This window comes from Mesorhizobium sp. M0037, from assembly GCF_040323635.1.
Classification (GTDB): Bacteria; Pseudomonadota; Alphaproteobacteria; order Rhizobiales; family Rhizobiaceae; genus Mesorhizobium.
Map to the genome: position 1 here is coordinate 1 of NZ_JAMYVB010000033.1, position 42,504 is coordinate 42,504.

Annotated in this window: 33 protein-coding genes and 1 pseudogene; 28 read left to right on the forward strand and 6 right to left on the reverse strand. The window is 62.0% G+C overall.

The window, feature by feature from the left end; all coding sequences use genetic code 11:
- The first annotated feature begins 351 nt into the window (after positions 1-351).
- The 14 genes and pseudogenes from rfbA (at position 352) to NKJ78_RS29800 (ending at position 13,643) form a co-directional block, all read left to right on the forward strand.
- On the forward strand, positions 352-1,233 hold the full coding sequence (rfbA, locus tag NKJ78_RS29735) for a glucose-1-phosphate thymidylyltransferase RfbA (RefSeq protein ID WP_023738506.1): 882 nt from the start codon (positions 352-354) through the stop codon (positions 1,231-1,233).
- A gap of 1 nt (position 1,234) precedes the next feature.
- Positions 1,235-1,789, forward strand: a complete 555-nt coding sequence (rfbC, locus tag NKJ78_RS29740) for a dTDP-4-dehydrorhamnose 3,5-epimerase (RefSeq protein ID WP_023687179.1) — start codon at positions 1,235-1,237, stop codon at positions 1,787-1,789.
- Positions 1,790-1,814: 25 nt separating this feature from the next.
- Positions 1,815-2,909, forward strand: a complete 1,095-nt coding sequence (gene rfbB / locus NKJ78_RS29745; protein ID WP_023738507.1) for a dTDP-glucose 4,6-dehydratase — start codon at positions 1,815-1,817, stop codon at positions 2,907-2,909.
- On the forward strand, positions 2,906-3,835 hold the full coding sequence (gene rfbD / locus NKJ78_RS29750) for a dTDP-4-dehydrorhamnose reductase (RefSeq protein ID WP_023738508.1): 930 nt from the start codon (positions 2,906-2,908) through the stop codon (positions 3,833-3,835). The genes rfbB and rfbD overlap by 4 nt, the downstream gene beginning before the upstream one ends.
- 124 nt (positions 3,836-3,959) lie before the next feature.
- Positions 3,960-4,694 (forward strand): ABC transporter permease, encoded by a 735-nt coding sequence (locus tag NKJ78_RS29755; protein ID WP_245260410.1) that lies wholly within the window; start codon positions 3,960-3,962, stop codon positions 4,692-4,694.
- Between the two features lie 36 nt (positions 4,695-4,730).
- A complete protein-coding gene (locus NKJ78_RS29760) occupies positions 4,731-5,456 on the forward strand; it encodes an ABC transporter ATP-binding protein (protein ID WP_023687183.1) in 726 nt (241 codons plus the stop codon).
- Positions 5,456-6,925, forward strand: a complete 1,470-nt coding sequence (locus tag NKJ78_RS29765; protein WP_023738510.1) for a rhamnosyltransferase WsaF family glycosyltransferase — start codon at positions 5,456-5,458, stop codon at positions 6,923-6,925. The genes NKJ78_RS29760 and NKJ78_RS29765 overlap by 1 nt, the downstream gene beginning before the upstream one ends.
- A gap of 82 nt (positions 6,926-7,007) precedes the next feature.
- Positions 7,008-7,673 carry a sulfotransferase gene (locus tag NKJ78_RS29770; RefSeq protein WP_023738511.1) on the forward strand — a complete coding sequence of 222 codons (666 nt, stop codon included), beginning with the start codon at positions 7,008-7,010 and terminating at the stop codon, positions 7,671-7,673.
- An 87-nt stretch (positions 7,674-7,760) separates the two neighbouring features.
- Positions 7,761-8,429 (forward strand): sulfotransferase domain-containing protein, encoded by a 669-nt coding sequence (locus NKJ78_RS29775; RefSeq protein WP_156929809.1) that lies wholly within the window; start codon positions 7,761-7,763, stop codon positions 8,427-8,429.
- 219 nt (positions 8,430-8,648) lie between these two features.
- Positions 8,649-9,398 (forward strand): annotated as a pseudogene (locus tag NKJ78_RS29780) (sulfatase-like hydrolase/transferase); the annotation flags it as partial.
- A complete protein-coding gene (locus NKJ78_RS29785) occupies positions 9,395-9,796 on the forward strand; it encodes a sulfatase/phosphatase domain-containing protein (RefSeq protein ID WP_031253479.1) in 402 nt (133 codons plus the stop codon). The pseudogene NKJ78_RS29780 and the gene NKJ78_RS29785, both read left to right, overlap by 4 nt.
- A 230-nt stretch (positions 9,797-10,026) precedes the next feature.
- Positions 10,027-12,015, forward strand: coding sequence for an SDR family NAD(P)-dependent oxidoreductase (locus tag NKJ78_RS29790; RefSeq protein ID WP_352459693.1), 1,989 nt, complete (start codon positions 10,027-10,029; stop codon positions 12,013-12,015).
- 138 nt (positions 12,016-12,153) lie between these two features.
- Complete coding sequence (locus NKJ78_RS29795; RefSeq protein WP_352459692.1) at positions 12,154-13,086, forward strand: glycosyltransferase family 2 protein; 933 nt, start codon at positions 12,154-12,156, stop codon at positions 13,084-13,086.
- Between the two features lie 17 nt (positions 13,087-13,103).
- A complete protein-coding gene (locus NKJ78_RS29800; protein WP_352459691.1) occupies positions 13,104-13,643 on the forward strand; it encodes a sugar transferase in 540 nt (179 codons plus the stop codon).
- On the opposite strand, the gene NKJ78_RS29805 is transcribed toward NKJ78_RS29800, so the two are convergent.
- The gene (locus NKJ78_RS29805; RefSeq protein WP_023670715.1) at positions 13,631-14,566 is read right to left on the reverse strand and encodes an NAD-dependent epimerase/dehydratase family protein; all 936 of its coding nucleotides are present in this window, start codon (positions 14,564-14,566) and stop codon (positions 13,631-13,633) included. The genes NKJ78_RS29800 and NKJ78_RS29805 overlap by 13 nt on opposite strands.
- Entirely contained in the window at positions 14,563-15,855 is a 1,293-nt protein-coding gene (locus NKJ78_RS29810; protein WP_352459690.1) for an O-antigen ligase family protein, read from the reverse strand. The genes NKJ78_RS29805 and NKJ78_RS29810 overlap by 4 nt, the downstream gene beginning before the upstream one ends.
- Positions 15,856-16,270: 415 nt before the next feature.
- Between NKJ78_RS29810 and cysD the strand changes: the two genes are divergently transcribed.
- Genes cysD through cysQ form a run of 3 tightly spaced genes read left to right on the forward strand, consistent with a single transcriptional unit; the run spans position 16,271 to position 19,915 of the window.
- On the forward strand, positions 16,271-17,176 hold the full coding sequence (gene cysD, locus NKJ78_RS29815; protein ID WP_352459689.1) for a sulfate adenylyltransferase subunit CysD: 906 nt from the start codon (positions 16,271-16,273) through the stop codon (positions 17,174-17,176).
- 2 nt (positions 17,177-17,178) lie between these two features.
- Positions 17,179-19,116 carry a sulfate adenylyltransferase subunit CysN gene (gene cysN / locus NKJ78_RS29820; protein ID WP_352459688.1) on the forward strand — a complete coding sequence of 646 codons (1,938 nt, stop codon included), beginning with the start codon at positions 17,179-17,181 and terminating at the stop codon, positions 19,114-19,116.
- A gap of 10 nt (positions 19,117-19,126) precedes the next feature.
- Positions 19,127-19,915: a 3'(2'),5'-bisphosphate nucleotidase CysQ gene (cysQ, locus tag NKJ78_RS29825; protein WP_352459697.1), complete on the forward strand. Its 789-nt coding sequence runs from the start codon at positions 19,127-19,129 to the stop codon at positions 19,913-19,915.
- Position 19,916: 1 nt separating this feature from the next.
- Here cysQ and NKJ78_RS29830 read toward each other — a convergent pair whose 3' ends face one another.
- The 4 genes from NKJ78_RS29830 to NKJ78_RS29845 all read right to left on the reverse strand — a co-directional run bounded on the left by NKJ78_RS29830 (position 19,917) and on the right by NKJ78_RS29845 (position 23,949).
- Positions 19,917-21,059: a DegT/DnrJ/EryC1/StrS family aminotransferase gene (locus NKJ78_RS29830; RefSeq protein WP_023698144.1), complete on the reverse strand. Its 1,143-nt coding sequence runs from the start codon at positions 21,057-21,059 to the stop codon at positions 19,917-19,919.
- Between the two features lie 296 nt (positions 21,060-21,355).
- Complete coding sequence (locus NKJ78_RS29835; RefSeq protein ID WP_023708422.1) at positions 21,356-22,279, reverse strand: carbohydrate kinase family protein; 924 nt, start codon at positions 22,277-22,279, stop codon at positions 21,356-21,358.
- Complete coding sequence (locus NKJ78_RS29840) at positions 22,276-22,722, reverse strand: RbsD/FucU family protein (protein ID WP_023698145.1); 447 nt, start codon at positions 22,720-22,722, stop codon at positions 22,276-22,278. Before NKJ78_RS29840 ends, NKJ78_RS29835 begins: the two co-directional genes overlap by 4 nt.
- The gene (locus NKJ78_RS29845) at positions 22,723-23,949 is read right to left on the reverse strand and encodes an ROK family transcriptional regulator (RefSeq protein ID WP_352459687.1); all 1,227 of its coding nucleotides are present in this window, start codon (positions 23,947-23,949) and stop codon (positions 22,723-22,725) included.
- Positions 23,950-24,213: 264 nt separating this feature from the next.
- Here NKJ78_RS29845 and NKJ78_RS29850 point away from each other — a divergent pair, with 264 nt between their 5' ends.
- The 11 genes from NKJ78_RS29850 to NKJ78_RS29900 all read left to right on the forward strand — a co-directional run bounded on the left by NKJ78_RS29850 (position 24,214) and on the right by NKJ78_RS29900 (position 42,365).
- The gene (locus NKJ78_RS29850) at positions 24,214-25,191 is read left to right on the forward strand and encodes a sugar ABC transporter substrate-binding protein (protein ID WP_081725578.1); all 978 of its coding nucleotides are present in this window, start codon (positions 24,214-24,216) and stop codon (positions 25,189-25,191) included.
- Between the two features lie 150 nt (positions 25,192-25,341).
- Positions 25,342-26,403, forward strand: coding sequence for an ABC transporter permease (locus tag NKJ78_RS29855; RefSeq protein ID WP_352459686.1), 1,062 nt, complete (start codon positions 25,342-25,344; stop codon positions 26,401-26,403).
- Entirely contained in the window at positions 26,400-27,182 is a 783-nt protein-coding gene (locus NKJ78_RS29860; RefSeq protein ID WP_023670726.1) for an ATP-binding cassette domain-containing protein, read from the forward strand. Before NKJ78_RS29855 ends, NKJ78_RS29860 begins: the two co-directional genes overlap by 4 nt.
- A gap of 140 nt (positions 27,183-27,322) precedes the next feature.
- Entirely contained in the window at positions 27,323-29,785 is a 2,463-nt protein-coding gene (locus tag NKJ78_RS29865; RefSeq protein ID WP_352459685.1) for a glycogen/starch/alpha-glucan phosphorylase, read from the forward strand.
- Positions 29,786-29,856: 71 nt separating this feature from the next.
- Positions 29,857-32,070 (forward strand): 1,4-alpha-glucan branching protein GlgB, encoded by a 2,214-nt coding sequence (gene glgB, locus NKJ78_RS29870; RefSeq protein WP_023833071.1) that lies wholly within the window; start codon positions 29,857-29,859, stop codon positions 32,068-32,070.
- A gap of 84 nt (positions 32,071-32,154) precedes the next feature.
- Complete coding sequence (glgC, locus tag NKJ78_RS29875) at positions 32,155-33,420, forward strand: glucose-1-phosphate adenylyltransferase (RefSeq protein WP_023715696.1); 1,266 nt, start codon at positions 32,155-32,157, stop codon at positions 33,418-33,420.
- Between the two features lie 19 nt (positions 33,421-33,439).
- Positions 33,440-34,885, forward strand: coding sequence for a glycogen synthase GlgA (glgA, locus tag NKJ78_RS29880; protein WP_352459684.1), 1,446 nt, complete (start codon positions 33,440-33,442; stop codon positions 34,883-34,885).
- 3 nt (positions 34,886-34,888) lie between these two features.
- Positions 34,889-36,517, forward strand: coding sequence for an alpha-D-glucose phosphate-specific phosphoglucomutase (locus NKJ78_RS29885; RefSeq protein WP_352459683.1), 1,629 nt, complete (start codon positions 34,889-34,891; stop codon positions 36,515-36,517).
- 157 nt (positions 36,518-36,674) lie between these two features.
- Positions 36,675-38,675, forward strand: a complete 2,001-nt coding sequence (glgX, locus tag NKJ78_RS29890; RefSeq protein WP_352459682.1) for a glycogen debranching protein GlgX — start codon at positions 36,675-36,677, stop codon at positions 38,673-38,675.
- A complete protein-coding gene (gene bglA / locus NKJ78_RS29895; protein ID WP_023698150.1) occupies positions 38,675-40,324 on the forward strand; it encodes a beta-galactosidase BglA in 1,650 nt (549 codons plus the stop codon). Before glgX ends, bglA begins: the two co-directional genes overlap by 1 nt.
- Before the next feature lie 448 nt (positions 40,325-40,772).
- Positions 40,773-42,365 carry a peptide ABC transporter substrate-binding protein gene (locus tag NKJ78_RS29900; RefSeq protein ID WP_352562770.1) on the forward strand — a complete coding sequence of 531 codons (1,593 nt, stop codon included), beginning with the start codon at positions 40,773-40,775 and terminating at the stop codon, positions 42,363-42,365.
- Positions 42,366-42,504 lie beyond the last annotated feature (139 nt).

A 42,504-nucleotide genomic window follows, 5' to 3' on the forward strand; every position in this document is an offset into this window, starting at 1 on the left:
CCCGGGTGTTTTCTCCACGGGTGGCGCCGCCCCCCTGCGTGGGCCGGGTTATTTGGGGCCGCCTCCCCAACCCCCCTACAACCCCCCCCCACAACATCCGCGGGCGGCAAAACGCCCCGCCGGCTTTTTTATTGTTGTGCATCCAAAAGGATGGCGGGACGCCGGTTTGCCAAATCGCCGCATCTATTGCAGCGTCAGCCTGTGCTGGTCGGTCAATTGCCGCGAGGCGGCAGATGCAGAGCAATTCTGGCGCCGATCCACGGCCGAGATTGAATTGACAAGCCATTGCGCGAAACCTAAGCACGGGCAACTTGATTTCGAGGCGGGGGCCGGTAATTCAAGGAGAGCTTGTTGAAGGGAATAATCCTTGCAGGAGGCAGCGGGACGCGTCTGTATCCCCTTACATTAGCGATCTCTAAGCAGATTCTGCCGATATACGACAAGCCGATGATTTTTTATCCGCTGAGCGTCTTGATGCTCGCCGGTATCCGCCAGATTTTGATCATTTCGACACCTCGCGACTTGCCGGTGTTTCGGGAGTTGCTGGGCGACGGTTCGGAATTCGGGGTCGAATTCTCCTATGCCGAGCAGGCGCAGCCCAACGGGCTTGCCGAGGCCTTCATCATCGGCCGCGACTTCATCGGCAAGGATAATGTGTCGATGATTCTCGGCGACAACATCTATTTCGGCGAGGGCCTGTCGCAGCTCTGCCGCACTGCTGCGCAGCGCCAAAGCGGCGCGTCGGTGTTCGCCTACCATGTCGAGGACCCGCAGCGCTACGGCGTGGTGTCGTTCGACAAGCTCAGCGGCACGGCTTTGACGATCGAGGAGAAGCCGCGGGAGCCGAAGTCCAACTGGGCGGTCACCGGCCTCTATTTCTACGACAATGAGGTCGTCGACATCGCGTCGACGATCAAGCCCTCGGCGCGTGGCGAACTCGAGATCACGGCGGTCAACAACGTCTATCTCGAGCGCGGGAAATTGCACGTGCATCAGCTCGGCCGCGGCTATGCCTGGCTCGACACCGGCACGCATGACAGCCTGCATGAAGCCTCTTCCTTCGTGCGCACGATCGAGCACCGCCAGGGGATCAAGGTCGCCTGTCCTGAAGAAATCGCCTTCGAGCAGGGCTGGCTGACCGCCGACAAGGTGCTTGAGCGCGCCACGCGCCTGGGCAAGAACGAATACGCCGCCTATCTGCGCCGGCGTGTCGCCGGGCTGACGGAGACATAGAGTGCTGGAAGTCAGGCAACTCGGTTTGGACGGCGTGCTGGAAATCGTGCCGAAGCGGCACGGCGATGCGCGCGGTTATTTCATCGAAACCTGGAATGCCGAGGCCTTTGCCGAGGCCGGCATCGATCTGCGTTTCGTCCAGGACAATCATTCCTATTCGGCTGCCGCAGGTGTCGTGCGGGGGCTTCACTATCAATTGCCTCCACGCGCGCAGGACAAGTTGCTGCGTGTGATCCGAGGCAAGATTCTCGACGTGGCGGTCGACATCCGCCGCAGCTCGAAAACCTTCGGCAAATGGGTCGCGCTCGAAATATCGGCCGAGAGAGGCAACCAGATCCTGGTGCCGAAGGGTTTCGCGCACGGTTTCGTCACGCTCGTGCCGGACACCGAGGTTCTGTATAAGGTCACCGACACCTATTCGCCGGCGCATGATCGATCGATCCGTTTCGACGATCCTGATATCGGCATCGATTGGCCGTCGCCGGCCGGCGCCTTCGAGCTCTCGGCCAAGGACCTCAAGGCGTCGGCGCTTGCTGAGGCCGAGGTGTTCGCATGACGCGCGACGATGTGAGGAGAGCGCCATGAATTTTCTGGTGACAGGCGGTGCCGGCTTCATCGGCTCGGCGGTGTGCCGGCATTTGTGCGCCAATCCGGCCTACCATGTGACCAATCTCGACAAGCTTACCTATGCCGGCAATCTCGCCTCGCTGCGCACCATCGAGAATGCGCACAACTACAAATTTGCGCAGGCCGACATCTGTGACGAGCGGGCGGTTCTCGACATCCTCCACCGCGACGAGATCGACGTCGTCATGAACCTCGCCGCCGAAAGCCATGTCGACCGCTCGATCGACGGACCGGGCGCCTTCATCGAGACCAACATCGTCGGCACCTACCGGGTGCTGAATTCGGCGCTCGAATATTGGCGTGGCCTTGGCGACGACAGGAAAGCCCGCTTCCGCTTCCACCATGTGTCGACCGATGAGGTGTTCGGCGATCTGCCTTTCGACGGCGGCATGTTCGTCGAGGAAACGCCTTACGCGCCGTCCTCGCCCTATTCTGCCACCAAGGCGGCGTCGGACCATCTGGTGCGGGCCTGGCACGAGACGTACGGCCTGCCGGTGGTGCTCTCCAACTGCTCGAACAATTACGGCCCGTATCACTTTCCCGAAAAGCTGATCCCTCTGGTGATCCTCAACGCGCTCGATGAAAAGTCGCTGCCGGTCTACGGCGTCGGCGCCAACGTGCGCGACTGGCTGTTCGTCGAGGATCATGCGCGCGCTCTGGAACTGGTCGCCACAAAGGGCCAGCCCGGCGAAAGTTACAATGTCGGCGGCAATTCCGAGCGTACCAACCTTGGCGTCGTCGAGACGATCTGCGGCCTGCTCGATATCAGGCGTCCGCGCAGCGGGGGCCGGAGCTACCGCGATCTTATCAGCTTCGTCACCGATCGGCCCGGCCATGACCGCCGCTATGCCATCGACGCCTCCAAGATCAGCCGGGATCTCGGCTGGGCGCCGGCGGAGAGTTTCGACAGCGGCCTTGCAAGAACCGTCGACTGGTTCCTCGACAACAAATGGTGGTGGGGGCCGATCCGCGAGCAGCGCTATGCCGGCGAACGGCTGGGGCAAGTCCAGCCCCGGGGCCATGTCGAAGGCAGGAAGGGCGCGGCGTGAGACTAGTTGTCACCGGACGCGACGGTCAGGTCGCCAGCAGCCTGCTGGAGGCCGGGCAGAGGCGCGATGGCATCGAGGTCGTCACCCTCGGCCGCCCAGTGCTCGATCTGGCGCGGCCCGATACGGTCTTCGACGCACTCGCGGCAGCGCGGCCGGATATCGTGGTGTCGGCTGCCGCCTACACCGCCGTCGACCAGGCCGAGGACGAGCCCGATCTTGCCTTCGCTGTGAACGCCGTCGGCGCCGGCAAGGTCGCCGAGGCGGCCGCGAAGCTCGGCGTGCCCGTAATCCATCTGTCGACCGACTACGTCTTCGATGGCACCAAGGACGGCGCCTATGTCGAGACCGACGCCACCGCACCGCTCGGCGTCTACGGCGCCTCCAAGCTTGCCGGCGAGCTGGCCGTGGCCGCCGTCAATCCGCGCCATCTGATCCTGCGCACCGCCTGGGTCTACAGCCCGTTCGGCAAGAATTTCGTGAAAACCATGCTGCGGCTGGCCGGCGACCGCGGCGAGATCGCCGTGGTCGCCGACCAATGGGGAAATCCGACATCCGCACTTGATATTGCCGACGCGATCCTGCATGCGGCGGCGGTGTTGCGCGGCGACGACAGCTTCGACGGCTATGGGATCTACCATCTCGCCGGAGCCGGAGACGTCAACTGGAGCGGCTTTGCACGCCACATTCTGGAGGCAAGCCTGTCACATGGCGGGCCGTATGCTGCGGTACGGGATATTACGGCGCGCGACTACCCGACCAAAGCGCGTCGCCCGGCTAATTCGCGTCTTTCGACGCAAAAATTCACAGCCGCATTCGGATCGGAGGCACAGGGGTGGCAGCAATCGACGGGGCTTGTGGTGCGCCGCATCTTGCAAGCCCAGCCGGCAGCATGGAAAGACGTAGCGATTGTGTCTGTTAAGCGATGAAACAGCTTGTCGCTATCTTTATGTCGGCCGAGTCGCCATATCGCGGCGCCTTCATGCCTGTCGCGGAAATTACCAAGCCTGAGCAAGTTACACTGAAGGAAGTATCATAATGTCGGGTGTATCAATGGTTTGGCTTCGGCTCGCGCAGTTTGACATACGGCTTCGTTACCGAAATTCGACTTTCGGGCCTTTCTGGATTACGCTGAACACGGCAATATTTGCCCTTTCAGTTGGGCTTCTATATGCTGTCTTGTTTAAGCAGCCTATCAGGGAGTTCATACATCACTTGGCTACGAGTGTAGTCTTGTGGCAATTCCTATCTGGAGCAATAATTGAAGGTTCGGAAACTTTAATTGGATCTCACGATCTTCTTCTAAATACGAAGATCTCGCCGGCCTCATGCATATTTCGTTGTGTCTCTAAGAACATAATAATATTGATGCACAATGTGCTAATTATACTCATAACTCTAATTATTGCCTATCCGAACTCCGGCTTGAACATACCAATGTTCATCGTCGGAACCGCGCTGTTGGCTGCCCATGCCGCCTGGATATCGACCATCGTAGCGATTGTTTCTGTGCGATACAGAGACGTTCCGCTGATCACCGCTGCCGTTATGCAGCTTCTGTTCATGCTTTCGCCGATTATCTGGACGGCAAAGGTTCTCCCTACCAGCTCTCCGTTCCTGGTCTACAATCCTGTCGCCTACATCATCGATGCAGCGCGAACTCCACTGATGAGCGACGGCACCGACTACATGAGCGTGCTCGTGTCCGCCATTATTGCCGGCGTGGGGAGCATCGCCGCCTATCTTCTCTATCGAAGGACGGAGCACCGAATTCCGTACTGGCTTTGAATTCTGACGCCGTCACACAATTGTATTGGAAGCCCCATGTCACCGCCATCCATTCATCTGAGCGACGTCACCGTCCGAATTCCGGTCTGGTCCGCTCCGGCAAATCGTTCTCTCAAGCAAGCCGCGCTCCGTTTCACCACGGGCGGGCGTTTGCTGGCCGGTGACTCCGGCCGTTTCGAAGTCGCGGCTCTCGATGGCGTGTCGCTCGATCTTAAACCCGGCACCCGGCTGGGGCTGAGCGGGCACAACGGTGCTGGCAAGACGACACTGTTGCGCGTCTTGGCAGGCATTCTCAAACCCACCAGCGGGACAGCTGTCATCAACGGGGACTCGGCCGTTCTGATAACGCCCTCCATGGGTTTATCTCCCGAACTCACGGGCCGAGAGTTCATCCGGCTTCAGAGCCTCATGACCGGTATCGCCCCCCGTGAAATCGAGCGCCAGACCGAATCGATTATCGAGTTCTCGGAACTGGGCGATTTCATAAATTTGCCGGTACGCACCTACTCGTCCGGCATGCAGACACGGCTGTCGTTTTCGGTTGTCACCGCATATCCGACCGATATCGTGCTTCTTGACGAAGGGCTGGGCACGGGCGACGCGTCATTTCAAAAGAAGGCCAGAGAGAGAATGGAGCATTGGCTCAACAATGCCGCCATCGTCGTGCTGGCATCGCATTCCGATGCCCTGATCCGGTCGATGTGCAGTTCCGCGGTGTTTCTCGAGAAAGGTCGCGTCGTGAGAGAGGAGACCTTTGGCTAATGCGTCGTCAGCTGACTGCAACGCTCGCCGGCGCCGGCGCCCGAATCTTCGGGCACCAGGATTTGAAACAATCCTACCATAAGGTCTTCGACCCCGACGTTCCCCTGCAAAGCTATAGGGGCAGGCTTGCCTATTGGTGCATGTCGGCGGCGCACCGCCTTGGCTTCCTCTCCGACCTGCAACTGTCCTACCTGTCGCAGCTGCCGCTCGTCCCGGCGGTCGCTCCGCCAAACCATGTCTATGATCACGAGTTCTTGAACCTGCGGCTGAATCGAATCTACGACATGCCGGACGTCGAGATAGATGAGCGCCGGCCGCAGACGATCAATGTCCTGGTTCCTGCTTTCGACTTCAAATCGATCTCGGCCGGGTTCTTCGGCGTCTTCCAGATGGCGCTGTTCTTGCGCAAGACGGGTATCAATGTTCGCCTCGTCCTATTTGATAATTTCTATTTCAATATCGCCGACTTCAGAGAAAAGGTTTTGAAATACCCCGGTATGGAGGGTGTCTTCGACGAACTCGAAGTCGAGTATATCGGCGAGAGGCGGAAACCGCTTGCTATATCGCGCTTCGACTATGCCGTGGCGACCGTTTGGTATTCAGCCTATTTTGCAGAGAAGATTACAGCGCGCACAGAGAGCAAGAAGTTTATATACCTGATACAGGACTATGAGGCTGTATTTTATCCAGCAAATAGTCTATATGCCGTTGCAGATCGTACATACGCGATGGACTACGACGCGATATTTTCAAGCGAAAGCCTTATGAAGTTCTTCATTTCGAATGATGTCGGCGGCATAAGGTCTCGCGGCATGTCGCATACGTTTTTCAACAACGCCTGCTCGTCCAATCTCCTGCCCAAGGACATGTTCATCCAACGCAATCTTGCAAAGAAAAAGAGGACGATCGTCTTCTATTCTCGGCCGGTGGTGGATCGGAATATGTTCGAACTTACAGCGTTAGCTCTTACGACGGCCTTCAGGCGGGGCATTTTCGACCCCGAGGAATGGGATTGCGTGGGCATGGGCTTGGGAGAAGGTGTTGTCGAGTTGCAGCCCGGGGTTCGATCGGTTTCGTTGCCAAGGATGGACCTCAGCAAATACATCGAGGAGGTCTCGGGTTTTGATATCTGTCTCACGCTGATGGCTTCTCCGCATCCGAGCATGATCCCGATGGATCTGGCCGGATCCGGCTGTGTCGTTGTGACAAATACCTTCAAGACAAAAACTGATGATTATTTGAAGGGCCTCAGCGGAAATATCATCCCGGCTGCTTCGGAATTGAATGAAATCGTTTCAGCTTTGGAGCTGGCAAAGTCGAGGAGCGGCGACCTGGAGCAGAGGTACAGATTTGCCAAGGCAATGAAGTATCCGCGGGATTGGGACCAGTCGCTCACTGCCAAACATCTGAATTTCTTCAAGCGTCGCCTGCAGGTTCGCGCGGAAAAAGCAGCAACCGGCAAACAATAACCGTCATGAATTTTTTCGATTGCCGGCGCCGCGATCGGGGCGACTGCGAACATTGGGACACTAGGAGCGTAAGACGGTGGCGATGGCTACATCACACAAGGCGGTCAGACTCGCGTTGCCGCGGGGGCCACGAACCCTGATAGTGGTCGGATGTGGCCGGGGCGGCACAAGCCTCGTCGCCGGTGCGGCCATAATCCTGGGTGTGCCCATGGGATCGTCACCCGCTTCCATCATCCATGAGGATATGGAGCTCGTTTATGCGGCCCAGGGTCGGGACATCGATGGCCGCCTGATCGATGGTTCGGCAGATAATGGCTTGAAGAAGCTGGAAGAGATCATCGAGGCGAGAAATGATGCCAATGATCTATGGGGTTGGAAAGATCCGTCTGCCGATCTTTACCTCGGGGCGATAGCGGAGGTCGTGAGGAACCCGTTCATCGTGTTCGTCAACCGCGACATGGCTGCGGTCGCCCAGTCCGAAGTCAAGCAGATGCAGTCCTCGATCGAGCAAGCCTATGACCTGGCGCTGATCAGGTACAGCAGATATTGGGAATTGCTGCAGCGATTGCAGTGGCCGACGCTCCTTGTAAGCTATGAGCGTTCGCTGTTGAACCCGGAGTTACTGTTGTGCGAGATCGCAGATTTTATTGGACTTGACCCCCCCAGCGAAAGACAGCGTGATTTCATCAAGCAGTTCGCTTCCGGGCGGGATTATCAGCAACTGGACTTGGCAAACGCCGCTGTCTAGGCTTCCTTGATGGCTTGCCGGGCACTTTCGTCGGGGGGCGAGAGACAGTGGTGACAAGGACGTAACTTTGGCATGGGGGCGCATGCATTGGACCAGCCTGTGTTGGGTTTCATCGTTGGTGGGGTGCAGAAGTCCGGCACGACCAGCCTGTTCGGCTATCTCAGGCAACACCCACAGCTGGCGACGCCGTCCGTTAAGGAGATGCATTTCTTTGACGACGAGACGCAGAACTGGACGGAGCCGGACTATCGCAAATTGGGAAGCTTTTTTTCCGACGATGCTGGGAGAGGCATCGGATTTGACGTGACCCCGATCTATCTCTTCTGGCCGCCATCGCTGGAACGGATAAAGCGATACAATCCCGCAATGAAGCTTGTCTTCATTTTTCGCGATCCGATCGAGCGAGCGTGGTCGCAATGGCGTATGGAGACCGGTAACCGGTCGGAGCATCTGCCTTTTCACCTGGCGATCCGGCAAGGCCGCTGGCGACTAAAGGGGTTGGATCAGACCGATCCGGCATGGCGTGTGTATAGCTGTGTCGAACGGGGCTTTTACGCACGCCAACTACGCCGGCTATTTGCCTTGTTCCCGAGGGAGAACGTTCTGCTCCTGCGTTCACTGGATTTGTTGAGGGATCACCAACCTACGCTGGATGCCGTTGCTGGGTTCCTTTCCATCCAACCGTTTCTCCCCCTTGCTCCGCGAACAGATCATCTTGGGAGACGATGTGAGAACGAGCTTCGACCGGAGGCGTAACCTATTTGCGCGAGATTTTTTACGATGACATCGTCGAATTCTCCCGACTTTCGGGGCTGTCGGTTTCCGACTGGCCGACTATTGATTCGGGCTTGGCGGTAGAAGGCTGATGGAGCGACCCAACATCCTCTTCATCGTGGCTGACGACCTCAATTCCTGGATTGCGCCGTTGGGCCGCCATCCGGACGTCAAGACGCCTGACACGCGTCGCGTGGAACGACGTTTCTGCGCGCCTACTGCACGGCGCCCTATTGCAATGCCAGCCGGATGTCCGTGTTTACCGGATGCCTGCCGACGACAACGGGTGTCTATCAGAACGAGCCATTCTGGGAGGCGCCGCTGCGCAGGGTCACACTGCTCGAGCGCCTGCGCGAGGCCGGGTATTTCTGCATGGGTGCGGGGAAAGTGTTCCATGGCAGTTTCGACTACGCCGATGCAGGGCGCAACAGGACGCCGTCGGCAAGATGGAGCGACATCGAGAACCGCCCAGCCTTGTGGGACGAATTCCATACGACCGCCGCCGAGCCGATGCCGTTGCATCGGCCGCTCAACCGCATGTTTGATTTTGATGATTTCCCGAACGTAGCGTCGATAAATCATCACTTCGATTGGGGCGCCATCGAATCCGCTCGCGAGCCGGAGATGCCCGATTTCAAGACTGCGGACGCGGTTTGCGCCTTCCTGCAAAAACCGCACGAGCAGCCATTCCTTTGCGCGACGGGTTTCTACAAGCCGCATTTGCCCTGGTACGTACCGCAACCATTCCTTGATCTTTATCCTCTCGACAAGGTCAGCCTGCCCTTTGTCAAGAATGACGACCTTGACGACGTTCCCGCCATCGCAAAGGCTTGGGCTCTGTCGCCGCCTGACCACGAGACCGTCCTGAACCACGGGCAATGGCGCAACGCCGTCCAAGGCCTATCTCGGGGCCATCTCCTACTGCGACACTCAGATTGGACGTGTGCTTGACGCACAACGGGTTCCACCTGGGCGACAAGCTGCACTGGCGGAAATTCGTGCTGTGGGAGGAAGCAACGCGATTGCCCTTCATTCTGGTGCCGCCACGAGGTATGGCGACATCGGCTCGCGTCGACCAGCCAGTCAGTCTGGTCAACTTGTTTCCTACGCTTCTTGATCTTTGCGGGTTCGAGCCACCGGCGGACATAGACGTCCGTTCACTCATGCCTTTGGCGCGGGGTGGCAAAATGGAAGACCATTGTGCGATCATGACATGGTTGCGCGGCAATCATTCTGTGCGGTCAAGCCGCTGGCGCTACACGCGCTACTCCGACTTGTCGGAAGAACTCTATGATTTGAGCGCCGACCCCTATGAGGTGGAACAATCTGGCCGGCGGCGCCCGCTTTGAGCAAATGCGCATGGATCTCGGTGCGCGCCTCCCGCCCGATCGTCTGGATTGAAGGTCAGCCAAGGGAATTTCCAAAAAAATATCTGGCGATGACTACAACTCCACGCTATGCGATACAAAGCGGCGGGGCTGGGGATTGGCACTCTAAACAGGTGATCGGTGACGGGTTTCCGTCGCTCTCGCACTACGTTAGTGTCCAAGTCCTTGCGCCTGGAGTTCAGTACTACCCAATGACATCCTATGTAGAGGTCGTGTCCGGACTTCGGCCGAAGATGCGGCGCGCCATTATAATGATCCAGGATCTGGTCATGGTCCTGGTCGCGGTGGCGCTGAGTCTGGGGCTTTCTCAGTCGAGACTTTCATTCGACGCGCTCTCCACGGCCGGCCTGGCGTGCTGGGCAAGTATTGTTTTTCTCAGCCATATGCTGTTTCGCTATTGCGGCCTCTACAACACCGTGTGGCGTTTCGCCTCCACGCCGGACTTCTTCAACATCCTGAAGAGCTGCGCCATCCTGACCGTCACGCTCTATGTCGTCTCGCTGGCGGTTCGATCGTTTCAGCCGGTGACCGGCCTCAACGAGCGCCAGTTCATCGTCTTTTTCCTCGTCTCCTTCACCATCATATCGGCGCCTCGGCTCTATTACCGGTTCCTGCGCGACGGGGCGAGCTGGCGAATCCTGAGCCGCAACGCAAACAATGCGGCGATCAAACAAGCGCTGTTCGTCGGCAGGCTTGGCGAAGCAGACGTCATCATCCGCTTCACACGCACGGCCGAGCCGGCCGAATATTCCATCGCCGGCATCATGGCCATCGAGAACGGCGCGCCGTTGGGCACGCAGATACAGGGCGTTCCGGTGGTGGCCGTGCGGCCCCGCCTGGTCGAGGTCCTCGAAGAATATGCAAGAGGCACCAAAAGCCTCGACATGCTGATTTTCGGCAATGGCACCGAACGCGAGATCGAGGAATATTCGGAACTGGTCCGTGTCGCCCGTCACAGCGGTATCGCCGTCGTCCAATTCTCCGGCGTTTCGGAGCTCGGCCAAGGCGGAAAGCTGGTACTCGACGCTGTCGAGATGGAAACCATCCTGCGCCGCTCCACAGTTGCTTCCGATATGGAGCGGATCGGCGGCTTTATCGGTGGCAAGCGCGTCCTGGTCACCGGCGGCGCCGGCTCAATCGGTCGCATCCTGGTCAAGCGGTCGCTGGAACTTGGCGCGCAGGCGGTTCTGGTCGCCGATATCTCGGAGTTCGGTATTTTCCAGCTCGACCAGCAGGTTGACGAAAAGGACCATGTCCGGCTCAAGAGCCGCATCGTCGATGTCACAGACCGGCGCCAGATCACCCGCGTCGTCAGCGATTTCAAGCCCGACATCATCTTCCATGCCGCCGCGCTCAAACATGTGCCGCTGCTCGAAGAAAATTGGGAATCGGCGATCCAGACCAACATTTTGGGCACCCTCGTCTGCGCCGAGGTTGCCGCTAAATGCGGGGTGCCGCAGTTCCTGCTGATTTCCAGCGATAAGGCGGTCGATCCGACCTCGGTGCTCGGTATGACGAAACGCGCCGCCGAGCAGATCGTCTCTTCGCTGCACGAAACGCACGCCACCGGGCCCAGCGGCCGTCGCTCCGGCACCAAGTTCATCGCCGTGCGGTTCGGCAATGTCTTCGGCTCCAATGGCTCGGTCGCCACCATCTTCCAGGCGCAGATCGAGGCCGGCGGTCCGGTCACCATCACCGATCGCCGCATGACCCGCTACTTCATGACGGTGGCCGAAGCCGTCGACCTCGTCATCATGTCGGCGGCCGACGCCGAGCGGCGCCAGGGCAAGGACGACTACGCCATCTACATGCTCGACATGGGCAAGCCGGTGCCGATCCTCGAAGTCGCTGAAACCATGATCCGCATGGCCGGCAAAAGCCCCTACACCGACATTCCGATCCGTTTCACCGGGATCAGGCCGGGCGAGAAGCTTCACGAGGTGCTGCATGGCGGCAATGAGGAGATCGTCGCGCTGGATATCCCCAAGATCTTCGGCCTCAGGACCGATGTCGTGGGATGGCCCAAGGTCCAGGCGGCGCTGACATTGCTGCAGGCGGCCATGCGCGATCAGGACAAGGCCTCGGCGCTCGCCGTCATGGCCGGCCTCTCTCAGGCGGAAGAGCCTCCAAGTGACGCACGCCGGGAAACCGTTGCGAAAACAGTCGGGCAAGCTGGTTAGAGCAATTCCAGAAAAAGTGTGGAGCGGTTTTCCGTCCGGGATTGCGTCAAAACAAAGAGCCTGTCCTGATCGACCGGGATTGGCTATTGAAACCGATCCGATGGCCGTTCCCAGGCGTTTGCAGATGATTTTGAACCAGTGAGCAGACAAGATCAGCGCGTGGCCGTGCTGCTGGGCACCAAAGATGGCGCGGCTTTCCTTGACGAGCAGCTCGCGTCGCTGGCTGCGCAATCGCATCCTGTTGTCGACCTCTGGGTTTCCGACGACGGTTCGACAGACGGCACTTCGGCCATTATCGGCGCCTGGCAGAGCCGCTGGTCCAAGGGCCGGTTGACCCTGTCGAATGGTCCTCGCCAAGGCTTTGCCGCCAATTTCCGCGCGATGATCATCGATCCGCGCATCGAGGCCGACTACTACGCCTTCTGCGACCAGGACGACATCTGGGAGCCGGACAGGCTGGAGAGCGCCATTGCCTGGATGCAAGGGCACGACGCCGGAACGCCGCTGCTGTTTTGCTCCAGAACCGCAACCATGTCCGAAACCGGAGCAGCGCAAGGGTATTCGCCGCTGTTCCAGCATCCACCCGCATTTCGCAATGCGCTTGTGCAAAGCATTGCCGGCGGCAACACGATGATGATCAACCGCGCCGCGCGAAAGTTGCTGGCAAAGGCATCGGCAAGGACCGAGTTCGTCAGCCATGACTGGTGGACCTATCTGATCGTCACGGCTGCCGGCGGCATTGTCCGCTATGACCCGCGACCGCTGGTGCGCTACCGCCAGCATGAGGCAAACTTGGTCGGCGCCAACGTGTCGTGGAAGGCGAGGCTGTCGCGGCTGGGGCGCCTGTTCAGGGGCGAGTTCGCCGTCTGGACCGATCACAATCTGAGCGGCCTGGCGGTCAATCGCGACATCCTCTCGAGGGATGCCGCCGCCTGTCTCGGCCTGTTCACCAGGGCACGAAAGGGCGGTATCCTGCGACGCCTGCGCCTTCTCAGGAAAAGCGGCGTCTACCGGCAGACGCTGGCTGGGACGCTTGGGCTCTATCTGGCCTTCATCTGGCGGCGGATCTAGAGCATGCAGACACGGCCATGAGGGAACCCAAGCGAGCTTTCGACCTGGCGGTGGCGGCGCTGCTGCTGCCACTGGCCTCGCCTTTCGTCCTGCTTGCCATGCTGGCAATCAGGACGACGTCGCCTGGACCGGCACTCTTCTCTCAAACCCGTGTCGGCCAGCACGGGGTGCCGTTTGCCTGCCACAAGCTGCGCACGATGGTTGTGGGAACGCCGTCTCTGCCCTCGCATCAGGCGCCGGCAATTTCCGTCACTGCCGTCGGCAAGGTGCTGCGGAAATTCAAGATCGACGAGCTGCCGCAGCTCTGGAACGTGCTCAAGGGCGAGATGAGCCTGGTTGGGCCGCGTCCATGCCTGCCCACGCAAACCGAGTTGGTCGACCGCCGCAGGCAATTGGGTGTGCTTGCCGCACTTCCGGGCATTACCGGGCTGGCACAGATGAAAGGCATCGACATGTCGGATCCGAAACTCTGCGCCGAAACGGATGCCGAATATCTCAGGGGGGCCTCGATCGGACTCGACGTCAAAATCCTGCTTGGCACAATCTACCGGACCTGACGGGCCTGTCGTGCAAGTTCCTCAATCCGGCCGAGCGTGTCGGTTTCCGGCATCCAGCCTTCCGAGATCAGCAGTGACGGGTCGCAAATCTGTGTCGCCATGGAAGCGTCGTACGCTGCTTTTCTGCCAAGCAGTGTGGCGAACAGCCTGAATGGCCAGGCCGGCACAGGAACGAGCCGGGTCGGAACGTCGTATCCGTGCCTGAATGCAGTCAAGATTTCGAACATCGCAACGGGGGAAGCATCGCCCAGGACATAGGTCGGGCGCGGTGGCGTGGGACGAGTCAAAAGATGCGCCACGGCGCCAGCCACCGCGTCGCGCGATATCAGCGAACGAACTGCGGTGAAAGCGCCTAAGGGCAATGGTAAGGCAATGGCGGCAGCCCGCATCATTCCACGCAGGTTTCCCTTCATGCCTTCGCCATAGACCGGCGGCAGGCGCAGCGCCGTGGCATCGGAGGGCCTGGACGCATAGGCTTCCAGTGTCTTGATCTCGCCTTCGCGTTTCGAGCGCCCGTAGGCGCATTGCGGGGCAGGGAGCGTCGCCTCGCTGATCGTTCCGCTGAAACCAGGACCGGCTACTGCCCGGATCGACGACAGATAGATGAAGCGCCCGCTTGTCCGCGAGGCGGCCGCGCGCGCCAGCTGCGCGGTCAGTGTCGCGTTGGCTGCCATGAAGTCGGCTTCGCTCGCCTTGCGGTCATTGTTGAGCGCCGCACAGTGGACGACATGGGTGATATCTCGCATCAGCGCCTGGTATGCCTGAGCCGGTGCGTCGAAGTCCGGCAACAAAACCGCATCGCTCACGGGATCGAGCCGTTCCGGGTGGCGCGATGCCATGCGCACCCCGAACCCGGCTTCGCGCAGCTGGTTGACGACCTGCCTGCCGATGAAACCCGTCGCGCCTGTGACCAGCACTTTCACGGCCGTCTTGCCTGGGGCGCCGGGGCCGGTGCCTGTTGTTCCGGCAGCATTTGTTGCCGGCCCGATGCAAGATATGTCCCGGACACCAGGAACACCATCAGTGTGGCATCGAGGATGTCGTGGCCGACCAGGATGCCGGTCAGGCCGCCGATGAGGTAGGTGATCGCAGTGACGACAATCATCGTGGCGCCGAACCGCTCGATCGCGTCCGTGCTGGTGCGCAGCACGATGGCCGCGTTTCTCGCGGCAACGAAGAACACAGCCGCGAGCGTTACGGCTCCAAGCAGCCCGGCCTCCACCAATGCAGTCAGGAAGCCATTGTGAAAATGGCTGAAGCCCGTGGACGGCATGTGGAACTGATTGTGGAATCCATCCTTTATCAGCTCACGGCTTGCAGCAATGCCGTGACCGAAAATCGGCATGTCGTGGAAGGCGCTCAGCCCAATCTGCCAAAGTGCTGCGCGCAAGCCGAGCGCGGTCGTGTGGTCGCCCTTCGTGGCGAGCGCATCCCAGTCGCTGAACAGGAAGGCCGCGCGCTCGGAAATGATGGGGAGACCAATGACCGCGATGACGATGCCGATCGCGCCCGCAATCAGCAAAAGCCGAATGGCGTTTCTGTTGTTGAGCTTGCGACGGTTGATCAGCAGGACCGCGATGCCGGCCACCAGCATCGCCAGCCAGATGATCCGCGCCCCCGAATAGACAATGGCGACCGCGCCGGCCAGTGTCGCGCAGGCCAGCAACGCCCTGTTCTTTTCGACACCCGATAAGGCGCCTGCCAGGCACATCATCATGCTGAGGCAGGCGACGGTCGCGAACACGATCGGATTGCCGGCGCCTCCTTCGGCCCGTATGCCCAGCCCGTGATATTGCACGACCGCCAGCAGCAGGGCGCCAAAACAGGCGGCGGCGCTCGCCAGCACGACGATGCGCGTCAGCGTGGTTTTCTCGGTAATGCTCCAGGTCGCGTATGAGACAGGGAAAAACAGGAAGGTGATCAGCCCTGCCAGATGCGGCGCATCCCTGGCGATCGAATTGTTGACGATGGAGGCGAGCACGCTGGCTGCGCAATAGGCATAGATGGCCACCGTCATCGCGGTCATCGGCCGGTCGATGTTGAAACGCCGTCTTTTCAGCGCAAGCAGAAGCACCGACCACAGGCCGCCGCCATTGAACAAAAAGCTGACCGCCGATCCCAGTACCGGCGGGAAAAAGAAGCACAAAATGGAGAAGGTGACGTTGATCCGTGACGGCGAAACGTGCTGCTTGATGGCGGAGATCGGGGTCAATGCTCTGGTTCACAATGCGCTGGGTCGCGTGGCGACGGACAATGTTTGGCGGCGGCATTTGCGGCATGCCGCCCGGCCCAGGTTCAGGAGCCGGTATAGCGGCTGGGTGCGGTTTTCGAAAGTGCGACGAGGTCGGGCCGGCGTTTCTTTCGGTCCAGGCAAGATTTTTCCCGGACCTTTGAATGCTATCGCTCCGTCGGGCAGGAATTTTCGGATTCTAGGCTTTTCATGGAAAATTCGTTGCCGATCGGTGTGGCCGCCGGCCTTTCCAGCGTTGTTATATCAGGTGGCGATCTGCTAGAACGCCGGCACGAACCGATAGTGTCCAGCAGTGAAGCTTGAACCGGGCGGCTGAAAAGGACGCCCGATCCATCTGATGCAAGGTCTGGATTGCACGAGAGAACGCTCACAGTCCATGAACATCGCGCTTACGCACCTGCAGCGGCTCGAGGCCGAGTCCATCCACATCTTCCGTGAGGTTGCCGCCTCCTTCTCCAAGCCGGTGATGCTCTATTCCGTCGGCAAGGATTCCTCCGTGCTGATGCATCTGGCGATGAAGGCCTTCTATCCGGCCAAGCCGCCTTTCCCCTTCCTGCATGTCGACACCACCTGGAAGTTCCGCGAGATGATCGCCTTTCGCGACCAGATGGCGCAGAAGCTCGGCTTCGACCTGCTGGTCCACGTCAATGAAGACGGCGTGCGCGACGGTATCAACCCCTTTGACCATGGCTCGAACACCCACACCCATGTCATGAAGACGGTGGCGTTGCGCCAGGCGCTCGACAAATACGGCTTTGACGCTGCCTTCGGCGGGGCTCGGCGCGACGAGGAGAAGTCGCGCGCCAAGGAGCGCATCTTTTCCTTCCGCAACGCCCAGCATGTCTGGGACCCGAAGAACCAGCGGCCGGAGATGTGGAAGATCTTCAACACCCGCATCGCGTCGGGCGAATCGATCCGCGTGTTTCCGCTGTCGAACTGGACCGAGCTCGATATCTGGCAGTACATTCTGCAGGAAAACATCCCGATCGTGCCGCTCTATTTCGCCAAGGAGCGGCCGGTGGTCGAACGCGACGGCATGCTGATCATGAAGGATGACGATCGCATGCAATTGCGCCCCGGTGAGACGATGGAGAACCGTCTGGTGCGTTTCCGCACGCTCGGCTGTTATCCGCTGACCGGCGCCATCGAATCCGACGCCGACACGCTCGAAGCCATCGTCGGCGAGATGCTGACGGCGCGCACCTCCGAGCGCCAGGGCCGCCTCATCGACCGCGATGAAGCCGGCTCGATGGAAAAGAAGAAGCGCGAGGGATATTTCTGAGCATGCGCCATATCCTGGCCAAGAGCCTCGCTCCCACCGACGGCGTGCGCGAATACATGGCGGCGCAGGAGAAGAAGTCGCTGCTGCGCTTCCTCACCTGCGGCTCGGTCGACGACGGCAAGTCGACGCTGATCGGCCGTCTTCTGTCCGACACAAAGCAGATCTTCGAGGACCAGCTCGCCGCACTCGAGCGCGATTCCCGCAAGCACGGCACCACTGGCGACGACATCGACTTCGCGCTTCTGGTCGACGGCCTCGAGGCCGAGCGCGAGCAAGGCATCACCATCGACGTCGCCTACCGCTTCTTCGCCACGCCCAAGCGCAAGTTCATCGTCGCCGACACCCCCGGCCATGAACAGTACACCCGCAACATGGCGACCGGCGCATCGACTGCCGATCTCGCCATCGTGCTGATCGATGCGCGCCAGGGTGTGCTGCGCCAGACCCGGCGCCACTCGATCATCGCTTCGCTGCTCGGCATCCGCCATATCGTGCTTGCCGTCAACAAGATCGACCTCGTCGATTTCGACCAGGCGGTGTTCGACCGTATCGTCGAGGATTACCGGCAGTTCTCGCACGAGCTCGGCTTCCAGACGATCGTGCCGATCCCGATGTCGGCCCGCTATGGCGACAATGTCACCAGCCGCTCCGGCAAGACGGCGTGGTATTCCGGACCGTCCCTGATCGAGCATCTCGAAACCATATCGGTCGACGAGGCCGCGGTCGAACTGCCGTTCCGGTTTCCGGTGCAGTATGTCAACCGGCCCAATCTCGACTTCCGCGGCTTTGCCGGCACCATCGCGTCCGGCTCCGTCGCGCAGGGCGACGAGGTGGTGGTCGCCAAATCCGGCAAGGCCTCGCGAGTCAAGCGCATCGTCGCGCAAGGCGGCGATCTTGCCCAGGCGGTGGCCGGCCATGCCATCACCCTTGTGCTCGATGACGAGGTCGAGGTCTCCAGAGGCAACATGCTGGTGTCGCCGGCGGCACGGCCGCAGGTCGCCGACCAGTTCGCCGCCAACATCGTCTGGTTCGACGAGGCAGCGCTGCTGCCGGGACGCTCCTATATACTGCGCACCGAGACGGACCAGACCAGCGCCACCGTCACCGACCTGAAATACCGCGTCAACGTCAACGACTTCGCTCGCGAGGCGGCGAAGTCGCTCGAGATGAACGAAGTCGGCATCTGCAATATCTCGACCCGGGCGCCGATCGCCTTCGACACCTTCGCCGACAACCGCGATACCGGCGCCTTCATCCTGATCGACCGCATCACCAATGCCACGGTCGGCGCCGGCATGATCCTGCATTCCTTGCGCCGCGCCGAAAACATCCATTGGCAGTCGCTCGATGTCGGCAAGCGCGGCCGCTCCGACCTCAAGAGCCAGCGCCCCGCCGTATTCTGGTTCACCGGTCTTTCCGGCTCGGGCAAGTCGACCATCGCCAATCTGCTTGAGAAGAAGCTGTTCGCTTCGGGGCGTCACACTTACATTCTTGACGGCGACAATGTCCGCCACGGCCTCAACCGCGATCTCGGCTTCACCGACGCCGATCGGGTCGAAAACATCCGCCGTGTCGCCGAAGTGGCAAAGCTGATGGCCGATGCCGGGCTGATCGTCATCGTCTCCTTCATTTCCCCCTTCAGCGCCGAGCGGCGCATGGCCAGGGAGTTGATGGCCGACGGCGAGTTCGTCGAAGTGTTCGTCGATACGCCGTTCGAGGAATGCGCCCGACGCGACCCGAAAGGCCTTTACGCACGGGCGCTGAATGGCGAGATCAAGAACTTCACCGGCGTCGATTCCCCGTATGAAGCTCCCGAAAATCCCGAAATCCATCTCAAGACACTCGGCAAGACGGCCGAGGAGATGGTAGAGGCTCTGGAACACTGGCTGAATGAGCGCGACATTGCCGAAGACCAATATGACAGCGGCGGCGGCATCTGACGACGAAGTGATGCTCGACGTGTTCGAGCGCCTGGCGCTCGAAGCCGGACGCGAGGTGATGCGGGTCTTCAAGGCCGGCTGCGCGGTCGACAGCAAGTCGGACTCCTCGCCGGTCACGGAAGCCGACCGCGAGAGCGAGACGATCATCCTCGCCGGCCTGCGTGCGGCCTATCCCGATGTTCCCTGCGTGGCCGAGGAAGAGGTCGCCGAAGGCATTGTGCCGCCCGATCTGGATGGCGCCTTCTTCCTGATCGATCCGCTCGATGGAACGAAGGAATTCGTCAACCGCCGGACCGATTTCACCGTCAACATCGCGCTTGTCCGGCACGGCGTGCCGGAGATCGGCGTCGTCTTCGCACCGTGCAGCGGGCGGTTCTTCTCTGGACGGCCGGGCTGGGCCGAAGCAATCGAGGTCGATGGCGACTTCCGTATCGTCGGCCGCCGGCGGATTTCGGTTAGGAGGGCGGTCACGCCGCTGGCGGTCGTTGCCAGCCGCTCGCACAACACCCCGGAGACCGAAGCCTTCATCAAGGATCTCGGCGCCGCCGAGATCGTCTCGGTCGGCTCATCGCTGAAATTCTGCCTGCTCGCCGCAGCCGAAGCCGACATCTATCCGCGCTTCGGCCGCACCATGGAATGGGACACGGCGGCCGGCGACGCCGTACTGCGCGCCGCCGGCGGCATGACGCGCACGCTGGACGGCGAGCCGCTCACCTATGGCAAGCGCAAACAGAGCGACGACGAGGATTTCGCCAACCCGCATTTTATTGCGAGCGGGAAGGCGGCGGACGCGGCGTAACTTACGCCGCCGCTACATGCGCCGAGTTCGAGCCAATGTAGTTGCGGATCGTCTCGATGATGCGGTCCTGGTCGGCTTCGCTGAGATAGGGATGCATCGGCAGGCACAGGATGCGCTTCGGCAGTTCCTCCGAAACCGCAAGCCCGGTCGGCGTGCGCGGATAGTCGCGATAGGCGACCTGCTCGTGCAGCGGCTTCACATAATAGATCACCGAAGGGATGCCCTTTTCGCCGAGATGCGCCCTCAACCCGTCGCGCTTCGGCGTCTCGATGGCGTATTGCGCCCAGGCCGAGCGGCCACCGCCCAGATTGCGTGACGCCTTGACGATGTCGCCGAGACCTTCGGCGTAGCGCTTGGCCACCACCTGGCGGGCGACCATCTCGTCTTCGAGGATGGCGAGTTTCTCGATCAGGATCGCCGCCTGGATCGTGTCGAGGCGTGAATTGATGCCGACGCGGACATTGTCATACTGCGTCTCGCCCTTACCGTGGAACGCAAACGAGCGCAGCTGGTCGGCCAGCGCGTCGTCATTGGTGAACATCGCGCCGCCATCGCCGTAGCAGCCCAGCGGCTTGGCCGGATAGAAGCTGGTCGAGCCGACATGGCCGAAGGCGCCGCACATTGTGCCGTCGGCCGAACCGCCGATCGACTGCGCCGCATCCTCGATCACCAGCAGCCCTTCGCGCTTGGCAATCGCCATGATCGCCTCGTAGTCGGCGGCAAGCCCGAACAGGTCGACGGGAATGATCGCCTTCGGCTTCAGCCGGCCTTCCTTCTTGATCATGGCGATCGCCGCCTCGAGGCTGGCGATGTCGATGTTGTAGGTCTCGGCGTCGACATCGACGAACACTGGTTCGGCCTTGGCAAGCGCCACCACTTCCGCCGTCGCAGCGAAAGTAAAGCTCGGCACGAACACCGCGTCGCCGGGGCCGATACCGGCGGCAAACAGTGGCAACAGCAGCGCGTCGGTGCCGTTGGCGCAGGCCACGACATGCTTGGTGCCGATATAGGCTGCGAGCTTGTTTTCGAATTCGGTGACTTGCGGCCCTAGGATATAGCGGCCTTCCTCGACGACATTGTCGATCGCGGCCTTCAGCCGGTCGCGGATACGTTCGCGCTGCGCGCCAAGATCGATGAACTGCATGTCGGCCTCAAAACGGTGTGGTGCGGGCTGCCCGGGGACAATGACACGCACAGAAACAACAACTTAACCGGGCCGCTGGTACCAGAGTTGGGCCGGTCTAGAAAGCCGGACCGGCCGCGGGACGGGTTGTCTAGGTGTCGCAGCCTGTTACTTCAGGCTTTCCCTCCATTGCCGCAAGATGCCGGAAATCCGGGCTTCGCCGCCTATTAATCCGGCTAATTCAGTGCGTCTTTCCGGCTCGCGGAAACATAAAGTGATCGGCTGCTTGCAGCGGCTGGCGGCGGACTAAGCGTGGATCAGGCGATTTCGTGCCGCCAGGGCGGGTTGGCGCCGGCCCGCGACACGGTCACCGCCGCCGCTTTGGCGCCGAGGGCCAGCGCCTGACGGATGGCGTCCTCCGAAAGGCCGCCGATCCCGGCCTTGGTGAGCAGGCCTTGCTCGTGCAGCGAGGCCAGAATGCCGGCATTGAAAGTGTCGCCGGCGCCGACCGTGTCGACCACCTCCACCTTATGCGGCATCACCGTGACCTTGTGATCCCTGCTGTAGCCGACTGCGCCTTCGCTGCCATGGGTGACGACGATCAGCTTGGGGCCCCGATCGAGCCAATTGCGGATGACGTCCTCATGCGAGCCGGCCTCGCCGAACCAGTGCAGATCCTCATCCGATAGCTTCACGATGTCGGCCATCGCCATCATCGAGCGGATGCGCCGGAGGTGCTTGGCTTTGTCGGGGATGAAGTTCGGCCGGATGTTGGGGTCGAGCATCATGACGCGGCGTTGGTGCTCGCGTTTCATGAATTCTTCGTAGGCAGCACCCGCCGGATCCGAAATCAGGCTGATGGCGCCAAACAGCATGGCTTCGATCTCGGCGCCCAGTTTCGGCAGATCCTCTGTCGTCAGCATGCGCCCGGCGGTGTTTTCGTCGTAGAAAGTGTAGGTCGCCTGGCCGTTGGTGAGCCGCACGAAGGCGAGCGTGGTCGGGCGAGGGGAGGTGTGCGCATAGGTGGAGCTGACCTTGCTTGCGCCGAGCGCCTCGCGGAACTGGCCGCCGAACAGATCCGACGACAGGCCGGAAAAGAAGCCGGCGGGCGCGCCGAGGCGGCCAAGCGCGATCGCCGTGTTGAACACCGCGCCGCCGACATAGGGCGCAAAGGCCGGCTCGCCCTGTGTCGTGGTGCGCGGCAGCATGTCGATCAGGGCTTCGCCGCAGCAGAGGATCATGATTTCTTGTTCTCCGGCGGATAGATCACGCCCTTGCGGATGATGATGTTGGCATAGAGCCGGGGTTCGCTGGTGGCGACGATCGCATATGCCGACCGGACGCGTGCATAGAAGTCGGCGCCCGCCAGCGCAACCACCTTGCGGCCCGGCGCGCGCCTGGTGCAGATCGCCTCGATCTCGAGGTGGACCGGATCTGCAACCGAGGGATCGCCTTTGACCGAGGCACGAAACAGCGCTTCCGGCACGAAATCATCCACCGGCAGAACGCTCAAAATGGCGTCAAGCACCGGTATGAGGTGAAGACCGTCGGCGCGGATCAGCCGGTTTGCCTGTTCTTCCGCCGGATAGTTGCCGTCGACAAGCGCGATCTCGTCGCCATGGCCCATGGCGCGCAATGTCGCCAGAAGCTCCGGACCGAGCAGCGACGGAATACCGATCAGCATTCAGGTGCTCCGGGAAATGGTGGTCGAACCGATGAGGAAGCGTTCGGACAGCGGCAGGCTGGCGCCGCCCAGCGCCCGGGCATGGATGCCGACGGTGCCTTCGCGCACCACCGGAAGCTTCAGGCCTTCGCCGTCAATGGTGCCGATCGCCTGCCTGACGGCATCGACGAGCCGGCGGCGTACGGCGAGCGGCATCCAGCCATCGATCACCGCGGCCTCGAAATCGATCACCGAGGACGCCGCGACAATGGCGTAGGCAAGCGCCTGCGAGGCGGTGGCAATCCAGTCGTCCAGATCGGCGCCGATCTCGCCCCATTCCTGCGGCGAGGTCCAGAGATAGGAGCCGTCAATGCCGCGTGCGTTAAGCGCCTTTTCCAGCATGGCGATCGAGGCGACGTCGATGAGCTGCGTCGGCTTGCCGTCTGGTCCCGGCACCGGCATCGAACCCAGCGCCCCGGCATTTCCGGTTGGCCCGCCGAACAGCCGGCCGTTGAGCACGATGCCGCCGCCGGCAAAGGCGCCGATATAGAAATAGACGAAGTCGCGCGCGCCGCCGGTCTGGCCGAACACCAGTTCGGCGCCGCAGGCGGAGGTGGCGTCATTCTGCAGATAGACCGGGAATTCGCACTGCGCCTGGATGTCGGCACGGATGTCGCGATGGCGCCATTCGTCCATGATGTCGCGCGGCGCGCCGGCGGTGTCGGCCCAGTTCCACAGTTCGAACGGCATGGCGATGCCTAGCCCGGCAATGCGCTTGTCCTGCGCAGGTGTCAGTTCGGCGCGCATCGTCTTCATGCCTTCGGTGACGAACTCAACCGTCTCGCGCGGCGCCGGATAGCGGTAGGAGTGCTGCAGCATGGAACGCACAGTTCCGAGGAAATCGATCAGCACCAGTTCGGCGCTGCGGCGGCCGATCTTGAGGCCGATGAAGAAGGCGCCTTCGGGGTTCAGCGCCATCGGGATGGAGGGCTGGCCGATCTTGCCGCGCAACGGCGCCTGGCGCAGCAGCAGGCTGTCTTCCTCCAGTTCGCGCATGATGACCGAGACGGTCTGCGCTGAAAGCCCGGTCATGCGCGCAATGTCTGATTTGGCCAAGCTGCCGTGCTGGCGAACCAACGACAGCACCAGCCGCTCATTGTGGTCGCGCATGCCGCTCTGGTTGGTGCCACGGTGGAGACGGCTGGCGGCCGCCTCGGGCGAACCGTGCCTCGCAATGCCGGTCTCCACCCTTGTTCCTTCCCTTGGTTTATTCTTGCTGCTTTTGCGGCAGAATGAGTGAACCGCGCAAAGCTGTCAATAATAAATAAGAGTGATTTAATTATTGACAGGCGGCTCCCGCTGGTGTCATTTGAGGGCGCGTCCACACTGGGAGAACTTCAGTGGATGCGCTCGAGATGCCGGTTGGCGGCATCCGCATGGTTCCATGGGAGGAAGATCGTGACCAAAGCTTTATTGAAGTCCACCGTGTTCGCCGCGGCGGGCCTCGGCCTGATGGCGTTTGCTTCGACAGCATCGGCCGCCGGCGTCGGCGCCTGCCTGATCACCAAGACCGACACCAACCCCTTCTTCGTCAAGATGAAGGAGGGCGCGACCGCCAAGGCCAAGGAACTTGGCGTCGACCTCAAGACCTATGCCGGCAAGATCGACGGCGATAGCGAGAGCCAGGTGGCGGCGATCGAAAGCTGCATCGCCGACGGCGCCAAGGGCATCCTGATCACCGCGTCCGACACCAAGGGCATTGTGCCGACGGTGAAGAAGGCGCGTGACGCCGGCCTGCTGGTGATCGCGCTCGATACCCCGCTGGACCCGATCGATGCCGCCGACGCGACCTTCGCGACGGACAATCTGGAAGCCGGCAAGCTGATCGGCGCCTGGGCAGCCGCGACCCTCGGCGACAAGGCCAAGGACGCCAAGATCGGTTTCCTCGACCTGACCCCCTCACAGCCGACCGTGGATGTGCTGCGCGACCAGGGCTTCATGATGGGCTTCGGCATCGACGTGAAGGATCCCAACAAGATCGGCGATGAGGACGATGCCCGCATCGTCGGCCACGACGTCACCAACGGCAATGAAGAAGGCGGCCGCAAGGCGATGGAAAACCTTCTGCAGAAGGACAACTCCATCACCGTCATCCACACCATCAACGAGCCCGCCGCTGTCGGCGCCTACCAGGCGCTCAAGGCGGTCGGTCTCGAAAGCCAGGTGCTGATCGTCTCGGTCGATGGCGGCTGCCCCGGCGTGAAGTCGGTGACCGAAGGCGTCATTGGCGCCACCTCGCAGCAATACCCGCTGCAGATGGCGGCACTCGGCATCGAGGCGATCGCCGCCTTCGCCAAGGACGGCGCCAAGCCGAAGCCGACCGAAGGCAAGAACTTCTTCGACACCGGCGTCAACCTCGTCACCGACAAGCCGGCCAATGGCGTGAAGTCGATCGACACCAAGGAAGGCCTCGCCAAGTGCTGGGGCTGATGGCTGTCTGACAGCCAGCGACAAGCTGACGGCCGGGGGCTTGATCCCCGGCCGCTTCGGGTGGACGATGCGTCACGCGAATAATCCCGGCAGCAGACCGGACAGGCGCGAGCGGGTATCGGCATGGAGCTGAAGCCCAGGGGAGGAAACATGGCTCAAGCACAGGAATTCGAGAAGGTTCTCTCGAGCAGCGACACAAGCGTTGCCGCCTTTGACGAGCACAAATCGGCCGTCAAGCGGATCCAGCATTTCCTGCACTCCACGCCGGCGGCCGTGCCGCTGATTGTGCTGGTCTTGTCGATCGTCATTTTCGGCATCGCCATTGGCGGGCGTTTCTTCTCATCCTATACGCTGACGCTGATCCTGCAGCAGATCGCCATCGTCGGCATCCTCGGTGCCGCGCAGACACTGGTCATCCTGACCGCCGGCATCGACCTGTCGATCGGCGTGATCATGGTGATTTCAGCCGTGATCATGGGCAATTGCGCGGTCAGCTACGGCATGCCGGCCGTGCTCGCAGTGCCCATCGGGCTTGCCGCCGGCGCAGCCTGCGGCCTGCTCAACGGTTTGCTGGTCGCCTACATGAAGCTGCCGCCGTTCATCGTCACGCTCGGCACCTGGAACATCGTCATGGCGACGAACTTCATCTATTCGGCCAACGAGACGATCCGCGATACCGATGTCGACGCCCAGGCGCCGCTGCTGCATCTCTTTGCCCTGAGTTTCAAGATCGGCACGGCGGTGCTGACACTGGGCGTCATCGCCACGGTCGTGCTCGTTTTGATCCTCTGGTACGTGCTCAATCACACCGCCTGGGGCCGCCATGTCTACGCCGTTGGCGATGATCACGAGGCGGCGAAGCTGTCTGGTATCCAGACCAAGAAAGTGTTGATGACGGTCTACACCCTTGCCGGGTTGATCGCCGCTTTCGCTGCCTGGGTTTCCATCGGCCGCAACGGCTCGATCTCGCCGTCAGCCGCCGTCACCGACTACAACCTGCAGGCGATAACCGCGACGGTGATCGGCGGCATTTCACTGTTCGGCGGGCGCGGCTCAATTCTGGGCACCCTTTTCGGCGCGATGATCGTCGGCGTCGTCTCGATGGGCCTCAACATGCTGGGCGCCGATCCGCAATGGAAGGTGCTGCTCACCGGTGTGCTGATCATCGGCGCCGTGGCGATCGACCAATGGATCAGAAAGGTTTCGGCATGACCGTGGAACCCATCCTCACCGCGCGCGGCCTGATCAAGCGCTATGGCCGTGTCACCGCCCTCGACAATGCCGACTTCGACCTCTACCCCGGCGAAATCCTGGCCGTCATCGGAGACAATGGCGCCGGCAAATCATCGCTGATCAAGGCGATTTCCGGCGCCGCCGTGCCCGACGAAGGCGAGATCCGTCTTGAAGGCAAGGCTGTCGCTTTTAAATCGCCCATGGAGGCGCGCGAGGCGGGCATCGAGACGGTCTACCAAAACCTGGCTTTGTCGCCGGCCCTGTCGATCGCCGACAACATGTTCCTCGGCCGCGAGATCCGCAAACCCGGCTTCCTCGGCGACTGGCTTCGTATGCTCGACCGGCCCGCAATGGAAAAGCGCGCCCGCGACAAACTCACCGAGCTTGGGCTGATGACCATCCAGAACATCAGCCAGGCGGTGGAAACGCTGTCCGGCGGCCAGCGCCAGGGCGTTGCGGTGGCGCGCGCCGCCGCTTTCGGCAGCCGCGTGGTGATCATGGACGAACCGACTGCGGCACTCGGCGTCAAGGAGAGCCGCCGCGTGCTGGAACTGATCCTCGACGTCAAGAAGCGAGGCCTGCCGATCGTGCTGATCTCGCACAACATGCCGCATGTCTTCGAGGTTGCCGACCGCATCCATATCCATCGGCTCGGCCGCCGCCTCTGCGTCATCGATCCCAAGCAATATACCATGTCCGACGCCGTCGCCTTCATGACCGGAGCGAAGGTTCCGCCGGAGGCTGCACTCGCTGCCTGATCCGCTCGACGGATAAATTGCCGCAGGGGAACTGGCGGCATGCTGGTCTAAATCGATTGAACGTATGTTGCGATGCACTAGGATAGGCTGGGACTGAGAGCGAAAGCCGGTATGATCGCAGCACGATCACGAGAGGCAGTATGACGCGAACAATGACAGCCAAAGCCCCCGATCTCGAAATACCCGATCCCAAGACGCTGGCCGACGAAGTCTTGCTGGCTCTCAAATACCGGGTCGGCAAAGGCACCTCCGTTGCCACGCAATATGATTGGCTGACAGCCTCGATCAAGGTCGTGCGCGACCGCATCGTCGATCACTGGATGCAGGCGACGCAGGAGGCCTACGCCCAGCAGGAAAAGCGCGTCTATTACCTGTCGCTCGAATTCCTCATCGGCCGGCTGATGCGCGATGCCTTCTCCAATCTAGGCCTGATGGACAATATGCGAGAAGCGCTCAAGTCGCTGGGCGTCGACCTCGACCTCATCGCCGGGCTCGAACCGGATGCGGCGCTCGGCAATGGCGGTCTCGGCCGGCTCGCCGCCTGCTTCATGGAAAGCATGGCGACCGTCGACATTCCCGCGCATGGCTACGGCATTCGCTACGCCAACGGCATGTTCCGCCAGGAGATCCATGATGGCTGGCAGGTCGAACTGCCCGAAACCTGGCTCGACCACGGCAACCCTTGGGAGTTTGAGCGGCGGGAGCGTGCCTTCGAGGTCGGCTTCGGCGGCTCGGTGGAATCGATCACCTCCAAGGATGGCCGGCTCGAGCGTCACGTCTGGAAGCCGACCGAGCATGTCCAGGCCGTCGCCTACGACACGCCGGTGGTTGGCTGGCGCGCCAACCGCGTCAACACGCTGCGGCTTTGGTCCGGCATGCCGGTCGATCCGATCCTGCTCGACAAGTTCAACGCCGGCGACCACATCGGCGCGCTGGCCGAAAGCAACAAGGCCGATGCCTTGTCGCGCGTGCTTTACCCCGCCGATTCCCACAAGGCCGGCCAGGAACTGCGGCTGCGGCAGGAATATTTCTTCTCCACCGCGTCGCTGCAGGACATCGTCCAGCGCCATCTCAGCCAGTATGGCGATCTCGCCTCGCTGCCCGACAAGGCGGCGATCCATCTCAATGACACCCATCCGGCGATCGCCGTGCCGGAGCTGATGCGCCTGCTGATGGACGTCCATGGCATGGATTTCGACCAGGCCTGGGATATTACCAAGCGCACCTTCGGCTACACCAACCACACGCTGCTGCCAGAGGCGCTGGAAAGCTGGCCGGTGCCGCTGTTCGAGCGGCTTTTGCCGCGCCACATGCAGATCGTCTACGCCATCAATGCGCAGGTTTTGCTTGAGGCCCGCGCCACCAACCAGTTTTCCAATGAGCAGATCAGCCGCATCTCGCTGATCCAGGAAAATGGCGACCGCCGCGTGCGCATGGGTAACCTGGCCTTTGTCGGCTCGCACTCGATCAATGGCGTGTCGGCGTTGCACACCGAACTGATGAAGGAGACGGTGTTTGCCGATCTCCACAAGCTCTATCCCGATCGCATCAACAACAAGACCAACGGCATCACGCCACGGCGCTGGCTGATCCAGTGCAATCCAGGCCTCACCGCGCTCACCCGCGCGGCGATCGGGGACCGTTTCCTCGACGACATCGACGCCATCAAGGGGCTCGAAGCCTTTGCCGGTGACTCCGCCTTCCGCGACAAGTTCGCCGCCGTCAAGCGCTCCAACAAGGTCAAGCTCGCCAATCTGGTCGCCGACCGGCTCGGCATCAAGCTCGACCCGTCGGCGCTGTTCGACATCCAGGTCAAGCGCATCCACGAATACAAGCGCCAGTTGCTCAACATCCTGGAAGCTATCGCGCTCTACGACCAGATCCGCTCGCATCCCGAGCTGGACTGGATGCCACGCGTCAAATTTTTCGGCGGCAAAGCGGCGCCCAGCTACCACAATGCCAAGCTGATCATCAAACTGGCCAACGACGTCGCCAAGGTCATCAACAGCGACCCGTCGGTGCGCGGGCTGCTGAAAGTGGTGTTCGTGCCGAACTACAATGTCAGCCTGGCCGAGGTGATGATGCCGGCCGCCGACCTGTCCGAGCAGATTTCGACTGCCGGCATGGAGGCGTCGGGCACCGGCAACATGAAGTTCGCGCTGAACGGCGCCTTGACCATCGGCACGCTCGACGGCGCCAATGTCGAGATCAAGGAATGCGTCGGCGACGACAACATCTTCATCTTCGGCCTGAGCACGGCGGAAGTCGCCGAGCGGCGCAGCAATGGCTACAACCCGCGCGCCGTGATCGAGGGCTCCCCTGAATTGGCGCAGGCTGTTGCCGCAGTATCGTCGGGCGTGTTCTCGCCCGACCAGCCGGATCGCTACCGCGAGCTGGTCGACGGTCTTTACAACAGCGACTGGTTCATGGTGGCGGCGGATTTCGACGCCTATGCCGCCGCCCAGCGCGATGTCGACGCCGTCTGGCGCAACAGCCCCGATTGGTACGCGCGCGCTATCCGCAACGTTGCCCGCGTCGGCTGGTTCTCTTCCGATCGCACGATCCGCCAATATGCGAAAGAAATCTGGAACGTGCCCGCCTGATATGATTGCATGAGGCCACGAGCAACGGGTCTTGTGCACAAGAACTGGTTCCCAGGGAGGGACACCGCCTGATGAAGAAACCGCGCGCGACCGCGACGACGAGCGGGTCGGACGGGCTGGCGTCAGCCGGCGATGTCGCCGCAATTGTTGCAGGCACGCATGGCGATCCTTTTGCAATCCTGGGCGTGCATGATGCCGGCAAGAGCCTGGTTGCCCGCTGCTTCGTCCCCAATGCCGAGTTCGTCACCGCATACACGCTGGCCGGCAAGAACGCCGGCGAACTCACGCGGCGCGACGACGCCGGTTTCTTCGAAGGCAGACTGTCGATCAAGAAGCGTCAGCCGCTGCGCTATCACGCCAAAAATGCCGGCGGCGACTGGTGGCTGACCGATCCCTATTCCTTCGGCCCGGTGCTCGGCCCGATGGACGACTACTATATCGCGCAAGGGTCGCACCTCAGGCTGTTCGACAAGCTCGGCGCCCATCTCCTCGACCATGAAGGCGCGTCGGGCGTCCATTTCGCCGTCTGGGCGCCCAATGCAAGGCGCGTCTCCGTGGTCGGCGACTTCAACGAATGGGACGGCCGCCGCCATACGATGCGCGACCGCCGCGACACCGGCATCTGGGAGCTGTTCATTCCCGATATCGGCGCCGGCCACCCCTACAAATACGAGATCATTGCCCCCGACGGCGTGCGCCTGCCGCTCAAGGCCGATCCGTTCGCCTTCAAGTCTGAACTGCGCCCGGCCACAGCCTCAGTGACGGCGGTGCCGCCGGCGCATGAATGGGGGGACGAAGCGCATCGCGCTTACTGGCGAAAGGCCGATCCGCGGCGGGAAGCCATATCGATCTACGAGGTCCATGCCGGTTCGTGGCAGCAGCACGATGATGGCAGCTTCCTGTCATGGGACGAACTCGCCAACCAGCTCATCCCCTATGCTGTCGAGACTGGCTTCACCCACATCGAGTTCCTGCCGATCTCCGAACATCCCTATGACCCGTCATGGGGTTATCAGACAACCGGACTTTATGCCCCCTCGGCGCGCTTCGGCGACCCCGACGGCTTCGCCCGTTTCGTCGACGGTGCGCACCGCGCCGGCGTCGGCGTCATCCTCGACTGGGTGCCGGCGCATTTCCCGGTCGACGCGCATGGCCTCGCCAATTTCGACGGCACCGCACTCTACGAGCATGCCGATCCGCGCAAGGGTTTTCATCCCGACTGGAACACCGCGATCTATAATTTCGGCCGCCGCGAGGTGGTGTCGTTCCTCGTCAACAACGCGCTGTTCTGGGCCGAGAAATACCATGTCGACGGTTTGCGCGTCGATGCGGTGGCCTCGATGCTCTACCTCGATTATTCGCGCAAGGCCGGCGAATGGATCCCCAACGAGAAGGGCGGCCGCGAAAACCTCGAAGCGGTGTCCTTCCTGCAGAAGATGAACAAGGAGGTCTACGGCCACCATCCCGGCGTGATGACCATCGCCGAGGAATCGACCTCATGGCCGAAGGTCTCGGCGCCGGTGCATGAAGGCGGGCTGGGCTTCGGCTTCAAATGGAACATGGGCTTCATGCACGACACGCTGGAGTATTTCGCCAAGGAGCCGATCTTCCGCAAGCACCACCACAACGACCTGACGTTCGGATTGACCTACGCTTTCTCCGAGAATTTCGTGCTGCCGCTGTCCCATGACGAGGTCGTGCACGGCAAGGGCACGCTGCTCGGCAAGATGGCCGGCGACGACTGGCAGAAGTTCGCGACTTTGCGCGCCTTTTACGCCTTCATGTGGGGGTATCCCGGCAAGAAGCTGTTGTTCATGGGCCAGGAATTCGCCCAGCGCCGCGAGTGGAGCGAGGCGCGCGCGCTCGACTGGAACCTGCTCGACTTCCACCCGCATCGCGGCGTCTGGCAGACGGTGCGCGACCTCAACTATCTCTATCGCTCGCGCCCAGCGCTGCATGCACGCGACTGCGAGCCGGACGGCTTCTCCTGGCTGATCGTCGACGACAAGGAAAATTCGGTCTTCGCCTGGCTGCGCAGCGCGCCCGGCGGCAACCCGATCGCCGTCATTTCCAACTTCACGCCAGTGCCGCGCGACAATTATCGCGTGCCATTGCCCAAGGTCGGCAAATGGCGCGAAATCATCAACACCGACGCTTCGGACTACGGTGGTTCGGGCAAGGGCAATGGCGGTGTGGTCGAAGCCAGGGCGGAAGGAGGAGGCATTTCGGCAACGATGCTTTTGCCGCCGCTGTCGACGATCATGCTTGAACTCGTTGCGGACTAGGTCCGTCAACTCGTTTCGGATTAGGTCCGTCGACTCGTTGCGGACCGGGCGATGCTCCAGACTGGTAATTTGGGAGGGTAAAAAATGGCAGACTTGAAGAGAACCCAGCCGCTGGCGCGCGATGCCATGGCCTATGTGCTGGCCGGCGGCCGCGGCAGCCGGCTCAAGGAATTGACCGACCGCCGCGCCAAGCCGGCTGTCTATTTCGGCGGCAAGACGCGCATCATCGATTTCGCGCTGTCCAATGCGCTGAATTCCGGCATTCGCCGCCTCGGTGTCGCTACCCAGTACAAGGCGCATTCGCTGATCCGCCACCTGCAGCGCGGCTGGAACTTCCTGCGCCCGGAGCGAAACGAAAGCTTCGACATCCTGCCGGCCTCGCAGCGTGTCTCGGAAACCCAGTGGTATGAAGGCACCGCCGACGCCGTCTACCAGAACATCGACATCATCGAGGCCTATGGCCCTGAATATATGGTGATCCTGGCCGGCGACCATATCTACAAGATGGACTACGAGCTGATGCTTCGCCAGCACGTCGACGCCAATGCCGACGTCACTGTTGGTTGCCTCGAAGTGCCGCGCTTGGAAGCGACCGGCTTCGGTGTCATGCATGTCGATGGCAAGGACAACATCATCGCCTTCGTCGAAAAGCCCGCCGACCCGCCCGGCATTCCCGACAAGCCGGAATTCGCGCTGGCCTCTATGGGCATCTATGTCTTCAAGACCAAGTTCCTGATGGAACAGCTGCGCCGCGATGCGGCCGAGCCGGGTTCGAGCCGCGACTTCGGCAAGGACATCATCCCCTACATCGTCCAGCACGGTAAGGCGATCGCGCATCGCTTCGCCAAGTCCTGCGTGCGCTCGACGGCCGAGAACGAAGCCTATTGGCGCGATGTCGGCACGGTCGACGCCTACTGGGAAGCCAATATCGACCTGACCGACATCACTCCCGAACTCGACCTCTACGACCGCGACTGGCCGATCTGGACCTATGCCGAATTGAAGCCGCCGGCAAAGTTCGTGCATGACGAGGATGGCCGGCGCGGTTCGGCCGTCTCCTCGCTGGTCTCAGGCGACTGCATCGTCTCGGGTGCTTCGCTGAAGCGCAGCTTGATCTTCACCGGGGCGCGCATCAACTCCTATTCGACGCTGGAAGAGGTCGTCATGCTGCCCGACGTTCATGTCGGCCGGAACGCAAAGTTGAAGCGCGTCGTCATCGACCACGGTGTAAGGATACCGGAAGGGCTGGTGGTTGGCGAAGACCCTGTTCTCGACGCCAAGCGTTTCCGGGTCTCGGAAAAGGGCATCTGCCTGGTCACGCAGGACATGATCGACAAGCTGAAGCTGTAAGACGGGATACCATAAACGCATGCAGGTTCTGTCGGTCACGCCCGAGATATTCCCGCTGATCAAGACCGGCGGACTTGCCGATGTGACCGGTGCATTGCCGATCGCGCTGGCCGCCAAGGGCGTGACCATGCGCACGCTCATCCCCGGCTTTCCCCAGGTGATGGACGCCTTCAAGAAAAAGAAGGCTGTCTACCAATACCCGCTGCTGCAGGGCGGCAAGGCTTCGGTCCATGCCGTCAAGATCGCCGGGCTCGACCTGTTCGTGCTCGACGCGCCGCATCTCTACGATCGTCCCGGCGGCCCTTACGGCAATGCGGCCGGCGCCGATTGGCCCGACAATTGGCGGCGTTTTGCTGCGCTGAGCCAGGTCGGTGGCGATATCGCCGGCGGCGCCATTTCCGGCTACCAGCCGGATCTCGTCCACGCCCATGACTGGCAGTCGGCGATGACGCTGGCCTATATGCGCTACGGCAAGGCGGTCGGCGTGCCGTCGCTGATCACGGTTCACAACCTTGCCTTCCAGGGTCAGTTCGGCGCCGGCATTTTTGGCGAGCTCGGCTTGCCGGCCGCGGCGATGGTGCTCGACGGCGTAGAATACTATGGCGGCGTCGGCTTCCTCAAGGCCGGCCTGCAGGCGGCCTGGGCGATCACCACGGTGAGCCCCACCTATGCCCAGGAAATCCGCTCGCCGGAATTCGGCATGGGCCTCGACGGCCTGATCAACATGCGCTCTTCCGACCTCTACGGCATCGTCAACGGCATCGACACCGACATCTGGAACCCGGAGACCGACAAGCATCTGGTGTCGGCCTACTCCGCCGCGACGCTCAAGGCTCGGCTTCCCAACCGGGCGGTTGTCGAGGACCGCTTCAGCCTCGAGCGCGACGACAGTCCGATCGTCTGCGTCGTCAGCCGGCTGACCTGGCAGAAGGGCATGGACATACTGGCGGCTGTGGTCGACGGCGTCGTCGCCACCGGCGCGCGGCTGGCGATCCTCGGCTCAGGCGACGCCGGCCTGGAAGGCGCGCTGCTGGCTGCCACCGCCCGCCATCGCGGCCGTGTCGGCGTCGTCGTCGGCTATGACGAGGGGCTTTCCCACACCATGCAGGGCGGCTGCGACGCCATCGTCATCCCGTCGCGCTTCGAGCCTTGCGGGCTGACCCAGCTTTACGGCCTACGCTATGGCTGCGTGCCCGTCGTCGCCCGCACCGGCGGCCTTGCCGACACCATCATCGACGCCAATGAAGCAGCGATCTCGGCCGGTGTCGCCACCGGCTTCCAGTTCGCGCCCAATAGTGGCGGCGCCATGCTGCACGCCATCCGCCGGCTGGTCGATGCGCATTCGAGCCCGGCCGTCTGGGAACAGATCCAGCGCCAGGGCATGAAGGCCGATGTCTCCTGGGACAAGAGCGCCGACAAATACGTTGAACTCTACCGCCTGCTGCTTTCGAAAAGGGTTGCCTGAAGCATGATCCGGACCGTCGCCACCAAACCCTATCTCGACCAGAAACCCGGCACGTCCGGCCTGCGCAAGAAGGTGCCTGTCTTTCAGCAGGAGCACTATGCCGAGAACTTCATCCAGTCGATCTTCGACGCGCTGGAGGGCTTTGAGGGCAAGACGCTGGTGATCGGCGGCGACGGCCGCTTCTACAACCGCGAGGTCATCCAGAAGGCCATCGCCATGGCGGCGGCCAACGGCTTCGGCAAGGTGATGGTCGGGCAGGGCGGCATATTGTCGACGCCGGCGGCGTCGCATGTCATCCGCAAATACAAGACCTTCGGCGGCATCATCCTGTCGGCCAGTCACAATCCGGGCGGCCCGCACGAGGATTTCGGCATCAAGTACAATGCCGGCAATGGCGGCCCGGCGCCGGAAAAGCTGACCGACGCGATCTTCGAAAAGACCAAGACGATTTCGAGCTTCAAGACCGCCGACATCGACCAGATCGACATCGACAAGATCGGCACGGTGACCGCCGGCGGCATGGCGGTCGAGATTATCGACCCGGTCACCGACTATGCCGAATTGATGGAGAGCCTGTTCGACTTCGACGCCATCCGCGCCAATTTCAAATACGGCTTCCGCATGCGCTTCGACGCCATGCATGCGGTCACCGGCCCGTATGCCAAGGAAATCCTCGAGCGCCGGCTCGGCGCGGAGAATGGCACCTGCCGCAACTACAAGCCGCTGCCGGATTTTGGCGGCCATCACCCGGATCCGAACCTGGTCCACGCCAAGCATCTCTATGACGAGATGATGGGACCGGATGCGCCCGATTTCGGCGCCGCTTCCGACGGCGACGGTGACCGCAATCTCATCATCGGCAAGGGCATTTTCGTCACCCCGTCGGATTCGGTGGCCATGCTTGCCGCCAATGCGCAATTCGCGCCGGGCTACAAGGACGGCCTCAAAGGCATCGCCCGCTCGATGCCGACCAGCGGCGCTGCCGACCGCGTCGCCGAACAGCTCGGCATCGGCATCTACGAAACGCCGACCGGTTGGAAGTTCTTCGGCAATCTGCTCGATGCCGGCATGGCAACGATCTGCGGCGAGGAAAGCGCCGGCACCGGCTCGAACCATGTCCGTGAAAAGGACGGGCTGTGGGCGGTGCTGTTGTGGCTGAACATCCTGGCCGTGCGCGGCGAAAGCTGCAAGGACGTCGTCACCGAACATTGGGCGACCTACGGCCGCAATTACTATTCACGTCATGACTATGAGGAGGTCGAAACCGAGCGCGCCAACGCCCTGGTCGATGAACTCCGCGCCAAGCTGACCTCGCTGCCCGGCACCAGCGTGCGCGGCCTGAAGATCGCCAATGCCGACGACTTCGCCTATCACGATCCCGTCGACGGTTCGGTGAGCAAGAACCAGGGCATCCGCATCCTGTTCGAAGGCGGCTCGCGTGTCGTGTTTCGTTTGTCCGGCACCGGCACGTCGGGTGCTACGCTGCGCGTCTACATCGAGCGCTACGAGCCGGACAGAGCGCGGCATGACCTCGGCACGCAAGAGGCGCTCGCCGAGCTGATCGCGGCTGCCGATGATATCGCCGGGATCAAGAGCCACACCGGGCGCAACAAGCCGAGCGTGATTACTTGAGGGTGGTGACGTCTTTACCCTCCCCCTTGTGGGGAGGGTCGATCCGCGCAGCGGATCGGGGTGGGGGTGCTCGTAAAGCGCTTTCCCCGCGCCGACCCCCACCCCGCTCACTTCGTTCGCGACCCTCCCCACAAGGGGGAGGGTGGAGGATGCGCCGATGACCCAGCTCGGCGCAACCGTCACTCCCGAAGGCATCCGCTTCGCCGCCTGGTCGTCATCCGCGCGGCGCCTGTGGGTGTCGATCTTCGACGTCACCGGCGCCCGTGAAATCGACCGGCTCGAACTCCAGCCGGAAGGCGAGGGCGTCTATGCGCTGTTCGTCGCCGGCCTCGCTGCCGGCACCTGCTACGGCTTGCGCGCCGATGGCGACTATGCGCCCGAACGAGGCCTGTGGTTCGATCCCGACAAGCTGCTGACCGATCCCTACGCTGTCGAGATAGACCGGCCCTACCAGTATCGTTGGCGGCTTGCCGCCCGGCGCAACGAAGGCACCGATACCGCGCCGCTGATGCCGAAGACCGTCGCCCGCGCGCTGCCCAAGCCGCTGCCGGCCAAGGCGCCTTTGTTCCAGCCGGGCGGTCTGATCTACGAACTCAATGTCCGTTCCTTCACCAGACTGCATCCGGACGTGCCCCAAGCGCAGCGCGGCACCATTGCGGCACTTGCGCATCCGGCCATCCTCGAACACCTCAGAAAGATCGGCGTCTCCGCCGTTGAGCTAATGCCCGTGACGGCATGGATCGATGAGCGCCATCTACCGCCGCTCGGCCTCAGCAACGCATGGGGCTACAACCCAGTCACCTTCATGGCGCTCGATCCGCGGCTGGCGCCGGGCGGCCTCGCCGAGTTGCGCGATACTGTGGGGGTGCTGCGCAGGGTTGGCATTGGCACCATCCTCGATCTCGTCTTCAATCATACCGGCGAAAGTGACCGGCTCGGGCCGACGCTGTCGCTGCGCGGCCTCGACAATCAAGCCTACTACCGCAGCGAGCCGGACGGCAGGTTGGCCAACGATACCGGCACCGGCAATACCATTGCCTGCGACCATCCGGTCGTTCGCGACATGGTACTCGACACGCTGCGCCATTTCGTCCGCCATGCCGGCGTCGACGGTTTCCGCTTCGACCTGACGCCGGTCCTCGGCCGCGTCGCTGGCGTATTCGATCCGGCGGCTCCGTTGCTCGAGACCATCGCAACCGATCCCATGCTTGCCGACAGGGTGCTGATTGCCGAGCCGTGGGACATCGGCCCGAATGGCTATCAGCTCGGCAATTTCCGGCCGCCTTACCTCGAATGGAACGACCGCTACCGCGACGACGTCAGGCGCTTCTGGCGCGGCGATGCCGGCGCGGTCGGTGCGCTGGCGACAAGGCTCGCCGGCTCCTCCGATGTGTTCGGCAGGGAGGGCCAATCCGCCAGCCGCACGGTCAACTTCATCGCCGCACACGATGGCATGACGCTGGCCGATATCGTCGCCTATGAAGCCAAACACAACCAGGCCAATGGCGAGAAGAACCGCGACGGCCACAATGAGAACCTGTCCTGGAACAACGGCGTCGAGGGCGAAACCTCGGACAAGGCGATTGCCGAGGCCCGTTCCCATGATCGCTTCGCGCTGCTCGCCACTCTGTTTGCCTCGCGCGGCACCATCATGCTGACGGCGGGCGATGAGTTCGGCCGCACGCAAGGGGGCAACAACAACGCCTATGCGCAGGACAACGCCATCACCTGGCTCGACTGGGCCGGGCGCGACGTCGGGCTGGAAGCCCATGTGTCCGCGCTCGCAGCTCTGCGCGGCGCGGTGCCGGCGCTTTCCGATACGCGCTTCCTGACCGGAGAGCCGCCGGCCGGTTCTGAAACGCCCGACGTCGCCTGGCTGACCGAGACCGGCGCGCCGCTCAGCGAAGCCGACTGGAACGATGGCTCGCGCCATCGCCTCGTCATGCTGCTCGGCGATGGCGGCGAAGGCCGCCTGGCTGTGATCGTCAATGGCGATCGCCGCCAATGCGTCTTCACGCTGCCCGCGCGGCAAGGGTTTGAATGGCAGCCGGCTGTTCAAGCGCAAGCGGTCGACCTCGCGTGGCCGCTGCCCGGCCGCAGTGTCAGCTTCATGATCGAGCGCCGGACCGCAAAGGCCCGCGCCAGGAAGGGTCCGTGATGGCCGACGACAATGCCCAGCCGGGACCCGAACAGAGCGCCGACTGGTGGCGCGGCTGCGTCATCTACCAGATCTATCCTCGCTCCTTCCAGGACACCACCGGCGACGGCAGCGGCGACCTCTCAGGCATCACCTCACGGCTGGCGCACGTCGCCTCGCTCGGCGTCGACGCCGTCTGGCTGTCGCCCTTCTTCAAATCGCCAATGGCCGATATGGGCTACGACGTCTCCGACTATCAGGCGGTCGATCCGATGTTCGGCACGCTCGACGACTTTGACGCGCTGGTTGCCGAGGCGCACAGGCTCGGCCTGAAGGTGATCATCGATCAGGTGTTGTCGCACTCCTCCGACAAGCACGAATGGTTTGTAGAGAGCCGTGCCAGCAAGGATAATCCCAAGGCTGACTGGTATGTCTGGGCCGACACCAGGCCGGACGGCAACGCGCCCAACAACTGGCTGTCGGTCTTCGGCGGCCCGGCCTGGGAGTGGGACGCGACCCGCCGGCAATACTACATGCACAATTTCCTCGCCTCGCAGCCGGACCTCAACTTCCACAATCCTGAGGTTCAAGACGCGTTGTTGCAGACGGTGCGGTTCTGGCTCGAGCGCGGCGTCGACGGCTTCCGCCTGGATACGGTCAACTACTATGTCCACGACCGCTGGCTGCGCAGCAATCCGCCGCTGGCGTCGAGCGTCGCCGGCACCAATGGCGAAACCAACACCTATCTCTTCCAGGAGCATCTGTTTGACAAGACGCAACCGGAAAACCTCGGTTTCCTCAGGCGCTTCCGCGCTTTGCTCGACGAATATGACGGCCGCGCCAGTGTCGGCGAGGTCGGCGACGAAGGCCGTTCGCTGCAGACGCTGGCCGCCTACACATCCGGCGGCGACAAGCTCAACATGTGCTACACCTTCGACCTGCTCGGTCAGCAATTCTCAGCCGCCCATGTGCGCGGCTGCGTCGAGGCCTTCGAGGCAGCTGTCGCCGACGGCTGGGTCTGCTGGGCGTTCTCCAACCATGATGTCGTGCGCCATGTCAGCCGCTGGACGCGGCCGGGCGGCGATCCAGATGCGGTGGCGACATTCGCTATCGCTTTGCTCTCCTGCCTGCGGGGCTCGATCTGTCTCTACCAAGGCGAAGAGCTTGGGCTGGAGGAGGCGGAACTGACCTTCGAGGATCTGCGCGATCCCGTCGGCATCCGTTTCTGGCCGGGGGTAAAGGGCAGGGACGGCTGCCGCACACCGATGGTCTGGGAAGCGGGCGCCGACAATGCCGGTTTTTCCTCGGGAAAACCCTGGCTGCCGGTGCCGGAAAGCCACCGCGCTCGGGCGGTCGATATCCAGAACGCCGACGACAAGTCCGTGCTCGCCGGCTACCGGACGATGCTCGCCTTGCGCAAGGCGCATCTGGCGCTGGTCAAGGGCCCGATCCGCTTTCTTGATGCCGACGGCGATGTCCTTGCCTTCATCCGGCAGGGTGAGGACGCGATATTGCTCTGCGTCTTCAATTTCGCCGACAAGCCGGCCGACTGGCGGCTGCCGCCGGATCTCCAGCCTGTCGAGACGATCGCTCAGGGTGGCGGTGCCGTCCTGCAGGAGGAGGGGCTGTTGCTGCCGGCCCTGGGCTGGTTTGTCGGCAAGGTAGGCTGATCTTTCAGGGACGCCGTCCGGCGTCAACAAAGATCGTGTCCGCATGCAACCGTGCCGAGTGATCCGTGCAACGCCACCGGCGCCATGGTTTTCATTTTCGGGCTTCTTCGGTACTTTCGTCGAGCTTGGCCACGAACGGCATTCCTGGAATGTTTCCAGATGGTTGCGCTAATGACAACTGCTGAGGGCAAAACGCAAAATACAGGACAACCGCAAGCTGCACCCAATTGAACCTGGTAATATAGATTAGCTATGGCTGGTTTAGGGTGAGGATGCTCACTTAGCGTCAAGCAAGACTCGGTTGAAATAATATTTCCGTCTGTCTAGTCTCCTGCCACCAGCTGCCGGAACGGGAACCGGCGGCGCGCTCGAAGGGGCCAGAAATCGGTTCCGGGGCGTCAACACTCGTAAGGCGCAGCCGATGGGCAGCGCCACAGGGAGAGACTTCATGCTGAAAAATATGCTGAAGGCGACGCTTGTCGCCGCGACCATGACCTTTGCCGCAGGCACGTTCCTGACGCCGGCCCTTGCCGAGACCGTCTATAACAGAGGCAGCGCCGCCGAAGCGGAGACGGTCGATCCGCACAAGACCTCGACCGTCTACGAAGCCGATATCATACGCGACCTGTTCCAGGGACTGGTCATGCACGATCAGAAGACGAACCTCATCCCGGGCGCCGCCGAAAGCTGGACGGTATCGGATGACGGCACCGTCTACACCTTCAAGCTGCGCAAGGACGGCTTGTGGTCGGATGGCAGCCCGGTGACGGCGGACGACTTCGTCTATTCCTTCCGTAGGCTGGAGGATCCGGCGACCGCCGCCGAATACGCTTCCATGCTCTATCCCGTGAAGAACGCCGAGGAAGTCAACACCAAGAAAGGCAAGCCCGAGGACATGGGCGTCAAGGCGGTCGACGCCAACACCCTGGAAGTGACGCTGAAGGCGCCGACGCCATACTTCCTGGAGATGCTGACCCACCAGGCTACCTACCCGGTCAACAAGGCCTCGATCGACAAGCTCGGCGCCGACTGGATCAAGGCGGGCAATCTCGTTTCGAACGGCGCCTATACATTGGCCGAGTGGATTCCCAACGACCACATGAAGCTGGTCAAGAATCCGAAATTCTGGGATGCCGCGACCGTCAAGATGGACGTCGTCAACTACATCCCGACCGAAGACCGCTCTTCGGCGATGAAGCGCTTCGAGGCAGGCGAACTCGACAGCTACGGCGACCTGCCGACCGAACAGCTCGCTGACCTCAAGACCAAGTTCGGCGATCAGGTCCGCGTCGGACCGTATCTCGGCACCTATTATTACGCGATCAAGACCGACAAGGCGCCCTGGGACAATGTCGAGCTGCGCAACGCCATCTCGATGGCTATCGACCGCGACTTCCTGGCCGAAAAGGTCTGGCAGAATTCCATGCTGCCTGGCTATTCGATGGTGCCTCCGGGCATCGCCGGCTACACGCCGGCAATGGCCAAATACGCCGACATGCCGCAGATCGACCGCGAGGACGCCGCCAAGAAGATCCTTGAGAAACTCGGCTATACGCCCGAGCATCCGCTGAAGATGGAGATCCGCTACAACACCTCGGAAAACCACAAGAACACCGCGGTTGCCATCCAGGAACAGTTGAAGCCGCTTGGCGTCGAGATCACGCTGCTCAACACCGATACCAAGACCCACTATTCCTTCCTCGAGCAGAAGGGCAACTACGACGTGGCGCGTGCCGCCTGGATCGCCGACTACAAGGATCCCGAGACCTTCCTCGGCATCACCCGCAAGGCCAGCGGCAACAACTATTCGAACTACGTCAGCCCGGCATATGAGGCGGCCATGGACAAGGCCGCGGCTGCCGGCGGCAAGCCGGAAGAGCGCATGAAGGACCTCACTGAGGCCGAGCGCATCCTTGTCGATGACGTCGGCAACATTCCGCTTCTCTACTACAGCTTCCACGATATCGTTTCCTCGAAGCTGCATGGCTTCGATGACAATGTGATGGACATCCATCCGTCCCGCTTCGTCTCCAAGGACTGATAATCATCCTTGACTGGACCGCCGCGCCCCCAATTGGGGGGGGGGGGGGGGGGGGGAAAGGCCCCGGGCCCCAAAAGGGGTGGCGGTTTGGCCAGACCCCGGGGCGGAGTTTGGGCCCGCGGGGGGGCTAGGGGGCGGG

Bases quoted from the DNA above. Each gene is read 5' to 3' on its own strand.
- rfbB (WP_023738507.1), top strand. From the start codon at position 1,815: ATGAATTTTCTGGTGACAGGCGGTGCCGGCTTCATCGGCTCGGCGGTG.
- cysD (WP_352459689.1), top strand. From the start codon at position 16,271: ATGAACATCGCGCTTACGCACCTGCAGCGGCTCGAGGCCGAGTCCATC.
- NKJ78_RS29840 (WP_023698145.1), bottom strand. From the start codon at position 22,722: ATGCTGATCGGTATTCCGTCGCTGCTCGGTCCGGAGCTTCTGGCGACA.
- NKJ78_RS29900 (WP_352562770.1), top strand. From the start codon at position 40,773: ATGCTGAAAAATATGCTGAAGGCGACGCTTGTCGCCGCGACCATGACC.
- NKJ78_RS29835 (WP_023708422.1), bottom strand. From the start codon at position 22,279: ATGATCCTCTGCTGCGGCGAAGCCCTGATCGACATGCTGCCGCGCACC.
- NKJ78_RS29830 (WP_023698144.1), bottom strand. From the start codon at position 21,059: ATGCAGTTCATCGATCTTGGCGCGCAGCGCGAACGTATCCGCGACCGG.
- NKJ78_RS29770 (WP_023738511.1), top strand. From the start codon at position 7,008: ATGGCTACATCACACAAGGCGGTCAGACTCGCGTTGCCGCGGGGGCCA.
- NKJ78_RS29865 (WP_352459685.1), top strand. From the start codon at position 27,323: ATGACGCGAACAATGACAGCCAAAGCCCCCGATCTCGAAATACCCGAT.
- cysQ (WP_352459697.1), top strand. From the start codon at position 19,127: ATGCTCGACGTGTTCGAGCGCCTGGCGCTCGAAGCCGGACGCGAGGTG.
- bglA (WP_023698150.1), top strand. From the start codon at position 38,675: ATGGCCGACGACAATGCCCAGCCGGGACCCGAACAGAGCGCCGACTGG.
- NKJ78_RS29860 (WP_023670726.1), top strand. From the start codon at position 26,400: ATGACCGTGGAACCCATCCTCACCGCGCGCGGCCTGATCAAGCGCTAT.
- NKJ78_RS29800 (WP_352459691.1), top strand. From the start codon at position 13,104: ATGAGGGAACCCAAGCGAGCTTTCGACCTGGCGGTGGCGGCGCTGCTG.
- NKJ78_RS29855 (WP_352459686.1), top strand. From the start codon at position 25,342: ATGGCTCAAGCACAGGAATTCGAGAAGGTTCTCTCGAGCAGCGACACA.
- NKJ78_RS29765 (WP_023738510.1), top strand. From the start codon at position 5,456: ATGCGTCGTCAGCTGACTGCAACGCTCGCCGGCGCCGGCGCCCGAATC.
- NKJ78_RS29885 (WP_352459683.1), top strand. From the start codon at position 34,889: ATGATCCGGACCGTCGCCACCAAACCCTATCTCGACCAGAAACCCGGC.
- cysN (WP_352459688.1), top strand. From the start codon at position 17,179: ATGCGCCATATCCTGGCCAAGAGCCTCGCTCCCACCGACGGCGTGCGC.
- glgB (WP_023833071.1), top strand. From the start codon at position 29,857: ATGAAGAAACCGCGCGCGACCGCGACGACGAGCGGGTCGGACGGGCTG.
- NKJ78_RS29755 (WP_245260410.1), top strand. From the start codon at position 3,960: ATGGTTTGGCTTCGGCTCGCGCAGTTTGACATACGGCTTCGTTACCGA.
- glgA (WP_352459684.1), top strand. From the start codon at position 33,440: ATGCAGGTTCTGTCGGTCACGCCCGAGATATTCCCGCTGATCAAGACC.
- NKJ78_RS29790 (WP_352459693.1), top strand. From the start codon at position 10,027: ATGACATCCTATGTAGAGGTCGTGTCCGGACTTCGGCCGAAGATGCGG.
- NKJ78_RS29850 (WP_081725578.1), top strand. From the start codon at position 24,214: ATGGCGTTTGCTTCGACAGCATCGGCCGCCGGCGTCGGCGCCTGCCTG.
- glgX (WP_352459682.1), top strand. From the start codon at position 36,675: ATGACCCAGCTCGGCGCAACCGTCACTCCCGAAGGCATCCGCTTCGCC.
- NKJ78_RS29760 (WP_023687183.1), top strand. From the start codon at position 4,731: ATGTCACCGCCATCCATTCATCTGAGCGACGTCACCGTCCGAATTCCG.
- glgC (WP_023715696.1), top strand. From the start codon at position 32,155: ATGGCAGACTTGAAGAGAACCCAGCCGCTGGCGCGCGATGCCATGGCC.